The sequence below is a fragment of the Streptomyces sp. NPDC058308 genome (genome assembly GCF_042880275.1).
Classification (GTDB): Bacteria; Actinomycetota; Actinomycetes; order Streptomycetales; family Streptomycetaceae; genus Streptomyces.
The window spans coordinates 9340-62947 of sequence record NZ_JBHVZA010000038.1 but is presented as its reverse complement, the minus strand read 5'-3'; the positions used below and the strand labels follow the sequence as shown (position 1 = coordinate 62947).

Below are 53608 nucleotides of genomic sequence, written 5' to 3'. Positions count from 1 at the left end.
TGGAAGTCACCGAAGTAGTCCACGACGTCCTCGGGCCACTGATTGGCCTCGGCGAGCAGGACGGTGTCGGGGTAGTGCGTGTCGACCATGGAGCGGATCCGCCTGAGGAAAGCATGCGACTGCGGCAGGTTCTCGCAGTTGGTGCCCTCCTCCGCGAAGAGGTAGGGGACGGCGTCGAGGCGGAATCCGTCGATTCCCAGGTCGAGCCAGAAGCGGAGGGCGGAGATGATCTCCTCTTGGACGGCGGGGTTTTCGTAGTTGAGGTCGGGTTGGTGGGAGAAGAAGCGGTGCCAGAAGTACTGCTTGCGGACGGGGTCGAAGGTCCAGTTGGAGGCTTCGGTGTCGACGAAGATGATGCGGGCGTCGCGGTACTGCTTGTCGTCGTCGGCCCAGACGTAGTAGTCGCCGTAGGGGCCTTCGGGGTCGGTGCGGGAGGCCTGGAACCACGGGTGCTGGTCGCTGGTGTGGTTCATGACGAAGTCGATGATCACGCGCATGCCGCGCTGGTGGGCGGAGTCGACGAACTCCACGAAGTCGGCGAGGTCGCCGAACTCGGGCAGGACGGCGGTGTAGTCGGAGACGTCGTAACCGCCGTCGCGCAGCGGCGACTTGAAGAACGGCGGCAGCCACAGGCAGTCCACGCCCAGCCATTGCAGATAGTCCAGCTTGGCGGTGATGCCCTTGAGGTCGCCGATGCCGTCGCCGTTGCTGTCCTGGAAGGAGCGGACGAGGACCTCGTAGAAGACGGCACGCTTGAACCAGTCGGGATCCCGGTCCTTGGTGGGTGTGTCCTCGAAGGTGTCCTGGACGGGCTCGTTGACGATCATTGTATGGGTGACCCTCTCAGTGGTGAGGACGGTCGCAGGACGAGCACGTGCGCGGGCGCGCGGCCCGGGTCGAGGCGCACATAGTTGGTCCTGCCCCAGTGGTAGGTGTCGCCGGTGAGCTCGTCGCGCACCGGCACGGTCTCGTGCCAGTCGAGGCCCAGTTGCGGCATGTCCAGGGACACCGTCGCTTCGCTTGCCCGACGCGGGTCCAGATTGACGACCACCAGGACCGTGTCGTCACCGTCGCGCTTGCTGTAGACGATGACCGCGTCGCTGTCGGCCTGGTGGAAGTGAAGGTTCCGGAGCTGCTGCAGGGCGGGATGCTGCCGCCGGATCCGGTTCAGCGCGGTGATCAGCGGTGTGATGGTGCGCCCCTCGCGCTCGGCCGCCGCCCAGTCGCGCGGCCGCAGCTGGTACTTCTCCGAATGCAGGTACTCCTCGCTCTCCGGCCGGACGGCACTGTTCTCGCACAGCTCGAACCCTGCGTACACGCCCCAGTTCGGTGCGAGCGTGGCGGCGAGGACCGCCCGGATCTCGAAGGCCGGGCGGCCACCCGTCCGGAGGAACCCGGACAGGATGTCGGGGGTGTTCACGAAGAAGTTCGGGCGCAGGAAGTGGGCGGTCTCGACGGAGAGCTCCGTCAGGTAGTCGGTGAGTTCCTGCTTGGTGTTCTTCCAGGTGAAGTACGTGTACGACTGCTGGAACCCCGCCTCGGCCAGTGCTCGCACGATCGGCGGCCGGGTGAAGGCCTCGGCCAGGAAGAGCACGTCGGGGTCGGTGGCCCGGATGTCGGCGAGCACCAGTTCCCAGAACGCGACGGGCTTGGTGTGCGGATTGTCGACGCGGAACACGCGGACCCCGTGGCCCATCCAGAACCGCAGCAGCCGCACCGACTCGGCGACCAGCCCCGGCAGGTCGCGGTCGAAGTCGATCGGGTAGATGTCCTGGTACTTCTTCGGCGGGTTCTCCGCGTACGCGATGGACCCGTCCGCGCGATGGGTGAACCACTCGGGGTGCTTCTCCACCCAGGGGTGGTCCGGCGAGCACTGCAGGGCGAAGTCCAGGGCCACTTCGAGACCCAGCCGCCCGGCCTCGCCCACGAAGGCGTCGAAGTCCTCCAGGGTTCCCAGGTCCGCGTGGACGGCGTCGTGACCGCCCTCGGGCGAGCCGATCGCCCACGGCACGCCCACATCGTGCGGGCCCGCCACCAGGGAGTTGTCGGGCCCCTTGCGGAAGGTGGTGCCGATGGGGTGGATCGGCGGCAGATAGACGACGTCGAAACCCATGGCGGCGATGGCGGGCAGCCGCGCCGCCGCGGTACGGAACGTCCCGGAGACGGGCGGCGCCCCCTCCCGGACGATCGCGCCCTCCGAACGCGGGAAGAACTCGTACCAGGAGCCGAACAGCGCCCTGCGCGGCTCGACCACGAGCGGAAAAGCGTCCGAGCGGGTGACGCGCTCGCGCAGCGGGAAGCGGGAAAGGACCGCCGCCACCCGGGACGTCAGGGCGGCGTCGAGGCGCTCGGAAGGGGACCGCAGGTCGTCCTGGAGCGCGTCCGCGGCGGTCAGCAGGGTCTGCCGCTCCGCCCCTTCCGGCACCCCGGCCGCGGCCCGGTCGTACAGCAACGCCCCCTCTTCGAGCACCAGTCCGACGTCGATGCCTGCGGGGACCTTGACCTCGGCCGAGCGGCGCCACGCCGTCACCGGGTCCGACCAGGACTCCACGGCGTACGTCCAGTGGCCCTCCGCGTCCGGCGTGATCTCGGCGCCCCAGCGGTCGGTGCCCGGGGACAGTTCGCGCATGGGCGCCCAGGGGCCGCACCGCCCGTCGGGGCCGAGCAGCACCACGTTGGCGCCGACCGCTCCGTGCCCCTCGCCGAAGACCGTCGCCGTGACCAGGAAGGTCTCGCCGGGCACCGCCTTCGCCGGACGGCGGCCGCCGTCGACGACCGGCCGGACGTCCCGGACGGGGACGGGGTTCGTTCCCGGAACTGAGGTCATCGGTCTCTCCTCCACCGCCGCTCGTGGCGGGCACGGTCCCGGCGGGAGCCGTGTGTGACTACTGCCCCAGGTGCTCGGGCGCCGGCCGCGGCCGTGCGGCGGCGCGCGGACGCAGGTACTCCTCGGCCGCCTCGGCGGCCACCCGCGCCGTGCACTCGCCCATCAACACGCACAGCGTGTACGCGCTGTCCTCGAACTGCGTGCGCACGGCGCGGTCGCCGGGGCGGACGAACAACAGCCGTTCCCACGACCGGTACTGACTCAGATGCCGCGCGACGACATCCTTGGCAGGCAACAGCACCACGCTGCTCACCTTCTCGTTCTGCGCACGTGCGACCGGTGCGTCTGGCCGACGCGGAACCGCACCGCACGAAGAGGTCCGGGCGGCTCGCGCCGACCGGTTTCCACTCATGGTGCACGCTCGGCCACGCAGCGTCTTGTTGGGTTTTGAACAATCGGCCCCGCTCACTCGTGTTGCGCGAATGGAGTAGTGATCCCACCCTGAAATGACTCAGGAGCGATGAGTGCTCACGTTCCGTGTTCGGGGCTCGGCCCGCTGGGCCGGGAGGAGCGGGAGCTTCGCCGAGAGGAGCCACGCACCATGAAGTCGGCAACACCCCGCTACTACCACCTCGACGTGGAGGTCGGCCCGGAGAAGGTCGATCAGGTCGGTCGCATCGTGGCCGCGCATCTGCGGCACTGGGGCCTGCACTTCCTCGTCGAACCCGTCTGTCACTGCACCCAGGTGCTGCTCCGGGCCGTCGAGGAGCACGGCACGGACAAGGAGACGACCGTCGAGATGTGGTGGACGGGCCACCATCTCATCACCGCCGTCTCGGACAAGGACCGTGACCTGCCCGTCCCGCACTACGCGCCGCAGGGCCCGCTGGCCCAGATCGCCGCGCTGAGCGACGGCTGGGGCAGCTGTCCCGCGGCCGTCGGAAAGATCATTTGGTTCGCGTGCCGCGACCGGACGCCCGACCACTTCCCGCTGGCCCCCGTCACGCCCGTGCCCTGCGTCCCCGAGTCGCTTGAGGTGCCGCGGGAGGAGAGCATGGCAGTCCTGGCGGGTTCACCTGAGACGTGACTCGGCCCACCCGTAAGGAAGGCAGTCGTGTGCGCAGCTGGACCGGATCCCCTTTCCCTCTGGGCGCCACCTACGACGGCGACGGCACGAACTTCGCCCTGTTCAGCGAGGTGGCCGAGCGCGTCGTCCTCGTCCTCCTGCACGACGACGGCACACACGACGACGTCACCCTCTCCGAGGTCGACGGCTTCGTCTGGCACTGTTATCTGCCCGGCGTCGGCCCGGGCCAGCGGTACGGCTATCGCGTGCACGGCCCCTGGGACCCCGCCGCCGGGCACCGGTGCAACCCCGCCAAACTGCTCCTCGACCCCTACGCCAGAGCCGTCGAGGGGCAGATCGACAACGACGCCGCGCTGTACGAACGCGCGGCGGACGGGCCCGAACCGGCCGACAGTGCCGGGCACACCCCTCTCTCGGTGGTCGTCGACCCGGCCTTCGCCTGGGGCGACGACCGGCCGCCCCGCAGGCCGTACGCCGAGACGGTCGTCTACGAGGCGCACGTACGCGGCCTGACGCGCCGGCACCCCGGCGTGCCCCCGGAGCTGCGGGGCACGTACGCGGGCCTGGCGAGCGACGCGGTCATCGAGCACCTGACGTCGCTTGGCGTGACCGCCGTCGAGCTGATGCCCGTGCACCAGTACGTGCAGGACGGCTTCCTGCGCGACCGCGGCCTTTCGAACTACTGGGGGTACGCCTCCATCGGCTTCTTCGCCCCGCACAACGGCTATGCGGCGCACGGCACCCGGGGCGAGCAGGTCACGGAGTTCAAGTCGATGGTCAAGGCCCTGCACGCGGCCGGCCTCGAAGTGATCCTCGACGTGGTCTACAACCACACGGCGGAGGGCAACGAGAACGGCCCCACGCTCGCCTTCCGCGGCATCGACAACGCCTCGTACTACCGCCTGCCGGAAGGCGATCGGGCCCACTACTTCGACACCACCGGCACGGGCAACAGCCTGCTGATGCGGCACCCCAACGTCCTGCAGCTGGTGATGGACTCGCTGCGGTACTGGGTGACGGAGATGCACGTCGACGGATTCCGGTTCGACCTCGCGGCCACGCTCGCGCGCCAGTTCCACGACGTGGACCGGCTCTCGGCCTTCTTCGACCTGGTCCAGCAGGACCCGGTGGTCGGCCGCGTCAAACTGATCGCCGAGCCGTGGGACGTCGGCGACGGGGGCTACCAGGTCGGCAACTTCCCGCCCCTGTGGTCGGAGTGGAACGGCAAGTACCGGGACGCGGTACGGGACTTCTGGCGCGGCGGGGACCACACGCTCGCCGAATTCGCCTCCCGCCTCACCGGCTCCTCCGACCTCTACCAGCACGACCGCCGCCGCCCGCGGGCCAGCGTCAACTTCGTCACCGCCCACGACGGCTTCACCCTGCGCGACCTGGTGTCGTACAACGACAAGCACAACGAGGCCAACGCGGAAGGGAACCAGGACGGCGACAACGCCAACCGCTCGTGGAACTGCGGGACGGAGGGCCCCACCACGGACGGCCGGGTCCTGGAGCTGCGGGCGCGCCAGCAGCGCAACTTCCTCGCCACCCTCATGGTCTCGCAGGGCATCCCGATGCTCGCGCACGGCGACGAACTGGGCCGCACGCAGCAGGGCAACAACAACGCCTACTGCCAGGACAACGAGATCTCCTGGATCGACTGGGACCTCGACGCCGACCAGCGCGAACTGATCGGCTTCACCCGGCGCGCCATCGAACTGCGCGCCGCCCACCCGGTGTTGCGCAGGCGCCGCTTCTTCCGCGGCGAGACCCCGGCCCACGACGGCCCGCCCCTCCCCGACCTGGTGTGGTTGCGCCCCGACGCCCACGAGATGACGGACGAGGACTGGCAGCGTCCCGACGCCCACGCCGTCGGCGTCTTCCTCAACGGCGACGCCATCGCGGAGCCCGACGCCCACGGCAGGCCCGTGGTGGACGACTCCTTCCTGCTCCTGCTGAACAGCTGCGGGGACCCGGTCCTCTTCCGGCTGCCCGACGCCACGTACGGCGAGCGCTGGGAGACCCGGCTCGACACCACGGACCCGCAGGGTCTCTCGGACGAGACAGAACACAAGGCCGACGGCGAGGTCACCGTGGCGCCGCACAGCCTGCTCGTGCTGTCGCGGCCCCCGACGCGCACAGCGTCGTAGTCGTAGGCGAGTGGACTGTCGTCAAGGAGCCGTCGCCGGGTACAGGGACCCGGTACCGCCGCAACGACGCCCAGGAGGTGGCGCCATGGCCGGCCAGCAGGCTGTGCTGCGAGAACTGCTCAGGACCTCGGGACGGACGTACGCCGCGGAGGCGGGCATCCGGCTGGCCGACACCCCCCAGCCGCTCTACCGCACCCTCGTCCTGTCCTCCCTGCTGAGCGCCCGCATCCGCGCGTCCGTCGCGGTGGCGAGTGCCCGCGCCCTGTACGACGCCGGGATGCGCGGGCCCCGGCAGATGGCCGACGCCACCTGGCAGCAGCGCGTCGACGCCCTGGGACGCGGCGGCTACCGGCGCTACGACGAACGGACCGCGACCCAGCTCGGCGACGGCGCCCGGCTGGTGGCCGAGGAATGGCACGGCGACCTGCGCCGGGTCCGGGAGGAGGCCGACGGTGACGAGGCCAACCTGAAACGGATGCTGCGGCGGGTGCCGGGGCTCGGGCCCACCGGCGTGGACATCTTCCTGCGCGAGGTGCAGGACGTCTGGCCCGAGTACCGGCCGCGCCTCGACGCCAAGGTGCTGCAAGGGGCGGAGCGCCTCGGTCTGCCGCGAACCGCGTCCGGGCTGCTGCGGCTGACCGACGAACGGCCCAGTGTGCTGGCCGCCGCGCTCGTGCGGGCCGCGCTCGACCAGAAGATCGTGGACGCGTGCCTGGAGCGGGCCGGCGACCGGACGTGACGCCCGGCGGGACCGCGCCCCCGCACCGGACGGCGTAACGACAGGTCGGCCGGGACACGTGTGACATGCCGATTTCGGGTCAAATGAGGATCATGACGCGTTTCGCAATGGTGGCCCTCCTGACGGCCTGTGCGGCGGGAGGTGTGCTCCTGGCGCTGCTGGTCTCCCCGTGGTGGTGGTTCGCCGCCGCCCCCTTCGTGGCCGTGGCGCTGACCGGGGTGTACGACCTCGTCCAGCGGCGGCACTCGGTGCTGCGGAACTACCCCGTCCTGGGCCATCTGCGCTTCCTCATGGAGGCACTGCGCCCGGAGCTGCAGCAGTACTTCGTGGAGCGCAACTACGACGGCAGGCCGTTCGACCGCGACACCCGCAGCATCGTCTACGAGCGGGCCAAGGGCGTCTCCGCCGAGGAGCCGTTCGGCAGCGAGCGCGACATGGACCAGCGCGGCTACGAGCTCCTCGTGCCGTCCATGGCGCCGGTGGAGGTGCCCGACGAGGCGCCCCGCGTCCGGATCGGCGGGCCCGACTGCGCCGAGCCGTACGACATGGCGCTCCTCAATGTGTCGGCGATGAGTTTCGGCTCGCTCTCCGCCAACGCGGTCCTGGCCCTGAACACGGGGGCGGCGCGCGGCGGTTTCGCCCACGACACCGGCGAGGGCGGCCTGTCGGAGTACCACCTGCGCCCCGGCGGCGACCTCGTCTGGGAGATCGGCACCGGCTACTTCGGGTGCCGCACCCGCGACGGCGGCTTCGACGAGAAGAAGTTCGCCGAGAAGGCCGCCCACCCCGCCGTCCGCTGCGTGTCGCTCAAGCTGTCGCAGGGCGCGAAGCCGGGGATCGGCGGTGTTCTGCCCGGCGGCAAGGTCAACGCCGAGATCGCCTCCGTACGCGGCGTGCCGCAGGGGCAGACCGTCGTCTCTCCCCCGTACCACCGCGTCTTCTCCACCCCGCGCGAACTGGTCCTGTTCCTCGCCCGGATGCGGGAGCTGACCGGTGGCAAACCGGTGGGCTTCAAGCTGTGCCCGGGGTCCCGGACGCAGTTCCTCGCCGTGTGCAAGGCCATGGTGGCGGAGGGCGTCACGCCCGACTTCATCGTCGTGGACGGTGCGGAGGGCGGCACGGGCGCGGCCCCGCTGGAGTTCGCCGACCACCTCGGCATGCCGCTCACCGAGGGTCTGATCGCCGTGCACAGCGCGCTGACGGGGGCGGGGCTGCGGGACCGCATCCGCATCGGCGCGAGCGGCAAGGTGGCGACGGGCTCCGACATCGTCAAGCGGCTCGCGATGGGCGCCGACTACACCAACGCGGCCCGCGCCATGATGTTCGCCGTCGGCTGCATCCAGGCCCAGCGCTGCCACACCAACCGCTGTCCGACCGGTGTCACCACACAGGACCCGCACCGCGCCCGCGCCCTGGACGTGGTGGACAAGTCCGCGCGCGTCACGCGCTACCAGCAGGCCACCGTCCAGAGCGCGCTGCGCATCATGGCCGCCATGGGCGTGCGCGACCCCGCCGGGCTCGGCCCCCATCTGCTGCGCCGCCGCGAGGACCACGGCCGGTTCCGCTCCTACGCCGAGCTGTACGAGTGGCTCGCCCCCGGCGAACTGCTCACGGGCGGGCCCGCGGGCTGGGCCGCCGACTGGCGGGCGGCCGACCCCGACTCCTTTGCTCCCTGACGGCCCGCCCGCGCGTGCGGCCGTCGCCCGTTCGACCCTGATCTGCGATCTGTGATCTGTGATCTGTGAGAGGAACATCCATGTCACGCACTGTTGCCCGCGTCGTCACCGACGCTCTGGAAGAACTCGGGGTGCGCCATGTCTTCGGCGTGGTGGGAGACGCTCTCAACCCCTTCACCGACGCCATCCGTGAGAACGGTTCCGTCGAGTGGGTGGGCTGTCGGCACGAGGAGGCCGCGGCCTTCGCCGCAGGCGCCCAGTCGCAGCTCACCGACACCCTCGGGGTCTGCATGGGCACCGTGGGGCCCGGCTCCGTGCACCTGCTCAACGGCCTGTACGACGCGGCCAAGAGCGGCACCCCGGTGCTCGCCATCGCCGGTCAGGTGCCCCTCGCGGAGGTGGGCACCGACTACTTCCAGGAGGTCGACAACGACCTTCTCTTCCGCGACGTCGCCGTCTTCCGCGCCACCGTCACCTCTCCGGAGCAGCTGCCCGGCCTCCTGGAGATCGCCGTGCGCAGCGCGATCGGGCGCCGCGGTGTGGCCGTACTGACCGTGCCCGGCGACATCGGCGACAAGGAGCTGCCGAACGACCGGCCGGCCCGGCTCTCCGTGGCGGAGTCCGCCAACCGGCCCGACGATCCGGTGCTCGACGGCGCGGCCGCCGCCCTCGCCGACGGCGGCAAGGTCACCATGCTGGTGGGCCGGGGAGCGCGCGGCGCCCGCGAGGACGTCCTCGCCCTCGCGGAACGCCTTGCCTCGCCCATGGTGATCACCCTGAAGGCGAAGGAGGGCTTCGAGGGCGACAACCCCTATCAGGTCGGCCAGACGGGCCTGATCGGCAATCCGGCCGCCGCCCACGCGATGGACCACGCCGACACGCTGCTGCTGCTCGGCACCGACTTCCCGTACCGGGAGTGGTACCCGCAGGGCAAGAAGGTCGTCCAGATCGACCGGGTCGCCGAGCACATCGGCCGGCGCGTGCCGGTGGACGTGGCCCTCGCCGCCGATGTCGGTCCCACCGTGCGGGGTCTTCTGCAGCGCCTTGAGCAGCGCACGGACCGCGGGCACCTGGACGGGGCGCGCGAAAAGTTCACCAAGTGGCAGGAGGGGCAGCAGCGCCTTGCCGCCCCGGGGCACGACCGCGGCCTCATCGGCAAGGTGCGGTCCGCCTTCGACAACCGGGACCACCTGGTGCGTCCGGAGGCGCTGGCCGCCGCGGTGGACGCCGCGGCGGCGGACGACGCCGTCTTCACCTCGGACACCGGCATGGCCCCCGTGTGGCTCTCGCGCTTCGTCGAGATGCGCGGCTCGCGGCGCCTGCTCGGTTCGTACAACCTCGGCTCGATGGCCAACGCGATGCCGCAGGCGATCGGCGCGCAGCTCCTCGACCCCGACCGGCAGGTCGTCGCCTTCTGCGGCGACGGCGGTCTCGGCATGCTCCTCGGCGACCTCATGACCATCCGCAGCCGCCAGTTGCCGGTCAAGCTCGTCGTCTTCGACAACCAGCGGCTCGGGATGGTGAAGCTGGAGCAGGAGGAAGCGGGCCTGCCGGAGTTCGGCACCGAGCTCGACAACCCGGACTTCGCCGCCGTCGCCGGCGCTCTCGGCATCACCGGTATCCGGGTGAGCCGGGCCGAGGACCTCGCCGAGGCGGTCACCCGGGCCTTCGCCACGCCGGGGCCGGTGCTCCTGGACGTCCTCACCAACCCCGAGGAGATCGCCGTGCCGGCCAAGCCGACCGTGCAGCAGGGCTGGGGCTTCGCCATCGCCAAGATCCGCGAGAACATCACCAGCCCCGGCGGTCACTGACCGGTTGCCGTCGGCTGCCCTCGCCGGAGAGAGACGCCCTCCCGCCGGTGTGTGCCGGAAACAGATGTGCGCACCAGGTATTGCCGGCGAGAAGCCGGGCACTCGAGGGCTGTCCGACGGGATCCGCCCGTGTCGGCGAATCGCCGCACCGCCAGAAAAGCCGCAATATGGACTTAACGCCAAGGCCAGACACCGCCGCAGGAAAGGCATACGCAGCCCATGAACGACGCCACAGGTAAGGCCACCACCACCGATGCCGGCGTTCCGGTGGAGAGCGACGAACACTCGCTCACCGTTGGCGCCGGTGGCCCGATCCTCCTCCAGGACTCCTATCTGATCGAACAGATGGCGCAGTTCAACCGGGAGCGGATCCCCGAACGGCAGCCGCACGCCAAGGGCAGCGGTGCCTTCGGCCACTTCGAGGTCACCGCGGACGTCAGCGCGTACACGAAGGCCGCGGTCTTCCAGCCGGGCACCCGGACCGACCTCGTGGCCCGGTTCTCCACCGTCGCGGGCGAGCGCGGGAGCCCGGACACCTGGCGCGACCCGCGCGGATTCGCGGTGAAGTTCTACACCAGCCAGGGCAACTACGACATGGTCGGGAACAACACCCCGGTCTTCTTCGTCAAGGACCCGATGAAGTTCCAGCACTTCATCCGGTCCCAGAAACGCCGGGCGGACAACAACCTCCGCGACCACGACATGCAGTGGGACTTCTGGACCCTCTCGCCCGAGTCGGCCCACCAGGTCACCTGGCTGATGGGCGACCGCGGCATCCCGCGCACCTGGCGCCACATGAACGGCTACACGTCGCACACCTACATGTGGATCAACGCGCAGGGCGAGCGGTTCTGGGTCAAGTACCACTTCAAGACCGACCAGGGCGTCGAGTGCTTCACACAGCACGAGGGCGACCAGATGGCCGCGGCCGACACGGACTACCACACCCGGGATCTCTTCGAACACATCCGGGACGGCGACTACCCCAGCTGGACCCTGTACGTGCAGATCATGCCGTACGAGGACGCGGCCACCTACCGCTTCAACCCGTTCGACCTGACCAAGGTGTGGCCGCACGGCGACTACCCGCTGACCGAGGTCGGCAGGATGACGCTGGACCGCAACCCCACGGACAACCACGCCGAGATCGAACAGGCGGCGTTCCAGCCCAACAACCTGGTCCCGGGCATCGGTCCCAGCCCCGACCGCATGCTCCTCGCGCGGCTGTTCTCCTACGCCGACGCGCACCGTCACCGGATCGGCGGCAACTACCAGCAGCTGCCGGTCAACGCCCCCGTCGTGCCGGTGAACACGTACTCCAAGGACGGGGCCATGGCGTACAACAAGACCACGGATCCGGTCTACGCCCCGAACTCCAAGGGCGGCCCCGCGGCCGACACGGAACGCTTCGGCAACCCGCCCAGCTGGTACGCCGACGGGGACATCACCCGCGCCGCCTACGTCGACCACGCCGAGGACGACGACTGGGGGCAGCCGGGCACCATGGTGCGCGAGGTCCTCAACGACGCCGAGCGGGACCGCCTCGTGGACAACGTGGTCGGCCACCTGCTCAACGGCGTGACCGAGCCCGTGCTCGTCCGTGCCTTCGAGTACTGGTCGAACATCGACAAGTCCATCGGTGAGCGCATCGAGCAGGGCGTGCGCGCCAAGGCGAACGAGAAGGACCCCAAGGCCGCCCAGCAGGCCAATCCCGCGCGGAGCAGCATGCAGGACAAGGCCTGACACCGCTCACGGTCCCCTGACCGACGGCCGCCGCCCTTCGGGGCGGCGGCCGTCGGTTCAGTTCTCCGGTACGTCGTCGTCGGTTCAGTTCTCCGGTACGTCGAAGTCGCACCAGACGGCCTTGCCCTCGCCGCGGGGCTCGACGCCCCACCCGGTGGCCACCGCCTCCACCAGGAGCATCCCGCGGCCGGACGTGGCGGTCTCTCCCGGCGACCTCCTGCGGGGGCGGTCGCTGGAGCGGTCCTTCACCCAGAGGCGGACCCGGCGCGGCGGGCCGCTGAGCACCTCCAGCGTGAGGATCGCGCCTCCCTCGGTGTGGACCAGGGCGTTGACGAGGAGTTCGCCCGCCGCCAGCTCGACGTCGTCGGCGACCTCGCCCATCTCCCAGGCCGCGAGGTGCTCCCGCAGTGCCGCGCGTGCGTCGGCGAGCCCTTCGGGGTCGGCCTGATGGACGTAGCGGTGGATGCGCGGTTCCTGGGGGGTTCCGGGGTCGGGGCGGCGGCGCAGCACCAGGAGCGCCACGTCGTCACCGGTGCCCCACCTCTCCCAGAGCGCTCGCGAGAGGTGGTCCGCCAGGTCCTCCGCCGCCTCCGGTCCCTCGCCGAGCACCTCGGCGAGGTTCCGCATCCCCGTGTCGAGGTCGAGCCCGGCGTCCTCCACGAGCCCGTCCGTGCACAGCACCATGGTCTCGCCCGGTACGAGGTCGAGCCGCACCTCGGGGTAGTCCTCCATGCCGAACTCCGTGGCCAGTCCCAGCGGCAGCCCGCCACGCACCCGGGGCACGCCCACCCTGCCGTCCACATGGCGCACGAGGGGCGGCAGATGACCGGCCCGTACCGCCCGCACGACGCCCGTGGCCGGGTCGAACTGGGCGTAGGTGCAGGTGGCGAAGCGCTCGGTGTCGAGCTCGGCCAGGAAGCGGGAGGCACGGGAGAGCACCGTCGCGGGCGGGTGCCCCTCACCGGCGAAGGCCCGCAGGGCGATGCGCAGCTGCCCCATGATGGCCGCGGCATGGGTGTCGTGTCCCTGCACGTCACCGACGACCACGCCGATGCGCCCGCGGGGCAGGGAGATCACGTCGTAGAAGTCGCCTCCGACGTCCCGGCCGCCCCAGGCCGCGTGGTAGCGCACGGCGAGCTCGGTGTCCGCGACGTGGGGGATCCCGCGCGGCAACATGGTGGCCTGCAGGCTCTTGGCGAGGTCGCGTTCCTCGTCGAACAGCATGGCGCGCTGCAGCGACTGGGCGACGATCCCGGAGAGGCCGATGCACAGATTGCGGTCCGCCTCGCTGAACTCCCTGCGGCCGCGGTAGAAGAGGGCGAGCCCGCCGATGGCGCGGTCCTGCGCGACCAGCGGCAGGAACGCCGCCGAGTCGAGCTTCATGCTCTCGATGTAGGGCCGCAGGCGGGTGAAGCGCCGCGCGAGATGGGGCAGCGAGCCCACGAAGCGGGGCCGGCGGGTCAGCACGGCCTCGGCGAGCGGCAGCGATTCGTCGACCTTGTAGAGCTTGAGTTCGTCGAGAGCCTGCATCGACTGGCCCACCAGGGCGATCAGCTTCAGGTTCTCCCCCTCGACGAGGCCGAGGACAAGGCCGTCGGCGGCGAACCGGTCGAGGCCGCTCGCGCCGGACAGCACGGCCACGACGTCGTCGACGGTGACCGCCCGCGAGAGTGCCTCCGTGGTGCCCTGCACCATCAGGGCGATGCCCTGGCGGCGCTCCTCCCTGGGGTCGATGGCCGCGAGTTCCGTGCCGTCGTTCGCTGCCGACCGCAGGATTCCGACGACGCGCTCGGCCCGCCCGTCGTCGTCGCGCAGGACGCGTCCGCGGGCGTGGCCCAGGCGCAGGGAACCGTCGCGCCGGCGGACCCGGAAGTACACGCCGTAGGCGTCGGCGCCCGTGGCGATGGCTTCCCTGACCGCGGAGTTGATGCGGGCGGCCTCCTCGGGGGGCAGCCGTCCCTGGAGCGAGCCGACCAGGCCGTCGAACTCGCCGGGGCGCAGATCGAGCAGCGCGAGCGCGCCCGCTCCGAGGCTGAGGTCCCCGCTCCGCAGATCCCAGTCGAAGCAGCCCACGCCGGTCAGGAGCAGGCTCTGTTCCAGATCGAGGTGTGGCTTCTTGGCTGACGTCATGGATGTCTCCGGTATGCCGCTCGGCCACCATAAGCGCCCGCCGCCCGACGCGCGCGGCCGGAGGGTTCGGGTGACCATGTGACTACGGGGCCTGCTTCACCGGCGGCTCCGTGGGAAAAACCGACTTTCGTCCCTTGTCCCGTGACCTTGGTCCTGTGTGAGACGCCCGGGCCGGGACATCCGTTATCGAGTCGGACGGCGACTTCCATGCCGTCGTGCACACAAGGGAAAGGAACGTTCTCGTGGGCATCATCGCCTGGATCCTGATCGGCCTCATCGCGGGCGCCATCGCCAAGGCCCTCACCCCGGGCAAGGACCCGGGAGGCTGCCTGGTGACGATGCTCATCGGCATCGTGGGCGGGCTGCTCGGCGGTTGGCTGGGCAAGGTGATCTTCGGAGTCCACTCGATCAACGGGTTCTTCCACCTGTCGACCTGGATCGCCGCCATCGTCGGCTCCGTGATCGTTCTGTTCCTCTACCGCCTGTTCACGGGGAAGCGGGCCCACTGACCCGATCGGTCGTATCGAGCGGCGCCCGCCCGGTGCCGACGGCCCGGATACCTCTCTCCGCCGTCGCCTCCGGGCGGGCGTTTTCGTGTGCGGGACCATGCCGTCGCGTTCGAATTAGCGCACGTGTTCGATTCGCGCGTACACTGGCCGCATGTCCACGCACCAGCTCCAGGGCTCGCTCTTCGACCAGGCCGACGACGTACGCCTCGGCCCGCTCACCGCGATCCGCAGGACCGTTCTCGGGGACGGGGCATGGATCGACCTCCTGCCGGGCTGGCTGCGGGGCGCCGACCTGCTGTTCGAACAACTGGTCACGGAGGTCCCCTGGAAGGCCGAACGCCGGCAGATGTACGAAAGGGTCGTGGACGTGCCGCGCCTGCTCGCCTTCTACGGCGCCGGTGAACCACTCCCCCACGCCGTTCTCGACGAGGCGCGCCGCGCCCTCTCCGCGCACTACGCCGACGAGCTCGGCGAACCCTTCACGACGGCGGGCCTGTGCCACTACCGCGACGGGCGCGACAGCGTCGCCTGGCACGGCGACCGCATCGGCCGGGGTGCCCGCGAGAACACGATGGTCGCCATCCTCTCCGTGGGCGCACCCCGCGATCTGCTGCTCCGGCCGCGCCGCGGCGGCGGGACCGTCCGGCGCCCGCTCGGGCACGGCGATCTGATCGTGATGGGCGGCTCCTGCCAGCGCACCTGGGAACACGCGATCCCCAAGTCGGCCCGGGCCGCCGGCGGACGCGTCAGCATCCAGTTCCGGCCGCACGGGGTGCGGTGACGCCTCCGGCGCGGGCTCTCAGCCGGACCTGCGCCCGAGCGCCCGCCGCGCCACCTTGCCGAGCACCGCGGGACGGAACAGCAGCGAGGGCGGAGCCGTCATGTTCAGCACGCGCACGAACCGCGCCCAGATGTCCGGGTCGTGCACGGCGAGCGCGAACACGTGCTGGTTGTACCAGTGGGCGAAGCGCGCGGGCAGCGGCTGGCCGGTGGGCGTCCACATGAGGTCCGAGCTGGTGGCCAGCGTCCACGGGACCTGGATCACCCGGGCCGCGGCACGCTGGTAGTCGCGGCTGAGGCCGTCGAGCCCCGCCGCCCCGGCCCGGCGGCGGCGCAGCAGACGGCCGAGCAGCTCCGCCTCTAGCGCGGCGACCGTGAGCCCTTGTCCGTACACGGGGTTGAACACGCAGAGCGAGTCGCCGACCGCGACCAGCCGTTCGGGCCAGCGGGCGTTCTTGTGGTGCAGGCGCCACTCGTTGCCGGGGTTGGTGTAGCGGTGGATCTCACCCTGCCGGGTGCCGCGCTTGATCTGTTCGGCGAGGCGGGGGTTGCCGAGCGTGTGGGCGAAGTCGAGGTAGCCCTCGTCGTCGGTGGGCGGCACGTGCCGGTCGACGCCGAACAGCGAGCACATCCAGCGGTGGTGCTCCACGGCGAGCACCACCCCGCCGCGCGGCACGTCGGGCGCGAAGGCCATCTGGTACGCCACGTCGAACTCCTGCTGGTCCCCGTCCGGGCGTTCGTAGCACGCGGAGGTGTAGGTGATCTTCGCCTTGATGACGGTCTTGGCGGACACCGGAAGGCGCGCGTCGGCGAGCCACCGGTCGACGTCCGTGGCGCGGCCCGAGGCGTCGACGACGAGATCGGCGGTGACCTCGCCGGACTCGTCGGCTTCGTGGGCGCGGTAGCGGACCCGGTCGAGGCGGCCGGGGGCGCTCGCCGTCACCGTCTCGCAGCGGGTCGCGGCGAGCACCCGGACCGCCGGGAGCCTCGACACCCTGTGCCGCAGGCGCCGTTCGAGTTCGTCGCGGGTGAAGGTCTGGACGGGGACGCCGACCGGGTCGGCCGGGGCGTAACCGGTCGGCAGCAGGAAGCTGATCCGCTCTCCGTAGTCGAAGACGGGCGCGCCCAGCCCGGCGAGTTCGGCCCGCAGCCCCGGAAAGAGGACCTCCAGGGCCTCACCGCCCCGGGCGAGCAGCGCGTGCGCGTGGTAGCCCTGCGGGACGTGGGGGTGCACACCGGTGTCAGGGCCCACCGGGTCGTGCTCAAGGACGAGGACCTCGGCGAAGTGATCGGCCAGGACGCGTGCGGTCACGAGCCCCGCGTATCCGCCGCCGACGACGACGGCCCGCTCCCAGCGGGTACCGGGCGGCGCGTCCTGCTGGTTGTCGGCCATGACCGGTCGTTCCTCTCAACTCGGCACGCCCTGTCGCTCCGTGACCCCGGGACAGCGGCTGAGCGCAGTGTGACCGCAGCCATGCCCCGCCGGACCGGGCACTGTCGCGATTCGGACGGCGGACGGTGAGACCGACAGCGGCACATGCGACGGGCATGCCCTGCCTGCGGGCGTCACGGGCCGGTTCGGCACCCGTCTCGGCGCTCCGGAAATCGGGGCTGAATCCCGCCGGTACCCGGGCAAACATCGTGCGGGCGCGGTCATCGTATCGAGTTAATGTCCGCCTCTTTCCTTGGTCCCAGGGGTGGAGCGGCCCTTAGTGTTCCTCTGGATCTGGACGGATTCCCGTTCCTCTGCCCCCCTTTCCTCCTGCTTGCCCGATGGCGCCCTTATCGGCGCGTCCCTGCCCTGACCAAGGAGAGCGCTCCAGATGACCGTTGACTCGACACAGGAAGCTCCGTCGGTACCGCCCCAGCAGAAGAGCCTGGGCACCACGGCCGCCCGCAATCTCGCCTCCACGACCAAGTCCGCCCCGCAGATGCAGGAGATCACCTCCCGCTGGCTGCTGCGGATGCTCCCCTGGGTCGAGACCAAGGGCGGGGTCTACCGGGTCAACCGCCGGCTGACCTTCACCGTCGGCGACGGGCGTGTGGAGTTCATCCAGGACGGCGCCGACGTCCGGGTGATCCCGCGCGAACTCGGTGAACTGGCCCCACTGCAAGGCTTCGACGACGTCGACGTGCTCACCGCCCTCGCCGACCGGTGCGTCCAGCGCGAGTTCCGGGCCGGCGAGACGCTGGTCGAGCGCGGCACGCCCGCGGACCGGCTGCACCTGATCGCCCACGGCCGCGTCGGCCAGCACACCGTGGGCAGTTACGGCGACGAGGTCACCCTGGACGTACTCGCCGACGGCGACCGCTTCGGGGACGACGCCCTGCTGGACGAGGACGCCCAGTGGGAGCAGACCGCGACCGCCGAGACATCCGGCACCCTCCTCACGCTGTCCCGCGCCGACTTCGCGTCCGTGCTGTCCTCGGCGCCGAACCTGCGCGACCACATCGAGGAGTACAAGTCCCGCTCGGAGCGCCGGCAGAACCACCGGGGCGAGGCGGAGATCGCGATGTCGGCCGGTCACACGGGCGAGCAGGAGCTGCCCGGCGCCTTCGTCGACTACGAGGAGAAGCCGCGCGAGTACGAACTCTCGGTCGCGCAGACCATCCTGCGGATCCACACGAGGGTCGCCGACCTCTACAACGGCCCGATGAACCAGACCAAGGAACAACTCCGGCTCACCATCGAGGCGTTGCGTGAGCGCCAGGAACACGAGCTGGTCAACAACCGGGAGTTCGGCCTCCTGCACAACGCGGACTTCAAGCAGCGCTTCCAGACGCACGCGGGGCCGCCGTCCCCGGATGACCTGGACGAACTGCTCTGCCGGCGCCGCGGTTCCAAGTTCTTCCTGGCGCACCCCAAGACGATCGCGGCCATCGGGCGCGAGTTCAACGCGCGCGGGCTCTATCCGGACCACGTCGACCTCGGCGGCCAGCAGGTCCCGGCCTGGCGGGGCGTACCGATCCTGCCCTGCAACAAGATCCCCATCACCCAGGAGAAGACCAGCTCGATCCTCTGCATGCGTACGGGCGAGGAGAACCAGGGCGTCATCGGTCTGCACCAGACCGGCCTCCCCGAGGAGTACGAACCCGGCCTGTCGGTCCGCTTCATGGGCCTCAACGAGCAGGCGATCACCTCCTACCTCGTCAGCACCTACTACTCCGCCGCCATCCTCGTGCCGGACGCGGTCGGCGTGCTGGAGAACGTGCAGATCGCCCGCTGGCCCAGCTAGCGGCCGGGCCTGTCCGGCAGGTCGCGACGGCGTCCCGGTCCGCCGGGGCCCCTCGCGTCCGCCCGGAAGGCCGCCTCGGGACCAGTCGCCCACCCCACCAAGGAGCCATCGATGCCCGCGCCTGAGCCGCCACCGTCGCAGTCGGGCCTGCCGGAGGCTGCCGCCGACTTCGCCGCGCACGTCCTCGCGGACGCCGCAGCCCGCGCCTGCGACATCACGGCCGCGACCGGCGGCCCACCCCGCACGACCGCCGCGCCCGACCCTGTGCCGCTCTCGTTGCCCGGCCCGCCTTCCCTCAGCGCCCTGCCCGCGCCCGACGCGCCGGTGACCGAGGTGCCGGCGGCCGAGCCGCCGGTACCGGACGCCGAACGGGAACAGGTCCTGCGGGGGCCCACCGGCCTGGGCACGGCGGGCCTGCGGTTGATTCCGCGCCAGGAGCCGCCTGCGCTCGCGGAGCCGGAACCCGCACCGGCGCCCGCGGCTTCGAGTGAGGGGACGCCGATCCCCGGCCTCTACCACCACCCGGTGCCGGAACCCGACCCGGTGCGGGTCGAGGAGGTCAGCCGCAGGATCAAGTCCTGGGCGCTGGACGAGGTCAGCCTGTACCCGGACGACTGGGAGGAGGAGTTCGACGGCTTCTCCGTGGGGCGCTACATGGTCGGTTGCCATCCGGACGCCCCCACCATCGACCATCTGATGATCGCCACCCGCCTGATGGTCGCCGAGAACGCGGTGGACGACTGCTACTGCGAGGACCACGGCGGCTCCCCCGACGGGCTCGGCGAACGCCTGCTCCTCGCGCACACCGCACTCGACCCCCTGTACACGACGCGGGAGTACCAGCCGCAGTGGGAGAAGTCGCTCCACTCGGACGCGCCCCGGCGGGCCTACCGCTCCGCCATGGCGTACTTCGGCGAGATGGCCAGCGCCTCCCAGGCCGACCGGTACCGGCACGACATGGCCCGGCTGCACATGGGGTATCTCGCCGAGGCCGCCTGGGCCCAGCTCGACCGCGTCCCCGAGGTGTGGGAGTACCTGGCGATGCGCCAGTTCAACAACTTCCGCCCCTGCCCCACCATCACCGACACCGTCGGTGGCTACGAACTGCCGGCGGACCTGCACGCGCAGCCCGCCATGCAGAAGGTCATCGCGCTCGCGGGCAACGCGACGACCATCGTGAACGACCTCTACTCCTACACCAAGGAGCTCGACGCACCCGGGCGGCACCTGAACCTGCCCGTCGTGATCGCCGAACGCGAGGGCCTCTCCGACCGGGACGCCTATCTGAAGTCGGTGGAGGTCCACAACGACCTCATGCACGACTTCGAGACCGAAGCCACGGCCCTGGCCGCCGCCTGCCCCGTCCCGGACGTGCAGCGCTTCCTGCGGGGCGTGGCCGCGTGGGTCGACGGCAACCACGACTGGCACCGGACCAACACCTATCGCTACAGCCTGCCCGATTTCTGGTAAGAGAATGGATTCATCTGTGACCAGCACCGAACTCACCGCCCCCGCCACCGCGACCCCGCTGCGCGTCCCCGGTCCGGCGACGCCCTACCAGGGGGACATCGCCCGCTACTGGGACGGCGAGGCCAGGCCCGTGAACCTGCGTCTCGGCGACGTCGACGGCCTCTACCACCACCACTACGGAATCGGTGAGGTCGACCGGACCGCGCTCGGCGACGCCGGGGACAGCGAGAGCGAGAAGAAGCTGATCGCCGAGCTCCACCGGCTGGAGTCGGCGCAGGCCGACTTCCTCCTGGGACAGCTCGGTGACATCGGCAGGGACGACACCCTGGTGGACGCCGGGTGCGGCCGCGGCGGCTCGATGGTGATGGCGCACCAGCGCTTCGGATGCAAGGTCGAAGGTGTCACGCTCTCGGCGAAGCAGGCCGACTTCGCCAACGGGCGGGCCCACGAACTCCGCATCCAGGACCACGTCCGCGCCCGCGTCTGCAACATGCTCGCCATGCCCTTCGAGACCGGGCAGGCCGCGGCCTCGTGGAACAACGAGTCGAGCATGTACGTGGACCTGCAGGACCTCTTCGCCGAGCACTCCCGCATCCTGAAGGTCGGCGGGCGCTACGTGACCATCACCGGCTGCTGGAACCCGCGGTACGGCCAGCCCTCGAAGTGGGTCTCCCAGATCAACACGCACTTCGAGTGCAACATCCACTCGCGCCGTGAGTACCTGCGCGCCATGGCCGACAACCGCCTCGTGCCGCAGGCCGTCATCGACCTCACCCCCGACACGCTGCCCTACTGGGAGCTGCGGGCGACGTCGTCGCTGGTGACGGGGATCGAGGACGCGTTCATCAACTCCTACCGTGACGGGTCCTTCCAGTACCTCCTCATCGCGGCCGACCGCGTCTGACGCCGACGGGAGAGGGGTCCGGCGGGTCCGCACCCGCCGGACCACGGGGCAGCCGCGTCGCCCCCGCCGCCGCGAGCAGGCAGCAGCCCAGCACCCACCAGAAGGTGTCGCCGAACGCCGACGGGACGTCCGTGCCCCGCTCGGACAGGCGGTTCTGCAGGACCACGGCGAGAGCGGCGGTGCCCACCGAACCGCCCACCGTGTTCAGCAGGTTGAGCGCTCCCGACGCGCGAGGGAGGTGCTCGGGCTCGATGCGGCTGTAGACGATGTTCATCACGGGCGCGCCGATCATGGCCATCCCGACGCCGCGGAACACGAGCGCCGCGATGATCACCTCGTCCGGGGGTGCGTGGCCGAGCTGGGTGAACGGGACCGTACCGGCGAGGATCAGCACGATCCCTGCGACCACCAGAGTGCGCGGGGCCACCCTGTCGATGGTGCGGTTGACCAGGACCGAGCCCGCGGCGGCGCCCAGGCCCTGGGGCGCGAGCAGCAGCCCGGCCTGCCACGCCGTGAGGCCGCGGCCGGTCTGGAAGTACAGCGGCAACAGGAACGTCGTACCGAACACCGACGCGCCGAGGACGAGCAGCGCGAGCGCCGCGGCGCCGAACGGCGGCCGGGCGAACAGACGGGGGTCGACCAGCGGGGTGGAGCGGGTCCGGAGCCCGTGCACCGTAAAGCCGGTCAGCATCGCGAGGCCCGCCGTCACGCCGATCGCGGCGGGGGCGGTACGGCCGTGGGCGACCTCGGTCAGCCCGTACACCAGCACGGCGAGACCGGGCGAGAGCAGCGCGGCCCCCCGCAGATCGAACGCCGTCCGCCGCGTCGACGGCGGTACGTCGGGTACGTGGCGGCGGGCGAGCAGCACCGCGATCACACCGATCGGCAGGTTGACCAGGAACAGCCACGGCCAGGACGCCAGGCCGAGGACGACGCCGCCGACCAGTGGCCCGAACACCGGTGAGAGCAGCGGGACGACGGCGACGACACTGATCACCCGGCCGGTGCGGTGGCGTCCGGCGATGCGGGCGAGGAGTGCCTGCCCGGTCGCGGGGAGCAGTCCGCCGCCGAGCCCCTGGACCACCCGGAACACGGTCAGGCTCGGCGCCGACCAGGCAAGCGCGCAGAGGACCGAGCCGAGCAGGAACACTCCCACGGCGGCAAGCCAGGTCCGGCGGCCGCCGAACCGGTCGGCCAGCCAGCCGGAGGCGGGTACGGCGGCGACCACGGCGAGCAGGTAGGCGGTACTGACCCACTGGATGTCGGCGACGGAGGCGTCGAACTCCTCGGTGAGGCGGTCGATCCCGACGCTGACGATCGTCGCGTCAAGGGTGGCCATGAAGGTGCCGAGCACCAGGATGAACGCGATCCGCAGCAGCTGTCCGTCCACCCGCTCGGCCGGTGGCGCGACGTCCTCGGTCATCGGCCCTCCAGCAGGTCGCGGACGTCGGCGTCGAGGTGCTCGTCCAACGTCCGCATCAGGTCGAGCAGTTCGTCGGCGAGCCCGTCGACGTCCACCCCGGCCCGGTGCGCGAGCACGCCGGTCCAGCCGTCGCCGTCCGGCATGACCGTCAGGGTCACCGGGTGGTGGGTGGACTCGCGGAAGCGGGTGCCGACGACTCTGAGGCCGGGGGCGGGTTCGCGGAGGCGGTCCGGGTCGACCGGGTAGTTCTCGAAGACCACCAGGCTGTCGAACAGCCTGCGGCGCCCGGTGCGGCGTTCCAGGTCGCAGAGCGCGGCGTGGTGGTGTTCCACCAACGCCCGCTGCCGGGACTGGAGATCGGCGAGCGTGTCGGCGAGCGTGCCGTGGAGCCGGGCCCGGACCGGCACGGTGTTGGCGAGCAGACCGACGATCTCCTCGACGCCGGTGAGCTCGGGCGGGCGGCAGGCGACCATGGCGCCGAAGCACACGTCGGTGCGTCCCGAACGCCGGGCGAGCAGGACCGACCACGCGCCCTGGACCAGCGTGTTGCGGGTCAGGCCGCGTCGCGCGGCGAGGCGGGTGAGGCCGTCCACCAGCTCCGCGTCGAACGTGAGGAGCGTGGGCTCCTGCCAGGCCGGCCCTGCTTCGCCGCCGCTCAGGTAGTCGCCCTCGGGCAGCCCCGCCAGCTCCGCGGCCCAGCTGTCGAGGTCGGGCTCGTGGTCGGCGCGCCAGCGCAGATAGTCGTCGAAGGGTACGGGGGCGGGCAGTTGCGGCGCCGTACCGCGCAGCCGCGCCGTGTAGAGGTCGAACAGCTCGGTGAGGATGCGCGGCGCCGACCAGCCGTCGGACAGCACGTGGTGGCTGGTCATGACGAGGTCGGCGCGGTCGGCGCCGTCCCGGATCACCGTCAGGCGCAGGAGCGGGCCGCGGGCGAGGTCGAACGGTTCGGCCAGGTCGGCCGCGAGGACCTTCTCGGCGTCCCCGTCGACCACGCGGAAGTCCGGCCTCGGCGACGTGGGGATCACCGCCAGGTCGGCGGGGAAGACGGCGCCCAGGTTCGGGTGGCGGGCCACGAGGTCGGCGCCGGCGGCGTTCAGGGCGTCGGTGTCGAGCCGTCCCGCGAGGGAGAACGTCGACTGCACGGTGTACGGGTCGGGGCGCTCGGTGCGCGAGTGCCGCAGCATCACCTCCTGGAGCGGGGTGAGTGGCTGCACCCCGGCGATCGGCCGGCCGCCGTCGAGCGCGCTGATCTCCGGTGCGGCGGCGAGGTGCAGGAGCGCGGCCCGCAGGCACTCGGCGAGGTCCTCGACCTCGGCCTCGGTGAACAGTCCGGACGGCCAGGTGATCCGGACCCCGAGCGCGTCGTCGCGCACGAGGGCGTTGACCATCAGGCTGTGCGCCAGGGGCAGCGCGTCGGTGCCGCCGGAGCCGAGCGGGTCGGCGTCCGGGGCGGGCTGCCACGGTGTCTCGCGGGCCGGGGCGCCGGGGAACTGGCCGAGGTAGTTCCAGGCGACCTCGGGCGCCACGTGGTCGAGGTGGCCCGCCGAGGCGAGGATGCCGTGGCCGAGGGCGTCGCCCTGGGCGCGCAGTCGCTCCCTGACCCCCTTGACGTCGTCGTCGGCGTGCAGCCGTACGGGGTGGACGGCGGTGAACCAGCCGACGGTCTGGGACAGGTCGACGTGCTGCGGCCTGCCGTGGCTCTCCAGTGCGACGAGCACCTCCGGCGCGCCGCGCCAGGCCTTGACCGCGCGGGCGAGCGCGGTGAGCAGCACCGCGTCCGGCGTGCTGCGGTGGGCGGCGGGCAGGGTGGTGACCAGGGCACGGGTCGTTCCCGCGGCGAGCCGGATCTCGTGGTGGCGTGCCGTCGCCACGGTGTCCCTGGCGGGGTCGAGCGGCCGCCCGGCGAGCGCCGGGGTGGCCGTCATCCGCTGCCAGTGCGGCAGTTCGGCCCGCCGGTCGGCGTCGCGCAGCGAGCGCGCCCAGCCGAGGAACGACTGGCCGTGCCGGGTGAGCGTGCCACCTGCGTGGGCGTGCTCCAGGTCGTCGAGGAGGATGCGCCAGGACACGCCGTCGACGACGAGGTGGTGGGCGATCAGGACGAGTCTGCCCGGCCGGTCGGGTCCGGCGTCCAGCCAGAGCGCGCGCAGCAGCGGGCCGGTGCGCGGGTCCATCGCCGCGCGGGCCGCGGCGACGTGGGGGTCGAGCAGGGTGCGCGGGTCGTCCGTCGCCGGTATGCGGGTCAGGATGTCGGCGCCGGTCACGGAACCGGCCGGCGGGATGTGCAGCGCATCGTCGGTGAGGCGGGCCCGCAGGACGTCGTGCCGGGCAAGGACCGCGTCGAGCACGGTGTGCCAGGTGCTCTCGTCGCCGCCCGGCGGGACGCAGATCTCCGTCCACTGGCAGAACCCGTCGGCGGCGCTTCCCGCGCGGCGCAGCAGGTCGCGCATGACCGGGGTCAGCGGGGCGTCGCCGGTGGCGGGCGCCTCTGCGGCGTCGAGGGTGCGGGCGCGCGCCGCGATCCCGGCGACCGTCGCGCCCTCGAAGACGTCCCGTGCGGTCAGGCCGAGGCCTTGGCGCCGGGCCCGCGAGACGACCTGCAACGACACGATGCTGTCTCCGCCGATGGCGAAGAAGTCGTCGTCGGGGCCGATGGCGTCGGTGCCGAGGAGATCCCGGAAGACGCCGAGCAGCACCGTCTCGGCTTCGGTGGCGGGTTCGCGCCGCGCCGTGGTCACCGGCTCGGGGGCGGGCAGCGCGGTGGGGTCGAGCTTGCCGCTGGGGCTCAGCGGCAGCCGGTCGATCGGCACGAGGACCGTCGGGACCATGTGGTCGGGGAGCTCTTCGGCCAGGAACGCGCGGACCCGTGTGGTGTCCAGGTCGGCGTCGTCGACCGGGATGACGTAGCCGACGAGCCGGCCCTCGCGCACGATCACGGCGCAGGCCCGTACGTCGGGGTGACGGGTCAGCGTGGACTCGATCTCGCCCAGCTCGACCCGGAAACCGCGGACCTTGACCTGGTGGTCGACGCGGCCGAGGAAGACCAGCTGCCCGTCGGGGCGCCAACGGGCCAGGTCGCCGGTGCGGTACATCCGCTCGCCGGGCGGGGCGAACGGATCGGCGACGAACCGCTCGGCCGTCAGGGCAGGGCGCCCGAGGTAGCCGCGGGCGACACTGGGCCCGCCGAGGTAGAGCTCTCCCGTGACGCCGGTGCCGGTCGGCTGGAGCCCGCCGTCCAGGACGTAGGCGCGGACGTTGGGGTCGGGGCGGCCGATCGGCAGCGGTCCGGCGTCGTCCGGGTCGTAGTGCCAGGTCACGGAGTTGATGGTGACCTCCGTCGGCCCGTACGCGTTGAAGAGCGCCCGGCGGCCGCGGCCCCAGCGCCCGGCCAGCTCGGGGTCGAGCCGCTCGGCGCCGACGACGAAGAACACGTCCGGGTCGACGGTGCGGTCGTCGGGCATGGCGGCCAGGAACGACGGCAGCAGGTTCACTCCGGTCACCCGGTGCTCGACGATGTAGTCGAGGAGTTCGTCGCCGGGTACGCGCACCTCCTCGGGTGCGATGACGGAGGTGCCGCCGGAAAGCAGCGGCACCATGGTCTGCCAGAACGCGACGTCGAAGCTGGTCGAGGCGGTGTGCAGGTACCGGTCGTGTTCGGTGACGCCGACGACCTCCTCCTGGAGGGCGATCAGGTCGGGCACGCCCCGGTGGGTCACCCCGACGCCCTTGGGCCTGCCGGTGGTGCCCGAGGTGTAGATGACGTAGGCGAGCGCGTCGTCGGTGAGCCGGGCGCGGGCCTCGGCCGGGTCGGTGTCCGGCGCGGCGGCGAGCGTGACGGGGTCGTCGAGGCGCAGGACGGGGATCTCGCGGGCGACGGGCAGTTCGGCGCCGGTCGTCACGACGGCGGCCGGTGCGATGTCGTCGAACATGTACGCGAGGCGCTCCCGCGGGTAGCTCGCGTCCATCGGCACGTACACCGCGCCCGCCTTGGCCACGCCGAACAGGGCGACGGTCATCTCGATGTCGCGGCCGAGCAGGACCGCGACGGGGTCCTGGGGCCGTACCCCACGCGCGATGAGCGCCTGGGCGAGGCGGTTGGCCAGCCGGTCCAGTTCGGTGTAGCTGAGGCTGCGGTCGCGGCAGACCAGGGCCTCGGCGTCGGGCTTGCGCTCCACCCAGGCGGAGAACTCCGCCAGCCAGTGGCCGCGGGCCCTGGCGGGGACGGTCCCGGTGCCGGTGCGCAGGATCCGCGTCCGCTCCTCGGGGCCGAGCGCGGGCAGCCCGAGGGCGGGGCGTGCCGGGTCGTCGACGATCTCCTTGAGGAGGTGGCGCAGCCAGCGGCCGTAGTCGCGCACGGCGCTCTCGTCGAAGGCGCGCGGCTGGTAGCCGATGCCGATGGTGATCTCGTCGTCGGGGATCACGATGACGGTCAGCGCGTAGTGCGTGGCGTCGGTGATGTCCACGCCCGCCAGGTCGAGGCCGGGGGCGAGCGGGGTGCGCTTCCGGCTGGACAGCGGGAAGTTCTCCATCACCAGCATGGTGTCGAAGAGTTCACCGACGCCCACCGCCCGCTGGATCTCGGGCAGGCCCACGTAATGGTGCTCGGCCAGCGCGACGCTCTCGGCGTGCACCTGTGCCAGGAGGTCGGCCGTGGTCTGGTCCTGGGTGTGCCGGACGCGGACCGGGATGGTGGTGCCGAGCTGGCCGATCATCGACTCCACGCCGTCGACCTCGGCGGGCCGCCCGGAGACCGGGCAGCCGAACACGACGTCGCGGCGTCCGGTGAGCTTGCCGAGGAGGAGGCCCCACGCGGTCTGCAGGACGGTGGTCAGGGTGACGCCCTGTTCGCGGGCGAACGTGCGCAGCCGGTCGCTGAACTCGCGGCCGAGGGTGACGGTTTCGCGGCCTGGCCGCCCGACGGCGGTCCCGGCGCTCGCGGGGGCCAGGCGCGTCGCGTCGTCGACGCCGGCCAGCGCGTGCCGCCAGGCGGCGAGCGACACGTCGCGGTCCAGGTCCGCCAGCCATCGGAAGTACTCCGACAGCGGCGGGGCGGCGGGCGCTTCGGGGCCGCCGCTGAGTTCGGCGTAGAGGGCGAGCAGGGTGCGGCCGACCAGCGGCATGGACCAGCCGTCGAGCAGCGCGTGGTGGTTCGTGATCACCAGCTTGTGCTCGGCGGGCCCGACCCGCGAGAGCAGGAAGCGGATCAGCGGCGGGCGTGCCGGGTCGAAGGGGCGCCCCAACTCGGCGCGGGCGGCGTCGGGGAACCGGTCGTCCTGCCGCCAGTCGAGGGCGACGTCGGCGGGGATCACCTGCACGACGTCGTCACCGGCCGTGGCCGCCAGGTACGCGCGCAGGGCGGGGTGGCGGCGAAGGAGTTCGCGGGCGGCTTCGGCCATCCGGTCCGGTACGAGCTCGCCGACCAGGGTGGTCACGGCCTGTACGACGTAGACGTCGGCGTCCCGGTCGTCGCGGAGCAGGGTGTGGAAGGAGAGCCCGACCTGCAGGGGCGTGGCGGGCAGGACGTCGGTGACGCGGCCGGTGCGTTCGAGGGCGTCGATGGCGGCCTGGTCGAGGCCGACCAGCGGCAGGTCCGACGGGGTCAGCCCGCCGCGGGTGTGGCGCGCGTGCTCGGCCAGCGCGTCCAGCGCCGCGGCCCAGGCGTTCTGCAGGGCCGTCACGGCGTCGGCGTCGAGCACCTCGGTGGCGGCCGTCCACTCGACGGCGAGCCGGGGCTCGTCCCCTTCGTGGACGAAGCAGTTGAGGGCGAGGACCTGTTCGAGTGCCTTGGCCTCGGGCTCGACCACCGAGAAGGCGTCGTGTTCCGGCAGGCGCCACCCGGCGCCGGGCAGCGAGGTGAACCGGCCCAGGTAGTTCAGCAGGATGTCCGGCGGCGGGACGGCCGAGAGCTCGGCGCTGGTCTGCGGGTCGAGGTGGCGCAGGACCCCGTAGCCGATGCCGTTGTCGGGGGCGGCGCGCCGGGCCTCCTTGGCCGCGCGCAGCACTTGTCCGACGCCGTCGGCGGCGGGCACGCGGACGGGGTACTCGCTGGTGAACCAGCCGACCGTACGGGAGAGATCGAGGTGTTCGCGGCCGTGGCCCTCCATCGACACCGTCACCGCGTCGCCCGCCAGGCCGCCCTCGCGCAGGGCGAGCACGAGCGCGGCGAGGAGCACCTCGTCGACACCGGCGCGGTACGCGGCGGGCAGGGTGGTCAGCAGCGCCTCGGTGGCCTCGGGCGAGGCCACCGTGACCGACTGCCGGGCGGTCGCCACCGTGTCCTTCGCCGGGTCCAGCGGCCGGGCGCCGAGGCGGGTGGCGGAGCCCAACGCGGCACGCCAGTGGCCGAGTTCGCCTCGACGGGCGCCGGACTCGCCCTGTTCGGCGAGGAGCAGGGCGTGGCGCCGCCAGGACGATCCGGCCTGCTCCGGCGTGCCGCCCGTGCAGGCGGCGTACAGGTCGGGGAGCAGGACGCGCCAGGACACGCCGTCCATGGCGAGGTGGTGCACGACGACGACCAGGCGGTCCGGGGTGCCGTCGCCGGTACGGAGCAGGGCGGCGCGCAGGAGGTCACCGGAGCGTGGGTCGAGTTGCCCGGCGAGGCGTCCGGCCAGGACGCTCACGTGCTCGCCGTGGACCTCGTCGACGACGGCGCGCACGGCGCCACGGGGCAGCACCTCCAGGCCGTCGTCCGCGCGCAGCCGCAGCGCGTCGTGGTGGTCGAGCAGCATCTGTACGCCCACGACCAGGTCGGCGTGGGCGAGTTCGTCGACGTGCAGGGCGGTCCACTGCGCGTAACCGGCGACGACGTCCACGTCCGGGTGGGGGTCGAGCAGGCCGCGCACGATGGGCGGCGCGGGTACGGGTCCCGTCGGCTCGTCCACCGGTTCGGCGGCGTCCTCGACCAGGCCCGCGGAGGCGGCGAGCGCGGCGAAGCTGCGGCGGGCGAGGAGATCGCGGGGCCGCAGTGCGAGGCCCTTGACCCGCAGCCTGCTGCTGAGGGTGATGGCGGTGATGCTGTCGCCGCCGAGGGCGTAGAAGTCGTCGTCGACGCCGACCCGTTCGACGTCGAACACCTCCGCGAGTACGCCGCACAGCAGCCGCTCCCGCTCGGTGCGCGGCTCCCGGCCGCCGCCCGCCGCCGCGGGGGCGGGCAGGGCGGCGCGGTCGAGCTTGCCGTTGGGGGTGACGGGGAGTGCGTCGAGGACGACGACCGCGGCGGGCACCAGGTGGTCGGGCAGGTGGCCGGCGAGCCGGGCGCGGACCGCGTCCCCGGTGACGGAGGTGGAGACGACGTAGCCGATCAGGCGGGAGGAGCGCACGGCGGCCGCCGCCGCGGTGACGCCGGGGACCGCGCCGAGTGCGGCCTCGACCTCGCCGGTCTCCACGCGGTGGCCGCGGATCTTGACCTGTCCGTCGCCCCGGCCCAGGTACTCCAGGCCCTGGCCGGGGACCCAACGGGCCAGGTCCCCGGTGCGGTACATGCGACGGCCCGGCGCGCCGAAGGGGTCGGCGACGAACCGTTCGGCGCTCGCTCCCGGTCGGCCGAGGTAGCCGCGCGCCAGGTGCGGTCCCGCGAGGTAGAGCTCGCCCGTCCGGCCGTGCGGCACCGGCTGCAGCGCGCTGTCCAGGACGTAGCCGCGGGTGCCCGCGAGGGGGTGGCCGATCGTCGGATCGTCGCCGTCTATGCGCGCGGTGGCGGCGTCCACGGTCGCTTCGGTGGGCCCGTAGATGTTGCGCGCCGTGATCCCGGAGTCGCGCACGCGCCGCCACAGCGCGGGCGGGGTGGCCTCACCGCCGAGGACGAGCAGCGTCGGCCTGCGGTCGAGGAGGCCGCCGTCGATCAGCGGCGCGGCCATCGACGGCGTGGTGTCCACGATGTCGATGCCGTCGCGGGCGTACGCGGCGAGCAGGGCGTCGGCGTCGCGGATGGTCTCGGCGTCGTAGACGTGCAGTTCGTGTCCGCACAGCAGCCACACCAGGTGGTCGAAGGCGGAGTCGAAGGCGAACGAGTAGGTGTGCGAGGCGCGCAGCCGTCTGCCCGCGGCGCGCTCGGCCTCGGCGACGACGGTGGACCGCTGGTGGTGCAGGAGTGACGCCAGGCCGCCGACCCGGCCGAGGACGCCCTTGGGGCGTCCCGTCGAGCCGGAGGTGTGGATCACGTAGGCGAGGTGCTCGGGGTGGCGGGGCGCGGCCAGTTCCCCGGCTGCGAGCGGCGCGCCGGAGAGCGCGGCGGCCTCGTCGAGCAGGGTGCTCCACGGCAGTCCCCCGACCGCGTCGGTGGCGCTCAGGACGAGGGCGGGGCGGGCGTCGTCGAGCAGGTCGCGAAGGCGCTCGGGCGGGTGCCCGGTGTCCAGGGGCAGGAACGCGGCGCCCGCGTCCATGACGGCCAGAAGGGCGATCACGGCGTCGGCGGAGCGCGGCAGGGCCAGCGCCACCACGTCGTCGGGGCCGAGCCCGCGGGCGCGCAGCGCGCGGGCGACGCGGTGCACCCGCCCGGCCAGTTCCGCGGCGGTCAGCCGGTCGGCGCCGCAGACCAGGGCCGTGTGCCCGGGGCTGGCGGCGACCATCGCGTCGAACGCGTCCGGTACGGCCACCGGTGTGCCGGGCAGGGCGGGCGGGCACCAGTCCGCGAGGAGCCGGTCGGCGTCGTCGGTCAGGGCGATCCGCCCGACGGGCTCCCCCTCGACCAGGCCCGACAGAAGGGCCCGCAGTCCGGACAGCAGGGCGTCGACGGAGGCCTGGTCGTTGGTCCTCGCATCGACCTCGAAGCCGAGCAGCAGTCCGCCGTCGCGGGCCGGCAGGACGCTCAGGCCCATGTCCTCCGGCGGGCCGCCCGCGACGTTGCGCATCACGCCGCTCGCCCCGGCGAAGTCCAGGGCCAGGTCGAAGGCCTTGAGGTTGATCCCGCGGCCGTGCAGCAGCCCGCCCGCGCCGGGCACGCCGAGGTCGCGCGGCAGGTCCTCGCCCCGGTAGCGCTGGTGGTCGCGCATCTCCTTCATCGCGGTGGCGACGCGTCGGCTCAACTCGCCGAGCCTGTCGCCGGGTTCGACGCCCAGGCGCATCGGCAGCACGTTGACCGCCATGGCGGGGGTGCGCAGTTCGACCGAGCCCGCGCGGCACATCAGCGGCAGCGCGAACACGACGTCGGTGCGGCCCAGCATGCGGTGCAGGAAGGCGGCGTAGCCGGCGATGAGCGCCTCGCCCCAGGTCACGCCCTGCTCGTCGGCGAAGGCGCGCAGCCGGGCCGTCTCCTCGGCAGAGAGGGCGGCGCGGGCGGTCAGGGTCGCGCCCGGAGCGCCGGGGGCGGCGTCGCTCTCGCCGAGGTCGGGCAGCGGGGTGAACCGGTCAACCCAGTACGCGCGGTCCTCGGCGCACCGGTCGCTCTCCCGGTAGGCGCGGTCGGCGGCGACGAAGTCGGCGAAGCCGCCGAAGGCCGGCTTGCGCGGTGCGGTCCCCCGCACCAGGGCCGTGTAGCGGGCGGCGGTGCGGCGGGCGAGCATCGCGGCCGTGTAGCCGTCGAAGACGAGGTGGTGGCCGAGTTGGGTGTACCAGACCTCGCGGTCGGAGAGCCGGATGACGGTCCGTGCGTACAGCGGGCGGTCCACCATCCCCTTGCAGGCCTCGCCCGCCCGTGCCCGCTCGGTGTCGACGAGCGCGTGGGCCGCGGCGACGGGGTCGGCCGCGCCGCTGACGTCGATCACCTGAGGCGGCGCGACCGGCTCCTGACTTACCGTCTGGCGCGGCCCTTCCGGGGTGTCGTGCACGCGCAGGCGCAAGGTCTCGGCCTCTTCGGTGGTCGCCCTGACCGCCTCGGCCAGCGCGTCGACGTCGACCGGCGCGTCGCCGGATATCTCCACCACGTCGCCGACGACGTAGTACGGCGAGTCCGGCTCCAGGCGCTGCGCGTTCCAGATGCCGACCTGGGCGCCGGTCAGCGGAAGCAGGCCGTCCGAGGAGACGCTTGCGGTGCTCAACTCATGCTCCTTGCAGTGTGGGGACGACCATCGGCGTATCGGTCACCGGGTCGGGGACGATGACGCTCGGCAGGTCGAAGACGTCCTTGATCAGCACGGCGTCCACGATGTCCGTGGGGTCGCCCTCGGCGGCCACCCGGCCGTCCTTCATGGCGACGAGGTGATCGGCGAAGCGGCACGCCTGGTTGATGTCGTGCAGGACGGCGATGACCGTGCGGCCCTTGTCGCGCAACCCGGCCAGCAGGCCGAGCAGTTGGTACTGGTGGGTGATGTCCAGGAAGGACGTGGGTTCGTCGAGCAGCAGGCAGGGCGTCTGCTGGGCGAGCACCATGGCCATCCAGACCCGCTGCCGCTGTCCGCCGGAGAGTTCCTGCACCGGCCGGTCGGCCAGGTCGGTGACGCCCGCGGCGGCCATCGCCCCGGTGACGGCCTTCTCGTCTTCCGCCGACCACAGCGCGAGGAGCGACTGGTAGGGGAAGCGTCCCCGGCCCACCAGTTGGCGGACCTTGATGTCGTCGGGGGCCTGCGGGTCTTGCGGCAGGAAGCCGAGCTGCTTGGCCAGGGCCTTGGCCGGGTAGTCGCCGACCTGCCGGCCGTCGAGCTCCACGTACCCGCTGTCGGGACGCAGCAGGCGTACGAACGCCCGCAACAGGGTCGACTTTCCACAGCCGTTGGGGCCCACGATGGCGGTGAACGCGCCGTCGGGGACGTCGAGGCTCAGCCGGGTGGAGACCACCCGGTCTCCGTAGCGCAGGGTGATGTCCCGCGCGGTCAGGCGTGCGGTCATGCGCGCCTCACCTCCTTGGTCAGGAGCCAGATCAGATAGCAACCGCCGATCGCGGTGCTCACCACGCCCACGGGCAGGGCGACGGGCGCGAGGAGCAGCTGGGCGATCAGGTCGGCGCCGAGGAGCAGCACCGAGCCGGTCAGTGCGGCGGGGAGCAGCGGGACTCCGGCGGCGCCGGCGAGCCGGCGGCCGATCTGCGGGGCGGCGAGCGCGATGAACGCGATCGGCCCGCTCACCGCGGTCACCGTGGCCGTGCAGCCGACGCCGACCAGGACCATGACGAGCCGCAGCCGGTCGAGTCCGACGCCGGTGGTCACCGCGACGGCGTCGCCGAGCGATGCCTGGTGCATGGCGTGTGCCCGGGTGGCCATCAGGACGAGCAGCACGGCGATCACCGAGAACGGGATGCCGAGGTCGTCCCAGCCCACGCCGTTGAGCGAACCCGCGCTCCAGCCGACGGCAGCGATCGCCACCTCCAGATCGGCGCGCAGCACGATCCACGAGTTGACCGCGGTCACCATCGCGTTGACCGCGATGCCGATGACGACGAGGCGCAGCCCGGAGAAGCCCCGGTCGAACGAGAGCAGGTAGATGACGGCCGCGACGACGAGTCCGCCGAGCACCGAGCCGACAGCGAGTTGGGCGGAGGTGCCCGACAGGACGGTGAGGGCGACGAGGGCGCCGGTGTAGGCGCCCGCGTCGAGGCCGATCACGTCGGGGCTGCCCATCGGGTTGCGGGTGAGGTTCTGGAAGAGGGCCCCGGCCACGCCGAGCGCGGCGCCGAAGACCAGGGCGGCGAGCACGCGCGGCAGCCGCCAGTCCGAGATGACCACGGAGGGTTCGCTGCCGGTGAGCGCGTCGAACACCTCGGCGGGGGTGGACCAGGACGCGCCGTAGCACAGTCCGGTCAGGCCCAGGGCGAGCATCAGGGCGGCCAGCACGGCGACGAGTACCACCGTGCGGCGTTCGGCCCGCAGTCCGAATGCGTTCACAGCGACCCCGCCCCGTAGCGGCGGACAGCCCAGATGAGCATCGGGCCGCCGAGGAACGCGGTGACGACGGCCACCGGCACCTCGCCGGTGGTCAGCAGCACCCGCGAGCCGATGTCGGCGATCAGGAGCAGGATCGGGCCGAGGACCATCGAGTGGAGGATCAGCCACGGGACCGAGCCCCCGGCGGGTTTGCGGACCAGGTGCGGCACGATCAGCCCGACGAACAGGATCGGCCCGGCCACCGCCGTCGCCGCACCGCTGAGCACGGTGATCAGGACCAGGGCGGCGGTCCGTACCCGGACCACGCCCGCGCCGAGGGTCTGCGCCACGTTCTCGCCAAGGGCGAGGGCGTTGAGCGCCCTGCTCAGCAGCAGGGCGCCGAGCAGACAGGTGCCGATGGCGGTCAACGGAAGGGCCAGCGGCGCCTGTTCGCGGGACGCGAGCGAGCCGACCGACCAGAACCGGTAGACGTCGAAGGTGTCCGGGAGCATCAGCCGCAGACCGAGCGCCACCCCGTTCAGGACCGCGGTCAGGGCCACGCCGGTGAGCACCAGGCGCAGCGGCGAGCGGCGCCCGACCGCGGCGACGAGCAGCGCCGCGAGCACCGATCCGCTGATCGCCCAGCCCAGTTGGCCGGACTGCCCTGCGGCCAGGCCGAGGCCCGAGCCAACGGTGATGGCGAACCCGGCGCCCGCGGTGACCCCGAGGATGCCGGGCTCGGCCAGCGGGTTGCGGGCCAGTGTCTGGATGAGCGCGCCCGCCACCGCGAGGGCGGCGCCCACCGCGACGGCGAGCAGCGCGCGGGGCGCCCGGACGTCCCACACGATGACGTGGTCGTCGGTGCCCCGGTGATCGAGGAGCGCGCGGACGACGTCGGCGGGCGGGATGTGCCGGGCGCCCACGCCGATGCTCAGCACGGCGACCACCGCGAGGAGTGCGACTCCCCCTGCGAGCAGGCCGATCTGCGGACCCGCCCGCTTGGTTGCGACCGCCTCGGGGGCGCGGCCCGCGACGGTCACCGCTTCAGGAGCGGGGCGAGCGACGTGTCGATCGCGTCCAGTGTCTGCATGGCCTGCCCGTAGGTGGCGGCCTCGGTGCAGCGGATCGGGAAGGTCCTGCCGGCCTTGACGGCGGGCAGGTTCTTCCAGAGCTTGGAGTCCATGACGTACTTCACCGGCTGGGGGACGCTGCCGTCGGCGTTGACCGAGTACGTGATGGCGTCGGCCTCGCCGAGCGCGTCCGGCAGTTCTTCGAGGGAGGGGTACTCGCTGACCGCGCGCGAGCCGGGGCCCTTCTTCTTGACCTTGCCGTAGTACTGCGCGCCGACGTCCTCGGCGATGTTGGTGCCCCAGGAGCGGCCGAACTCGCGCTGCCACGTGCCCTTGGCGCTCTCGCCGTACGCGCCGACGTGGCCCAGCTTCAGCTTCGGGAGCACGTTCTTGTACTTCTCGGCGAGCTTCGCGGCCTTGGCCTCGTACTTGTCCTGGATGGCGTCGAACCGTTCGAGCGCTCCGGCCGCGTCGGCCTGCTGACGGGACTGCTCGCGCCACATGGACGGCACGGTGGGGCCGATCGCCACGACGGGGGCGATGGACTCCAGGCGCTTCACGTCGATGTCGCCGAGGACCGGGGCGGGGACGCCGATGACGATCAGGTCGGGCTTGGCCTCCGCCACGGCCTCATAGTTGGTCTCGGCCGCCTGCTCGCCCGCCACCTTGGGGAGCTTCTTGTACGTGGCGAGGTCCTGCTTGCTCATCATCGGCTCGCCGCGCTTCCACGACGAGACGCCGACCAGCGGGGCGTGGGCCTCGATCATGACGGGCACGGCGTAGCCGGTGGCGACCACACGCTTGGGGTCCGCCGGGATCCTGATCTTGCCGTTGTCGGCGGCGAACTCCCGGGTTCCGCCCTTCCCGGAGTCATCCGACCCGCCGTCCGACGAACCGCAACCAGTCAGCGCCACGGCCAGCGCCACGGCCCCGATCAGACCCGACGATCTGCGTATGGACATTCTTTCGCTCCTTGCTACTTAGGTAAGGCTTACCTTAGTTGATGATCCGTCTCGCCGTGAACCGCCCGCCGGTCAGTGGTCGTCCTCGTCGAAGTCGGCGATGCCGCGCTTCCAGTAGCCGGTGATGTCGTGATCGGCCCTGGCGAGCCCCAGCTCGTCGCGGACCCAGCGGCGCAGGGGTTTGATCTGCCCCGCCTCACCGGCGACCCACACGTACGCGCGCTCGCCCGCCGGCACCCTCACCGCGGTCACGGCCCGCTCCAACGCACCGCCGGTGCCCGCCGGGAGGCCGCCCCGGTGCAGCCAGCGCACCTCGAAGCCCTCGGGCGCGGACAGCTCGATCTCCTCGGCGGCGTCGGCGACTTCGATGAAGGCCCAGCCCCGCGCGGTCCGGGGCAGTTCCTCCAGCCAACGGGCGATCGCGGGCAGCGCCGTGATGTCACCGGCGAGGAGGTAGCGGTCATACGCGTGCGGGACGATCAGGCCGCCGGGCGGTCCGGCCAGGTGCACGACGGCGCCCGGCTCGACCTCGTGCGCCCAGGTGGACGCGAGTCCGCCGTCGTGCGGGACGATGTCGATGTCGATCTCACCCGTGGCCGGGTCGTAGCGGCGCACGGTGTACTCGCGTGACGTGGGGGCAGGGCGCGGCCAGCGCAGCATCGCCCCGTTCCGCTCGGGCAGCCGCAGTTCGCCGTCCGGCTCCGGAAAGATGAGCTTCACATGCTCGTCCGGCGCATGGGCCTCGAACCCCTCGGTGCCCGCGCCGCCCAGGGTCAGCCGCAGCAGCCCAGAGCCGACCATGACCGTGCGGACGACCTCGACCTCCCGGATGCCGATGGGGTAGCCCACCTTCTCGGCGTGCAGACCGGCCCGGACCTCCGCGATCCGTTCCAGGTGACGATGCCGGTGGTCGACCCTGCTCATGCGGCACGACCCGTCAGGAGCTCCGTCCAGTGGCCCAGTTCGGGCCGCTCGGCCAGGTCGGGGAATTCCAGTGCGGTCGCTCCCGCGGTGCGCCACCGCTGCACCAGGCTCATGATCCGCACCGAGTCCAGGCCGAGGTCGAAGAGGTCCTCCCCCGGCACGATCTCGGCGGGGTCGCAGTCGAGCAGCTCCGCGATGTCGGCGCGGACGCGCTCAGGCGTCAGGGTCTGGCTCATCGATGGCTCTCCTTCGGAGACGGGCGCCGACGCGTGCGATCGACGCGTCGGCGGAGACGGTGGTGGTGCCGACGCCACGGCGACCGGCGGCGTGTGCGCGCACCCGGCGCGGCGTTCGCCCTGGGGGCAAAGGGGAGGAAGCCCATGTCACGACAGTGCGGACGCCACCCCTCATCGCCACCAAGGTAAGGCTAACCTAACTTAATCATGAAAGAGGCATGAAAGAGGGAGGCGGGCCATGGGACACCCCATCGCCCGCCTCCCTGACCTGCCCAACGGTCCGCCCCGCGTACCGCCGCGTCACATGGCCGTGCCGCTCCGCCCGTTGACCACTGCGGCTGTGACCGCGGTGGCCGCGGTGGCCGCGGTGGCCGCGGTGGCCGCGGTGGCCGCGGTGGCCGCGGTGGCCGCGCGTCGCACCCTCACTTGCTCTTCGCCGCGTCCACCTCTCGGAGCGCGTTCTCCACCACCTCGGTCAGGGCCGGGTGGATCCACAGCGGGCGTTCGGCCACCTCCCGTGCCGTCAGCCCGAAGGTCATGGCGAGGACGAGCGGCTGGATGAGAGTGGCGGCCTGCGGCCCGAGCACGTGCGCGCCCAACAGCCGCCCCGAGGCCCGGTCGGCCAGCACCTTGCAGAATCCCCGCGTCTCCTCCAGCGCCCAGCCGTACGCCACATCCTCGTACCGGCGGGACCCGGTCACGTACTCCCGGCCCTGCTCGCGGGCGTCCTGCTCGGTGAGCCCCACCTGGGCGATCTCAGGGCTGGCGAACACGGCCGCGGGCACCACGTCGTACGACATCGAGCGCGGCGCGTCGGGATGCAGGAGGTTGTGCGCCACCACCTCGCCCTCGCGGTTCGCCACGTGCTTCAAGGGCGGGCCCGGCGTGATGTCGCCCAGCGCCCAGACCCCGTCGGCGCTGGTGCGCAGCTGCGCGTCGACCTCGATCAGACCGTCGTCGTCGCAGGTGATACCGGCCCGGTCCAGGTCGAGCCGGTCACTGTTGGGCGTGCGGCCCACGGCGACGAGCAACGTGTCCGCCTCGATCACCGAACCGTCGTCGAGGGTCAGCCGCAGCTCCCCGGGGCGTCCCTCCATGCGGACCAGTTCGCGGCCGAGCCGCAGGTCGTGGACGCGGCGCACGATGTCGGTGAAGGCCGACGCGATCGATTCGTCCTGCTCGGCGAGCAGCCTGTCCTGCTTCTCGACGAGGGTGACGGAGGCTCCCGCCGAGTGGAAGACGTGGGCCAGTTCGGCGGCGATGTAGCCCCCGCCGAGCACCACCAGGCGTTCGGGCACCTCGTCGAGCCGCATCACGGTGTCGGACGTTTCGTAGGGCAGACCGGAATCGGCGACCACGGGCGGGACCGCGGGGCGGCCTCCCGCGGCGACGACGAACCGGTCAGCGGTGACCGACGAGGTTCCGTCCTCGGTCTCCACCAGGAGCTCGCGCTCGCCGGTGAACCGGGCGCGCCCTCGGTATACGGTCACGGAGTCAGCGGCGCGGCGGCTCTTCTCGCCGTCCCGCGCGACGGCATCGAGCCGCCCGAAGACCCGCTCCTGCACGGCCGGCCAGGAGACTCCGTCCAGCGTCGCCCGTACGTTGTGCCGGCCCGCTTCCCGGACGGCGTCCGCCACCTCGGCCGTCACGGCGAGCATCTTGCTGGGAATGCAGCCCGCGTTGAGGCAGGTGCCGCCGAAAGGGCCCTCCGCGACGAAGGCGACGTCCAGGTGCGAGAAGCGGTCGTCGATCAGTGCGTTGCCGGTGCCGGCGCCGAGGACGACAAGATCGTGGTGTGGCATATGCGGAGCGTATCCAGATATGTCCGCGACACACTTCTTGGCGCTACAGGTGGCGGGGCGGGCTGTTGCGGATCACCGAGCGGCGGGCCCACAGCGCGCACGCGAGGAGCACGACTCCCACGACGCAGTACACCCACGCGTTCGCCGTGCCGGTGGCCGCGCCGACGCCCCACGCCACGGACCACACGGCGAGCAGGACGCACAGGGCACTCCAGGCCAGCGTCCCCATCCTCGCGCGCGTTTCGAGTCGCTGCGAAGTGCCGCGCTCCAGCTCTCCCATGCCGGGCCGGTCGCCGTGCTCATCACGAGTCGTCATACTCCGCCGGATGCCCGCGACCCGCCCGACGAATCACCTCCGCGCCGGACGGTCAGTCCACGTCCGCCCGGGACTCCCCCATCGCGAGTCCGTCGATCCAGTTGATGGAGGCCGTGCTCGTGTCGGTGCCCCAATAGGTGCCCCAGCGCGGCTTGTTGCCGAGGTCGTCCCAGGTGCGGGCGCCGGTCCGGGAGGCGATCTCCTGGCCGTCCAGATGGACGGAGAGCTTCCCGGAGCTGCCCGAACTGGTGGTGATGCCGAGCTGGATCGCATGCCAGGCACCGGCGGACCAGGCGGCGGAGCCGATGGGTATCCACTCCTCACCGGGGGCGACATACCAGACCTTCAGCTTCCCGTCCTCCACCTTCATGATCACGGGATAGTTCTGGCTGTGCTGGTCGTTCGTGCCGTTCGACTTCCACTGGAAGACCGTCTGGGCGTCGCCCGTCTTGGTCATCGAGTCCCAGCCGAACCAGTAGGTGCGCCCGTCGCGCCAGGCGTACTCGCCGTTCGCGGTCCGTACGTTGTGCGCCTCGCACCGAGGAACCCCGATGGGCTTGTTGAACTTGAAGATGTCGCCGCGGGCGCCGCCCCAGTTGTCGACGGTGACGCTCCCCGGCGCGTCGCACAGGGTGGTGCCGAAGACATCGAGACCGTTGGACGCGTCCCCGTCCCACAGCACGCTCCTGGCCGCCGGGGGCTCGCCCGCCCGCGCGTGGGCGGGGGCCCCGGCGTCCTCCCCCGCGGCCCGGGGCCGAGGGGCGGGAGCGGTCGCGATGCCGAACGATTCAGGGGCGGCGAAGGCCCAGGCCGCGAGGGCGCTGACGACGATGCCGCCTGCCGAGGTCAGAGTCTTCCCGGTCCTGTTCACGGCGTGCTCCTGCGAGGTGTGGGGGTGGCGGAATCGAGCTCCGGCCGAGAGTCTCACCAGCTCGCAGCACCAGCAAGCGCTTGCGCAACACTGGTCTCAACCTTTCACAACTCCACCGCGCTGCGGGAAGGCATGCCGCCGCCTAGCCTCCCGGCGCATTCCCCTCGGGGCGCCGCGCACTCCCCTCGGGGAGCCCCCTACCGGCCGCTCACCGATGCCGCGCGACGGCGTGCTGCGCGCTGTCGGAGAGCGAGCGGACCGAGCCGACGGCGTTCTCCGACAGCGCGCGGGCCGACCCCGCGGTGCTGCGGACCGACCCCGCGGTGCTCCGGGACAGCGAGCGGACCGAGCCCGCCGCACCCTCCGCCGCGCCGCTCAGCGCGTCGGCGGCGTCGCGCCGGGCGCGCCGGGCCGCCCGTCGGCCGGTCGTGGCCGCAGCGCGGGTGCGGTAGGCGACGGACGGCTTGCCGTGCGTGTCGGCCGCCGCTATCAGGAGCCCGCCGAACAGCGAGACGTTCTTGATGAACTGGGTGCGCTGGGCGGCCCGCTCCTCGGGGTCCTTCTCCTTCCACCAGGCGTGCCCGGCCAGGGTCGTCGGCACCAGCGTGCCGGCGAGCGCGAGGGCGGCGACCCGCGGCAGGCGCCCGGTCGCCAGCATGAGGCCGGCGCCCAGCTGCACCGCACCGTTGATGCGGACCAGCTTTTCGGGGTCCTCGGTGAGCCAGGGGATCCTGGAGCTCACGGGAACGGCGACGGGCTCGGCGGCGGGCGCCGCGCGCTGCGGGTCGCGAAGAGTCTGCAGCCCGCCGGTGACAAAGACGGAGGCGAGCATCGGGCGTGCGCATTTCCTGAGAACAGCCATGCCTTCCGGCTGCCCGCAAAAGCCGCGCTCAGACACATTTTCGCGCCGGAGCGGGCATCAACCCGCGGCCGCCCGGCCGCATCACGGGGGCCGCTCGGGGTACAGGAGCAGCGACCCGACAACACACACCGCCGCCACGGCGGCGAGAGCCCGGGAGGACCCCATGGCCGGACTGCTCGCACGGCTCAAGGCGTACAGCCGCACCCCGCAGGGCCGACAGACCGTCAATACGGTGCGCCGCACCGCCGCGGACCCGCGCAAGCGCGCCCAGGCCCGCTCGCTCCTCACCCGGCTGCGCGGCCGGCGCTGATCCGGACCGCCCCGCCGCGTTCCGCGACCCGGCGGCCACCCGCACCGGAGAGGTCGCCGGAGGAGGTCTCCGAAGAGCATCGAAGAGCGCCGAAGAGCAGTGAAGAGCTTCGAAGAGTTGAGCGAAGATCGATGAGTTTCGCCGTGCGCCCCGGTCTTCATGGACAGTTGGTGCGTCGCGGCCGTACGGTCGGCCTCCACGCGCCGAAGGACCGTGCCGCGAAACGCCTTTCAGACATCCAGGAGTCCTCACGATGCGCACCCTGATCAGCACCGCCTTCGTCTCGCTCGACGGAGTCGTGGAGGCTCCCGGCGGCGAGCCCGGCTACCGGAACTCCGGATGGACGTTCAAGGACATCGAGTTCCTCCCGGAGGCGTTCGAGATCAAGGGCCGGGAGCAGCGCGAGGCCGCCGCGATGCTGATGGGCCGGGTCAGCTACGAGGCGTTCAGCCCGGTCTGGCCCGACATGGCGGACTTCGCCACGTACAAGGTGATGCCGAAGTACGTCGTCTCCACCACCCTCGACGAGAAGGACCTCGTCGAGAACTGGGGCGAGACCACCGTCCTGCGTTCGCTGGACGACGTGGCCGCGCTGAAGGAGACCGAGGGCGGCCCGGTCATCGTGCACGGCAGCGCCGCCCTGAACCGGAGCCTCTCGGACGCCGGTCTGATCGACCGCTACCACCTGCTCGTCTTCCCGCTGCTGCTCGGGGCGGGCAAGCGCCTCTTCGGCGACGCGGACAAGGACACGCAACAACTGCGGCTCGTGGAGCACGAGGCCTACGCCAACGGCCTGCAGCTGAACGTCTTCGACGTCGTCCCCTGACCGCGGCCAGGCACCCGTGCGCATGCTGCTCTACGCCCCCGCGGCCTTGCTCTTCCTCGTCTTCTGCTGGCGCATGGCGCGTGAACGCCGCCGGTTCGGCAACGCGGTTCTCCTGGGCCTGGCCGCCGTGTGCGGGCTCGCCGCCTGGATGTACGAACTGGTCACGGCGGGCTCCACGTCGGGGCGGGTCGTGGCCGCCTCACTGCTCGGTCTGGGCGCCCTGGGCATCCTCGTGCTCGTCTGTCTGCTCTTCATCAACGGCCTGCACATGGTGCGCAAGGAGGGCAGGAGCCCCTCCAACCTGCTCTCCCTGATGGGCGCGCTGTGCATCGTCGGCGTCGTGGCCTTGGTGATCACGGCGGCCGTCCTGCGCACGCCCGTGCTGGTCGGGGTGGGCGTGGCGGCCCTCGGGCTCGCCTGTTACGTCTCGTTCCTGTTCCTGAGCTTCGTCGTGTACGCGTTTCTCTACGGCCGGCTGCGCATCCGCCGCAAGGCCGACTTCGTGGTCGTCCTGGGCTCCGGTCTCATCGGCGGGTCCACGGTGTCCCCGCTGCTTGCCAGCCGTCTCCGGCGGGCGCAGGAGGTGCACGCGCAGCTCAGCAGGCGTGGTGCCCCCCCGGTGCTCATCGCCTCCGGAGGGCAGGGAGCGGACGAGGAGCTTCCGGAGTCCCATGCGATGGCGGACCACCTCACGGAGCGCGGTTTTCCCGCCGGCCTGATCGAGCGGGAGGACCGGTCGACGACGACCGAGGAGAACCTGCGATTCAGCAAGGCGATCATGGAGAAGGCGGATCCCGGCTACCGGTGCGTCGTCGTCACGAACAACTACCACGCCTTCCGCGCCGCGCTCACCGCCCGGCGGATCGGCGTCAGGGGGCAGGTCGTGGGCTCGACCACGGCTGCGTATTTCTGGCCCAACGCGACGATCCGCGAGTTCGTGGCGGTTCTCGTCGCCTACAAGCGGACCAACGCCGCCATGTGCGTGTTCTTCGTCCTCTGCGGAATTCTGGCCTGGGCCACGCACTGAGAGCCTGTCCCGCCGTACCGCGAACAGGCCGCCCCCGAGCCGCGCACAGAACGTGAGCGGCCGCGTCCCTGTCCCACGAAGGCGCGGCCGCTCAGCTCGGAGGAGGGGCCGCCCACTGACCATTCTCAGCGGCCCCGGCAGGATGTCACCCCTGCATCGGCTCGCCTGCCCACCCGTGACGCGCTTACACGGATTCATCGCGACGGATCTCCGGGACCCCTGAGAGCCTGTCTTTGAACCCCCGCCTGCGCCCCGACGCCCGGCACGCACGCTCGGCGCACGGAGCCCCAGGACAGGTGGCTCCGCCACATGACCTGGGGCTCCGCACACCGATCGCACGCACCGACCGCCGCTGCGCCCGCGCTTCGCGCAGACGACGGGGGTTCAAAGACAGGCTCTCAAGCCGAGTCCCGCACCACCAGCTCCGGCTCGAAGATCAACGAGGTCGGCTCGGTGCGGGTGCCCTGCACGTGCTCCTGGAGCAGTGCGGCCATGGCCGCCGTCATCCTCTCCACCGGTTGCCGGACGGTGGTCAGCGGCGGCCGGCAGGTGAGCGCCACGCTGGAGTCGTCGAAGCCGACCATCGCCACATCCCCCGGCACGCTCCTGCCCCGCTCGCGCAGCAGCTCGCACGCGCCCTGCGCCATGAGGTCGTTGGCCACGAACACCCCGTCCAGGGCGGGGTGCTCGGCCAGCAGGCGGGCCATCGCCTCGGCCCCGCTCTCCCGGGTGAAGTGACCTTCCGCGATCGGCACGTACGGCATACCCGAGCGCTCCAGCGTCTCCCGGAAACCGGCGAGCCGCTCCTGTCCCGCCGGCAGGTCCAGGGGCCCGGTGACGGTCACCAGTCCGCGCCGGCCGCCCGCAAGCAGGTGCTCCGCGGCCAGTCGGCCGCCCGCACGGTGCGCCAGGTCCACGTAGCTCACCGGTACGGGCCGCGCGGGCCGCGCGAAGCACACGGCGGGCAGCCCTTCGGCGACGAGCATCGCGGGCAGCGGGTCCTCCGCGTGCGTGGAGACCACGAGCGCGCCGTCGGCGCTGCCCTGCCGCAGGAAGCCGGTCACCTGTTTCCGCGCCGCTGCGCTCTCGGCGACCATCAGGACCGGGTGCATCGAGCGCGGCCGCAGAAATCCGACGACACCGCTCACCACGCGGCCGAAGAAGGGGTCGGCGAAGACCCGGGCCGCGAAGGCGTTGTGCGGGCCGTCTGGCCCGTCGCCGTGCGAGGGGTCGTGGTCGTGCGAGGGGCCGTCGCCGTGCGCGGGGCCGTCGCTCTCCTCGCCCGCGCCCGAGATGACCAGGGCGATGGTCTCGGTGCGCCGGGTGACCAGGGAGCGTGCCGCCCGGTTGGGCGCGTAGCCGGTGCGCTCGATCGCCTCGCGCACCACGTCCCGGATGGCCGGATCGACGTTGCGCACACCGTTGATCACCCGGGACACCGTCGCACGGGAGACCCCCGCCTCCCGTGCCACATCCTCGAGCGTCAGCGACCGCCTCTCCATGCGTGCACCTTAACTCCCCTTACCGGCAAGGAGATAGAGCGCTCTCCCGGTGCGGCACTCCTGGTCACGGGGGCCCTTGTACGTCCACCGAGGCGGCGAGCGGCGCGCGTCACGGACGGATGTTCAGCCATAGACGCCGAACTCGTAGAGCGAGTAGCCGTATCCGGCGCCTCGGACGGTGCCGTCGACGGCGCCCGCGGGGGTGCACGGGCAGTCGCCGCCGCCGGTCTGGTGGGAGGAGGCGGTGGCAGGCTTGCCGAGGGCGATGTTCGTGCCGTTGACGGGCGGCGCCACCACGCGGACCGAACGCGTCTCGACGCCGACGTTGCCCTTGCCGTCGGTGACCTTGACGTAGATCTTCCAGACGCCGGTGCGGTCCGGCGCGGTGACCTTCAGGCGGCCGGAGCCCGCGTCGGTGAAGCGCAGCGGCCGCAGGTTCTTGTCCTTGTCGATGTACATGCTGCTGCCGAGCACCTCGTAGCCGAGGGCGTCGCCGTCGGGGTCGGTGGTCGTCGTGGCGAGGGTGAGCGTGCCGCCCGCGGGGACCTTGGAGGCGTCGCCCTCGACGGTCATCCCGGAGATGACGGGCGGGGTGTTGTCGTGCGTGGTGTCGGCTCCGTACGCCCTCTTCACCGCGTAGTACGAGAGGCGCTTCTGGCCGGCGGGCAGCAGGTTGAACCAGATGCCTCCGAAGTCGTCCTCCGTGCCGTAGTGGAACATCGTGGCGCCGAGCGCGACGCCCTTGTGACCGGTGACGCAGTTCCAGGCCTTGGTGTATCCCTCGGCCTTGGCCCGGTCGGCGGGCTCCGCGGGGACTCCGTTGGCGTCGTCGGGGACCTCCCACTCCCCCGCGGGGCCGGTCTCGGTGACGATGTACGGCTTGGTGTAACCGCCCTGCTCCCAGGCCGACTTGATGTCGCAGACCGCGTTGTAGGAGTTCACGGCGTACAGGTCGAGGTCGGGGGCGTTCCTCTTGTAGTAGGGCCAGGCGCCGGTCCACGCGTCGGTCGAGGTGACGGGGTGGTTCGGGTCGACGGAGTGGATCTTCCTCGCGATGTCGTTGACGAAGGTGGTGTAGGCGTTGCGCTGCCGCTCCAGTTCGTCGCTGGTGTAGCAGTTCTGCAGCCCGAGCACCGACTCGTTGCCGACGTTCCACATCAGGACGCCCGCGTGGTCCTTGTAGGTCTGCACCCACTTGGGGAACTCTTCGAGCATCTGGCTCTTGTACGCGGTGTCGGTCAGGTAGTTGACGCAGCCGCCGCTTCCCGGGCCGCCGCCCGGCTGCAGCCAGAAGCCCGCGATCACCTTGACGCCGTGGGCGGCGGCCGAGTCGAACAGCGGCTTGCTGGAGGCGTCGGTGCCCCAGGTGCGGATGGTGTTGACGCCCATGGACTTGAGGTCGGGCAGGTACTTGTCGGCGTCGGCGACGCTCGGGCCCCAGGTCAGGCCCTTGACCGTGTAGGGGGAGCCGTTCACCGACAACTGCCAGTTGCCCTGGGAGCCGGTCACCTTGACCACGCTGCCGACGGCTTCGGCCTGCCGCGCGGGCAGCGCGAGGCAGCCTGCGGCGAGCAGGGCGGCGGTGAGGGGAACGGCCAGGCGTCGGCCCGCTGGCCGGAACATGCGGACTGTGGGCATGCGGGGTCTCCTGAGGGGGGTGAGGGTGAGGTGAGAGGGGGCGGGCACACGGAGGGGGCCGGGGGCGGCAAGAGCGAGTCCGGCCGCCCCGGCGTGCGGGCCGGGGGCGGGACGGACCGGTGCGGCCCGGGGAGGACCGTGGTGCGGGAGGCTCAGGCGGAAGCGGTCACGGCAGCTCGTAGTTCTCGTCGAGCGCCGCGCCGGCCTCCGGGTGCGTCTCGTCGTACCCGCGGGCGTCGCACTGCAGCCCGCCGACGACGCAGTGGTCGACCAGGGCCTTGAGCGTCGGCGGATCCCACGCGTTGAAGAAGTCGTAGTGGAACGAGTAGCCCGCGCCGCTCGCCAGTCTCACCTGCGAGAGGTCACCGTTGACGGGGAACGCCATCTTGAACTCGATCATCGGCAGCGCCACCGGGTGGGACGCCGGGCAGATATTGTCGTTCGTGCCCGCCTTCACCGTGGGGTACGACATGTGGCTCTTGTGGTCCGGCGTGTCCAGGTGCACGCCGTCCCAGCAACTCGGCGCCTGGAAGCGAATGTTGAGCTGGGTCGACGCGGTGGTGGGGCAGTTCTTCGGAATGTCGACGTTGAAGAAGCTCTCGCCGCACTCCCAGCCCTCCACGAAGCCTGGGTGGTGGCGGAACTCGTCCGCGCTCTGCGTCGGGCTGCCGACGACGTACCGCAGCCCTTCGGGGAAGGGACGCACGCTGGTGTAGTCGGTGCCGCCCGCCTTGTAGTAGATGACCTGCGGACCGATCGGCAGCACCGGCTGGCCGCCCTTGAAGAGTGTGGGCATCCAGTAGCCCGACTTGTCGCCGGGAGCCTTGCAGACGGTGTTCCCCTTCTTCAGGGAATCCGTGGTGCTGCCGGCGTCCGTCGTCGTATTGCCCAGGAAGGTGTGGTCGTGGGACTTGCCGGGCTGGCCCGGGTAGACGATCGGGTCGTCCGGCTTGGTGTGCGTCACCGAGCAGTTGGCCTGGAACTCGTGGAAGTAGCGGTGCGGTGGCTCCTTCACCGACGGCGTCACGCCGGTGAGCGGTGACGTCGCGGGGATGAAGCCGTCGCCGTCACGGTCCTCCGCCGCGGCGACGGTGGACGCCGCCATGGTGTGCCCCTGGTGCGCGGCCCGCGCCGGTCCGTCGACGGAGGCGCTCGCCGGTGCGGGGGCGGACGCAGTCGCCGGTGCGGGGGCGGTGTCGGCGCCCTGCGCCATGCCGCCCACCCCCAGCGAGGTCACCAGGAGCGCTCCGGATACCAGTAGCCCTGAGATGATCTTCGATCTCCTTGCCATGGAGACCTCCTGCCACGTAGGTGGGGACTGCGGTGGGGGGGCGGGCCGGGCGGGAGGTGGGACGCACCGTCCGGCACCGTCCGCGGGAGAGGGGCTTTTACCGATCGCCGTGAAGCCCCTGGGAGAGCGCTCTCCCGTTTCCGGAGTGTTGCGGCCCTGGCGTGAGCGTGTCAATAGAAAGTGAACGCTTCACCGCGTCCACAATCCGCCACGCGCGGCTCCCGCACAGGAACTCCGCGAGCCCGCGCCTGCACGACAACAGGCTTCCGCCGCACGTTTTTTGACGCCCCATCAGCGCGAACACCCGTATCTGCAGAGCGACCTCTTGACTCGCCCTTCACTCGGATGAACTATTCCCGGTCAAGAGAGCGCTCCCAAGGCCCCTGATCGTTCACTTCCTGAAACAGGAGAGCCCCATGCCAACCTCCCCCACACGCCGCACCGTGCTGGGCGCGATCGCCGCGTCGGCCGCCACCGCGAGCCTCGCCCCCACCGCCGCGCAGGCCTCGGCCCGGACCCCGGACTCGGCCGCGCGCCTGCCCGGCGGCGGCGACCTCGGCCCCAACGTGATCGTCTTCTCGCCGTCCACGCCCGGCATCCAGGCGAGACTCGACGAGATCTTCAAGCAGCAGGAGAGCGCGCAGTTCGGCACCGGGCGCTACGCGCTGCTGTTCAAGCCGGGCACGTACAGCGGACTCAACGCCCAACTCGGCTTCTACACCTCGATCGCGGGCCTCGGCCTCTCCCCCGACGACACGTCGGTCAACGGCGACGTGACGGTCGACGCCGGCTGGTTCAACGGCAACGCGACGCAGAACTTCTGGCGTTCGGCGGAGAACCTGGCGCTCACCCCGGTCAACGGCACCAACCGGTGGGCCGTGGCGCAGGCGGCCCCGTTCCGCCGGATGCACATCAGGGGCGGCCTCAATCTCGCCCCCAACGGTTACGGCTGGGCCAGCGGCGGCTACATCGCCGACAGCCGGATCGACGGCAGCGTGGGCCCCTACTCCCAGCAGCAGTGGTACACCCGCGACAGCTCCGTGGGCGGCTGGGTCAACGCCGTCTGGAACATGGTGTTCTCGGGTGTCCAGGGCGCGCCGGGGCAGAGCTTCCCGAACCCGCCGTACACCACGCTGGAGACCACGCCGATCTCACGCGAGAAGCCGTTCCTGTATCTCGACGGCGCGGACTACCGGGTGTTCCTGCCGGAGAAGCGGACCGGTGCGCGCGGTACGACCTGGGGCAGCGGCACTCCTCGCGGCACGTCCTTGCCGCTCTCCCAGTTCTACGTCGTCAAGCCCGGCACCAGCGCCGCCACGATCAACGCGGCTCTGGCCCAGGGCCTCGACCTCCTGCTGACGCCGGGCATCTACCACCTCGACCGGGCCATCGAGGTGAACCGCGCGGGCACCGTCGTGCTCGGCCTCGGCTATGCCACGCTCATCCCGGACGGCGGTGTGTCCGCGATGAAGGTCGCCGATGTGGACGGGGTGCGCCTCGCCGGGTTCCTCATCGACGCGGGTCCCGTCAACTCCCCCGTGCTGCTGCAGGTCGGCCCCCGGGGATCCACCAGGGACCACTCCGCCAACCCGATCACCGTCCAGGACGTCTTCATCAGGATCGGCGGCGCGGGCCCCGGCAAGGCCACCACCAGCATGGAGGTCAACAGCCGCCACACGATCATCGACCACACCTGGGTGTGGCGCGCCGACCACGGTGCCGGGGTGGGCTGGGAGACGAACCGCGCCGACTACGGAGTACGTGTCTATGGTGACGACGTCCTGGCGACCGGCCTGTTCGTCGAGCACTTCAACAGATACGACGTGCAGTGGTTCGGCCAGCGCGGGCGCACGGTCTTCTTCCAGAACGAGAAGGCCTACGACGCCCCCGACCAGGCCGCCGTCCAGGACGGCAAGGTCAAGGGCTTCGCCGCGTACAAGGTGGAGAGCTCCGTGACGTCCCACGAGGGCTGGGGGCTCGGCAGCTACTGCAACTACACGTCCGACCCGTCGATCCGGCAGGACCACGGCTTCGCCGCGCCGAAGGTCTCGGGCGTCAAGTTCCACGGCCTCCTGGTCATCTCCCTGGGAGGCAAGGGCCAGTACGAGCACGTCATCAATGACACCGGCGCCGCCACCTCGGGAACGTCGACCGTACCGTCGACAGTGGTCTCCTATCCGTGACCGGCTCGTCCGTCTGAGGGCGGCCCGGCCGGTGCCGGGCCGCCCTCAGGCGTTCGCCAGGATCGCGTCGACCGTCTCGTCCAGCGACAGATCGGAGCTGTCGAACCACTCGCCCTCGCCCGCGAGTTCGCCGCGCATCGCCTCGTCCAGGAACGACCAGTCGTCCGCGAGGACCTTGTCGCGCGCGGTGAGCCGCCGGGAGACGACCTCCACCGAGGGCGCGAGCACGATCAGCCGCAGCGGCAGGCCCTTCAGCTGCTCCCGGTAGAACTCCAGGTGCGCGCGCCGCACGACCACGTCGTCGATGACCGCGACGACGCCCGCGGCGTGGAAGCTGCGGGCCAGGACGGCGCCGTTGCGTGCGCGGAGCAGCAGTTGGCGGTCCGCCTCCAGGTCCTCCTCCGGCTTGGGCAGCCGACTGCCGGACACGATCAAATCCTGGAGGTGGTCGCCCTCGATGTGCGCGCCGAGGGGGAACCGGCGGGCCAGAGCCGCCGACACGGAGCTCTTGCCCGATCCCGGGATGCCGACGACGAGGAACACGTACGGGGCCGGTTCGGTGTCGACGGTCTGATCCTGGAACGACGTGTCCGGCATGTCTCTGCTGCTCCTTGTGCGCCTGGTCGAGGACCTGTGGGCCCGGTCGAACGGCCCTGCGCGGGCGAGGGCCGACGCCGGGATCGTAACAACGGCCTTCCGGTCGTCCCACCTCTTTTCGCACCGGCGCAAACGGAATTGCTTCACATTACCCACACATTGCGTTCCCGGTCTTCACTTGACGGTTGATTGCCGAATCAATTCCTGGTCGAGGGGCGCTAATTACTCAATCTTTGGCAGAATTTTGCTCTGACATCCAACCGTAATGCGATGGCAAAGTGATGGACACGACGGCCGCCCAGGCTGTCACTGTTCACCGTCGACCCGACCACACCGCGTCCCGGCCCCGCCGCAGCGACGCAGGAGGCAGGCCACCTTGAAGTCACTGATCGACAACGCCCGTTCGTTCGCCGCGACACACGTGGCGGACCCCCGGAACGCCCCGGCCTTTGAAGCCCTCGGCACCGGGCAGTCACCCGAAGCCCTGTTCGTCACGTGCTCCGACTCACGTGTCGTGCCGGCCCTGATCACCGGAGCCCGCCCCGGCGAGCTCTTCGAACTCCGCACGGCGGGCAATGTCGTCCCGCCCTACCCGACGGAGGGCACCACCGACCGCGTCGGCCACCCCAGGAGCGAGGCGGCCACCATCGAGTACGCGGTGTGCGTGCTCGGCGTCCGCGACATCGTCGTCTGCGGACACTCCCACTGCGGCGCGGTGGGCGCGCTGGTGCGCGGCGAGGACCTGTCGGCCGTACCGGCCGTGCGGGACTGGCTGGAGCACTCCGTCGCCCCCGACGACGCCCTGCGCTCCCTCACCCCCACCTCGCCGGACGTGGCGGAAGCCGTGCAGACGCACGTACTCGCGCAGGTGGCGCGGTTGCGGGCCTACCCCTGCGTGCGGGAGCGCACCGCCGACGGCTCGCTGACCCTGCACGCCTGGTACTACGAGGTCCACACCGGCACCGTCACCGCCCACCGGCCGTCGGACAGCGGCCGGGCGGCGTTCGGCCCGCTGTGAGAGCCGCCGCACCCTCCTGACCGGCCCGCTCCCACGACAGGACCCCCACTCCCTCATGTCCTCCCTTACCCCACCCCCATCCCCCCGCCCCACGCCCTTCAGCGCCCTGCGCGAACCGGGCGTACCGCGCCGGGACATCCTGGCCTCACTCGTCGTCTTCCTGGTCGCCCTGCCGCTGTGCGTCGGCGTGGCGGTCGCCTCCGGCGTGCCCGCCGAACTCGGCCTGGTCACCGGCATCGTCGGCGGTCTGGTCGTCGGCTGCCTGCCGGGCAGCGCCCTGCAGGTGAGCGGCCCCGCCGCCGGCCTGACCGTGCTCGTCTTCGAGGCGGTGCGCGAATTCGGGCTCAGCATGCTCGGCGCGATCGTGCTGCTCACCGGCGCGCTGCAGATAGCCCTCGGCCTGCTGCGCTGCGGCCGGTGGTTCCGTGCGATCTCGGTGTCCGTCGTCCAGGGCATGCTGGCGGGCATCGGGCTCGTACTGATCTTCGGCCAGCTCTACACCATGGCCGGTGCGAAGCAGCCGCTCTCCGGCGTCGACAAGATCACCGGCCTGCCCGGGCTGCTCGCCGACACCGTCCAGGACACCACGTCGCTGACCGCCGCGGCCATCGGCCTCGGCACGATCGGCGTCCTCGTGCTGTGGCCGAAGCTGCCCGCGGCGGCGCGCGTGGTGCCCGCCCCGCTGGCCGCCGTCGCGCTCGCCACCGCCGTGGCCGGCGGACTCCGCCTCGACGTGGCGAACGTGTCGGTGCGCGGCATGGTCGACGCCATCCAGCCGCCGGGCCTCGGCGACCTGGCGGACCTGGGCACCGTGGCCGTCCTCGGCACCGTCCTTGCGTTCACCCTGATCGCGTCCGCCGAGTCGCTGTTCAGCGCGGCCGCCGTGGACCGCATGCACGACGGTCCTCGTACGCACTACGACAAGGAACTCGTCGCCCAGGGCGTCGGCAACACGGTGTGCGGCGTGCTCGGGGCCCTGCCGATGACCGCGGTGATCGTCCGCAGCTCCGCCAACGTCCAGGCCGGCGCCCGCACCCCGCTCTCCCGGATCCTGCACGGCGTGTGGCTGCTGCTCTTCGCGGTGCTCCTGCCTGCCGCCCTCGGCATCATCCCGCTGGCGGCGCTCGCCGGTGTCCTGGTGCACGCGGGCTGCAAGCTGATCCCGGTCAAGGAGATCGTCCCGCTCGCCCGCGCCCACCGCGGCGAGGCGGTCGTCCTCAGTGTCACGGCGATCGCCATCGTGGTGACCAACATGTTCGAGGGCGTGGTGCTCGGCCTGGTGCTCGCCGTGGTCAAGTCCGCCTGGGACACCTCCCACGTCCAGCTGGACGTACGGGAGTTGACCGACGGACGGATGGTCGTGACCCTCACAGGGAACGCCACGTTCCTGCGGCTGCCCCGCATCCTGGAGACGCTCGAGGCCATGCCCCAGGACCGGCCCATCGAGCTGGACCTGACCGAGCTCCGCCACCTGGACCACGCCTGCCGCACGACGCTGGAGAACTGGGCGCTGCGGCACAACGACAGCGGTACGGAAGCCGTACGGATGAAGACGCTTCCGGCGGCCAGGGCCTGACGACTTCCCGCGCCGACCACCGCCCACCGTTCACCGTTCACCGATTTCCCCCTGCTCCGGGGGCCGGGCACCGAACGCCCGGCCCCCGGTGTCCCACCCCCTCGGCACGGAGTGCCGATCAACCATGGAGGTTTCACCGTGGAACAGCTCATCAAGCGCATGACGCAGGAGTCCGTGTGGCAGAAGTGGGTCGCGGTCAACTCGGCCCAGGGCGCGGGCTCGAAGGACGGCTGCATCAGCGCCACGCCGAAGAGCGGCTGCATCAGCGCCACCGGGAAGACCGGCTGCATCTCCTGACCCGCTGACCCGGCGGGGGGGGGGGGGGAGACCCCCCCAAACCACCCCCACACCCCCCCCCCCCACCACAGACCCGCGCCCCCCCC

General features: G+C 71.8%; 39 protein-coding genes and 1 pseudogene. 18 read left to right on the top strand and 22 right to left on the bottom strand.

The window, feature by feature from the left end; all coding sequences use genetic code 11:
• The 3 genes from ACFVYL_RS34140 to ACFVYL_RS34130 all read right to left on the bottom strand — a co-directional run.
• Positions 1–827, bottom strand: an 827-nt coding sequence (locus tag ACFVYL_RS34140) for an alpha-amylase family glycosyl hydrolase (protein WP_389722914.1), incomplete at its 3' end; no start/stop codon positions are given.
• On the bottom strand, positions 824–2827 hold the full coding sequence (locus tag ACFVYL_RS34135) for a maltotransferase domain-containing protein (RefSeq protein WP_389722912.1): 2004 nt from the start codon (positions 2825–2827) through the stop codon (positions 824–826). The genes ACFVYL_RS34140 and ACFVYL_RS34135, both read right to left, overlap by 4 nt.
• 58 nt (positions 2828–2885) lie before the next feature.
• Complete coding sequence (locus ACFVYL_RS34130; RefSeq protein WP_389722910.1) at positions 2886–3131, bottom strand: DUF5133 domain-containing protein; 246 nt, start codon at positions 3129–3131, stop codon at positions 2886–2888.
• 297 nt (positions 3132–3428) lie between these two features.
• Between ACFVYL_RS34130 and ACFVYL_RS34125 the strand changes: the two genes are divergently transcribed.
• The 6 genes from ACFVYL_RS34125 (at position 3429) to ACFVYL_RS34100 (ending at position 12033) form a co-directional block, all read left to right on the top strand.
• Complete coding sequence (locus ACFVYL_RS34125) at positions 3429–3914, top strand: pep a2 (protein WP_389722908.1); 486 nt, start codon at positions 3429–3431, stop codon at positions 3912–3914.
• Positions 3915–3943: 29 nt separating this feature from the next.
• Positions 3944–6064, top strand: coding sequence for a glycogen debranching protein GlgX (glgX, locus tag ACFVYL_RS34120; RefSeq protein ID WP_389722906.1), 2121 nt, complete (start codon positions 3944–3946; stop codon positions 6062–6064).
• Between the two features lie 85 nt (positions 6065–6149).
• A complete protein-coding gene (locus tag ACFVYL_RS34115; RefSeq protein ID WP_389722904.1) occupies positions 6150–6803 on the top strand; it encodes an endonuclease in 654 nt (217 codons plus the stop codon).
• Between the two features lie 92 nt (positions 6804–6895).
• A complete protein-coding gene (locus ACFVYL_RS34110; protein WP_389722902.1) occupies positions 6896–8479 on the top strand; it encodes an FMN-binding glutamate synthase family protein in 1584 nt (527 codons plus the stop codon).
• An 80-nt stretch (positions 8480–8559) separates the two neighbouring features.
• Complete coding sequence (locus tag ACFVYL_RS34105; protein WP_389722900.1) at positions 8560–10290, top strand: thiamine pyrophosphate-dependent enzyme; 1731 nt, start codon at positions 8560–8562, stop codon at positions 10288–10290.
• 219 nt (positions 10291–10509) lie between these two features.
• On the top strand, positions 10510–12033 hold the full coding sequence (locus tag ACFVYL_RS34100; RefSeq protein WP_389722898.1) for a catalase: 1524 nt from the start codon (positions 10510–10512) through the stop codon (positions 12031–12033).
• Positions 12034–12117: 84 nt separating this feature from the next.
• On the opposite strand, the gene ACFVYL_RS34095 is transcribed toward ACFVYL_RS34100, so the two are convergent.
• Positions 12118–14163, bottom strand: a complete 2046-nt coding sequence (locus ACFVYL_RS34095) for a SpoIIE family protein phosphatase (protein ID WP_389722896.1) — start codon at positions 14161–14163, stop codon at positions 12118–12120.
• A gap of 242 nt (positions 14164–14405) precedes the next feature.
• On the opposite strand from ACFVYL_RS34095, the gene ACFVYL_RS34090 reads away from it, so the two are divergent.
• Both ACFVYL_RS34090 and ACFVYL_RS34085 read left to right on the top strand, forming a co-directional pair.
• Positions 14406–14672, top strand: a complete 267-nt coding sequence (locus tag ACFVYL_RS34090) for a GlsB/YeaQ/YmgE family stress response membrane protein (RefSeq protein ID WP_389722894.1) — start codon at positions 14406–14408, stop codon at positions 14670–14672.
• Between the two features lie 151 nt (positions 14673–14823).
• Positions 14824–15453, top strand: a complete 630-nt coding sequence (locus ACFVYL_RS34085) for an alpha-ketoglutarate-dependent dioxygenase AlkB (protein ID WP_389722892.1) — start codon at positions 14824–14826, stop codon at positions 15451–15453.
• Between the two features lie 18 nt (positions 15454–15471).
• Here the strand turns inward: ACFVYL_RS34085 and ACFVYL_RS34080 are convergent, their stop codons facing one another.
• Positions 15472–16845: an FAD-dependent oxidoreductase gene (locus tag ACFVYL_RS34080; protein ID WP_389722890.1), complete on the bottom strand. Its 1374-nt coding sequence runs from the start codon at positions 16843–16845 to the stop codon at positions 15472–15474.
• A gap of 430 nt (positions 16846–17275) precedes the next feature.
• On the opposite strand from ACFVYL_RS34080, the gene ACFVYL_RS34075 reads away from it, so the two are divergent.
• The 3 genes from ACFVYL_RS34075 to ACFVYL_RS34065 all read left to right on the top strand — a co-directional run bounded on the left by ACFVYL_RS34075 (position 17276) and on the right by ACFVYL_RS34065 (position 21062).
• The gene (locus ACFVYL_RS34075; protein WP_389722888.1) at positions 17276–18688 is read left to right on the top strand and encodes a family 2B encapsulin nanocompartment shell protein; all 1413 of its coding nucleotides are present in this window, start codon (positions 17276–17278) and stop codon (positions 18686–18688) included.
• Positions 18689–18799: 111 nt separating this feature from the next.
• The gene (locus tag ACFVYL_RS34070) at positions 18800–20158 is read left to right on the top strand and encodes a family 2 encapsulin nanocompartment cargo protein terpene cyclase (RefSeq protein WP_389722886.1); all 1359 of its coding nucleotides are present in this window, start codon (positions 18800–18802) and stop codon (positions 20156–20158) included.
• A 16-nt stretch (positions 20159–20174) separates the two neighbouring features.
• Positions 20175–21062: a geranyl diphosphate 2-C-methyltransferase gene (locus ACFVYL_RS34065; RefSeq protein WP_389722884.1), complete on the top strand. Its 888-nt coding sequence runs from the start codon at positions 20175–20177 to the stop codon at positions 21060–21062.
• On the opposite strand, the gene ACFVYL_RS34060 is transcribed toward ACFVYL_RS34065, so the two are convergent.
• The 13 genes and pseudogenes from ACFVYL_RS34060 to ACFVYL_RS34000 all read right to left on the bottom strand — a co-directional run.
• Positions 21040–22485: an MDR family MFS transporter gene (locus ACFVYL_RS34060; protein ID WP_389722882.1), complete on the bottom strand. Its 1446-nt coding sequence runs from the start codon at positions 22483–22485 to the stop codon at positions 21040–21042. The two genes, ACFVYL_RS34065 and ACFVYL_RS34060, sit on opposite strands and share 23 nt — an antisense overlap.
• On the bottom strand, positions 22482–32456 hold the full coding sequence (locus tag ACFVYL_RS34055) for an amino acid adenylation domain-containing protein (protein ID WP_389722880.1): 9975 nt from the start codon (positions 32454–32456) through the stop codon (positions 22482–22484). Before ACFVYL_RS34055 ends, ACFVYL_RS34060 begins: the two co-directional genes overlap by 4 nt.
• 1 nt (position 32457) lies before the next feature.
• Positions 32458–33243: an ABC transporter ATP-binding protein gene (locus ACFVYL_RS34050; protein WP_389722878.1), complete on the bottom strand. Its 786-nt coding sequence runs from the start codon at positions 33241–33243 to the stop codon at positions 32458–32460.
• Positions 33240–34169, bottom strand: coding sequence for a FecCD family ABC transporter permease (locus ACFVYL_RS34045; protein ID WP_389722918.1), 930 nt, complete (start codon positions 34167–34169; stop codon positions 33240–33242). Before ACFVYL_RS34045 ends, ACFVYL_RS34050 begins: the two co-directional genes overlap by 4 nt.
• 62 nt (positions 34170–34231) lie before the next feature.
• The gene (locus ACFVYL_RS34040) at positions 34232–35254 is read right to left on the bottom strand and encodes a FecCD family ABC transporter permease (RefSeq protein ID WP_389722876.1); all 1023 of its coding nucleotides are present in this window, start codon (positions 35252–35254) and stop codon (positions 34232–34234) included.
• Entirely contained in the window at positions 35251–36246 is a 996-nt protein-coding gene (locus tag ACFVYL_RS34035) for an ABC transporter substrate-binding protein (RefSeq protein WP_389722874.1), read from the bottom strand. The genes ACFVYL_RS34040 and ACFVYL_RS34035 overlap by 4 nt, the downstream gene beginning before the upstream one ends.
• A 72-nt stretch (positions 36247–36318) precedes the next feature.
• Positions 36319–37170, bottom strand: coding sequence for a siderophore-interacting protein (locus tag ACFVYL_RS34030; RefSeq protein ID WP_389722872.1), 852 nt, complete (start codon positions 37168–37170; stop codon positions 36319–36321).
• Entirely contained in the window at positions 37167–37406 is a 240-nt protein-coding gene (locus ACFVYL_RS34025) for a phosphopantetheine-binding protein (protein WP_389722870.1), read from the bottom strand. Before ACFVYL_RS34025 ends, ACFVYL_RS34030 begins: the two co-directional genes overlap by 4 nt.
• Before the next feature lie 300 nt (positions 37407–37706).
• Entirely contained in the window at positions 37707–37832 is a 126-nt protein-coding gene (locus ACFVYL_RS34020; protein ID WP_389722868.1) for a hypothetical protein, read from the bottom strand.
• Positions 37829–39208, bottom strand: a complete 1380-nt coding sequence (locus ACFVYL_RS34015) for a mycothione reductase (protein WP_389722866.1) — start codon at positions 39206–39208, stop codon at positions 37829–37831. The genes ACFVYL_RS34020 and ACFVYL_RS34015 overlap by 4 nt, the downstream gene beginning before the upstream one ends.
• Positions 39209–39251: 43 nt before the next feature.
• Positions 39252–39524, bottom strand: coding sequence for a hypothetical protein (locus ACFVYL_RS34010; RefSeq protein ID WP_389722864.1), 273 nt, complete (start codon positions 39522–39524; stop codon positions 39252–39254).
• A gap of 52 nt (positions 39525–39576) precedes the next feature.
• Entirely contained in the window at positions 39577–40395 is an 819-nt protein-coding gene (locus ACFVYL_RS34005; protein ID WP_389722862.1) for a heparin lyase I family protein, read from the bottom strand.
• Between the two features lie 337 nt (positions 40396–40732).
• Positions 40733–41257 (bottom strand): annotated as a pseudogene (locus ACFVYL_RS34000) (DoxX family protein); the annotation flags it as partial.
• A 163-nt stretch (positions 41258–41420) separates the two neighbouring features.
• On the opposite strand from ACFVYL_RS34000, the gene ACFVYL_RS33995 reads away from it, so the two are divergent.
• The 3 genes from ACFVYL_RS33995 (at position 41421) to ACFVYL_RS33985 (ending at position 43420) form a co-directional block, all read left to right on the top strand.
• Positions 41421–41567 carry a hypothetical protein gene (locus tag ACFVYL_RS33995; protein WP_389722860.1) on the top strand — a complete coding sequence of 49 codons (147 nt, stop codon included), beginning with the start codon at positions 41421–41423 and terminating at the stop codon, positions 41565–41567.
• A gap of 253 nt (positions 41568–41820) precedes the next feature.
• Positions 41821–42393 (top strand): dihydrofolate reductase family protein, encoded by a 573-nt coding sequence (locus tag ACFVYL_RS33990; RefSeq protein ID WP_389722858.1) that lies wholly within the window; start codon positions 41821–41823, stop codon positions 42391–42393.
• A 22-nt stretch (positions 42394–42415) separates the two neighbouring features.
• Positions 42416–43420, top strand: coding sequence for a YdcF family protein (locus ACFVYL_RS33985; protein ID WP_389722856.1), 1005 nt, complete (start codon positions 42416–42418; stop codon positions 43418–43420).
• A 398-nt stretch (positions 43421–43818) separates the two neighbouring features.
• On the opposite strand, the gene ACFVYL_RS33980 is transcribed toward ACFVYL_RS33985, so the two are convergent.
• The 3 genes from ACFVYL_RS33980 to ACFVYL_RS33970 all read right to left on the bottom strand — a co-directional run bounded on the left by ACFVYL_RS33980 (position 43819) and on the right by ACFVYL_RS33970 (position 47851).
• On the bottom strand, positions 43819–44922 hold the full coding sequence (locus ACFVYL_RS33980; RefSeq protein WP_389722854.1) for a LacI family DNA-binding transcriptional regulator: 1104 nt from the start codon (positions 44920–44922) through the stop codon (positions 43819–43821).
• 123 nt (positions 44923–45045) lie between these two features.
• Positions 45046–46560, bottom strand: coding sequence for a glycoside hydrolase family 2 TIM barrel-domain containing protein (locus ACFVYL_RS33975; protein ID WP_389722852.1), 1515 nt, complete (start codon positions 46558–46560; stop codon positions 45046–45048).
• 166 nt (positions 46561–46726) lie between these two features.
• Complete coding sequence (locus tag ACFVYL_RS33970; RefSeq protein WP_389722850.1) at positions 46727–47851, bottom strand: DUF1996 domain-containing protein; 1125 nt, start codon at positions 47849–47851, stop codon at positions 46727–46729.
• 416 nt (positions 47852–48267) lie between these two features.
• Between ACFVYL_RS33970 and ACFVYL_RS33965 the strand changes: the two genes are divergently transcribed.
• Entirely contained in the window at positions 48268–50034 is a 1767-nt protein-coding gene (locus ACFVYL_RS33965) for a coagulation factor 5/8 type domain-containing protein (RefSeq protein ID WP_389722848.1), read from the top strand.
• 45 nt (positions 50035–50079) lie between these two features.
• Here the strand turns inward: ACFVYL_RS33965 and ACFVYL_RS33960 are convergent, their stop codons facing one another.
• Complete coding sequence (locus tag ACFVYL_RS33960; RefSeq protein WP_389722846.1) at positions 50080–50631, bottom strand: AAA family ATPase; 552 nt, start codon at positions 50629–50631, stop codon at positions 50080–50082.
• Between the two features lie 376 nt (positions 50632–51007).
• Here ACFVYL_RS33960 and ACFVYL_RS33955 point away from each other — a divergent pair, with 376 nt between their 5' ends.
• The 3 genes from ACFVYL_RS33955 (at position 51008) to ACFVYL_RS33945 (ending at position 53522) form a co-directional block, all read left to right on the top strand.
• Positions 51008–51649 carry a carbonic anhydrase gene (locus ACFVYL_RS33955; protein WP_389722844.1) on the top strand — a complete coding sequence of 214 codons (642 nt, stop codon included), beginning with the start codon at positions 51008–51010 and terminating at the stop codon, positions 51647–51649.
• A gap of 55 nt (positions 51650–51704) precedes the next feature.
• Positions 51705–53225, top strand: coding sequence for a SulP family inorganic anion transporter (locus ACFVYL_RS33950; RefSeq protein ID WP_389722842.1), 1521 nt, complete (start codon positions 51705–51707; stop codon positions 53223–53225).
• Positions 53226–53363: 138 nt separating this feature from the next.
• The gene (locus ACFVYL_RS33945; protein WP_361722876.1) at positions 53364–53522 is read left to right on the top strand and encodes a hypothetical protein; all 159 of its coding nucleotides are present in this window, start codon (positions 53364–53366) and stop codon (positions 53520–53522) included.
• The last annotated feature ends 86 nt before the right edge of the window (positions 53523–53608 follow it).

Coding starts and splice junctions, on each gene's coding strand:
- ACFVYL_RS34025 (WP_389722870.1), bottom strand. CDS start 37,406: ATGAGCCAGACCCTGACGCCTGAGCGCGTCCGCGCCGACATCGCGGAG.
- ACFVYL_RS33970 (WP_389722850.1), bottom strand. CDS start 47,851: ATGGCAAGGAGATCGAAGATCATCTCAGGGCTACTGGTATCCGGAGCG.
- ACFVYL_RS34060 (WP_389722882.1), bottom strand. CDS start 22,485: ATGACCGAGGACGTCGCGCCACCGGCCGAGCGGGTGGACGGACAGCTG.
- ACFVYL_RS34115 (WP_389722904.1), top strand. CDS start 6,150: ATGGCCGGCCAGCAGGCTGTGCTGCGAGAACTGCTCAGGACCTCGGGA.
- ACFVYL_RS34125 (WP_389722908.1), top strand. CDS start 3,429: ATGAAGTCGGCAACACCCCGCTACTACCACCTCGACGTGGAGGTCGGC.
- ACFVYL_RS34075 (WP_389722888.1), top strand. CDS start 17,276: ATGACCGTTGACTCGACACAGGAAGCTCCGTCGGTACCGCCCCAGCAG.
- ACFVYL_RS34105 (WP_389722900.1), top strand. CDS start 8,560: ATGTCACGCACTGTTGCCCGCGTCGTCACCGACGCTCTGGAAGAACTC.
- ACFVYL_RS33950 (WP_389722842.1), top strand. CDS start 51,705: ATGTCCTCCCTTACCCCACCCCCATCCCCCCGCCCCACGCCCTTCAGC.
- ACFVYL_RS34100 (WP_389722898.1), top strand. CDS start 10,510: ATGAACGACGCCACAGGTAAGGCCACCACCACCGATGCCGGCGTTCCG.
- ACFVYL_RS34080 (WP_389722890.1), bottom strand. CDS start 16,845: ATGGCCGACAACCAGCAGGACGCGCCGCCCGGTACCCGCTGGGAGCGG.
- ACFVYL_RS34050 (WP_389722878.1), bottom strand. CDS start 33,243: ATGACCGCACGCCTGACCGCGCGGGACATCACCCTGCGCTACGGAGAC.
- ACFVYL_RS33980 (WP_389722854.1), bottom strand. CDS start 44,922: ATGGAGAGGCGGTCGCTGACGCTCGAGGATGTGGCACGGGAGGCGGGG.
- ACFVYL_RS33995 (WP_389722860.1), top strand. CDS start 41,421: ATGGCCGGACTGCTCGCACGGCTCAAGGCGTACAGCCGCACCCCGCAG.
- ACFVYL_RS34035 (WP_389722874.1), bottom strand. CDS start 36,246: ATGTCCATACGCAGATCGTCGGGTCTGATCGGGGCCGTGGCGCTGGCC.
- ACFVYL_RS33990 (WP_389722858.1), top strand. CDS start 41,821: ATGCGCACCCTGATCAGCACCGCCTTCGTCTCGCTCGACGGAGTCGTG.
- ACFVYL_RS34010 (WP_389722864.1), bottom strand. CDS start 39,524: ATGACGACTCGTGATGAGCACGGCGACCGGCCCGGCATGGGAGAGCTG.
- ACFVYL_RS34110 (WP_389722902.1), top strand. CDS start 6,896: ATGACGCGTTTCGCAATGGTGGCCCTCCTGACGGCCTGTGCGGCGGGA.
- ACFVYL_RS34070 (WP_389722886.1), top strand. CDS start 18,800: ATGCCCGCGCCTGAGCCGCCACCGTCGCAGTCGGGCCTGCCGGAGGCT.
- ACFVYL_RS33985 (WP_389722856.1), top strand. CDS start 42,416: ATGCTGCTCTACGCCCCCGCGGCCTTGCTCTTCCTCGTCTTCTGCTGG.
- ACFVYL_RS34095 (WP_389722896.1), bottom strand. CDS start 14,163: ATGACGTCAGCCAAGAAGCCACACCTCGATCTGGAACAGAGCCTGCTC.
- ACFVYL_RS34135 (WP_389722912.1), bottom strand. CDS start 2,827: ATGACCTCAGTTCCGGGAACGAACCCCGTCCCCGTCCGGGACGTCCGG.
- ACFVYL_RS33965 (WP_389722848.1), top strand. CDS start 48,268: ATGCCAACCTCCCCCACACGCCGCACCGTGCTGGGCGCGATCGCCGCG.
- ACFVYL_RS34085 (WP_389722892.1), top strand. CDS start 14,824: ATGTCCACGCACCAGCTCCAGGGCTCGCTCTTCGACCAGGCCGACGAC.
- ACFVYL_RS34015 (WP_389722866.1), bottom strand. CDS start 39,208: ATGCCACACCACGATCTTGTCGTCCTCGGCGCCGGCACCGGCAACGCA.
- ACFVYL_RS33975 (WP_389722852.1), bottom strand. CDS start 46,560: ATGCCCACAGTCCGCATGTTCCGGCCAGCGGGCCGACGCCTGGCCGTT.
- ACFVYL_RS33960 (WP_389722846.1), bottom strand. CDS start 50,631: ATGCCGGACACGTCGTTCCAGGATCAGACCGTCGACACCGAACCGGCC.
- ACFVYL_RS34045 (WP_389722918.1), bottom strand. CDS start 34,169: ATGCTCGCCCTGGGCCTGACCGGACTGTGCTACGGCGCGTCCTGGTCC.
- ACFVYL_RS34030 (WP_389722872.1), bottom strand. CDS start 37,170: ATGAGCAGGGTCGACCACCGGCATCGTCACCTGGAACGGATCGCGGAG.